The organism is Arthrobacter sp. J156 (assembly GCF_056172865.1).
Genome location: NZ_CM149650.1, coordinates 3,451,066 through 3,507,775 on the forward strand (window position 1 = coordinate 3,451,066; position 56,710 = coordinate 3,507,775).

Annotated in this window: 48 protein-coding genes, 3 tRNA genes and 2 riboswitches (2 of these 53 running past the window's edge); of the genes, 29 read left to right on the top strand and 22 right to left on the bottom strand. The window is 72.4% G+C overall.

Annotated features, from left to right (window positions below):
• Together AC0QR5_RS15975 and AC0QR5_RS15980 are read right to left on the bottom strand one after the other, a co-directional pair.
• Window positions 1-728 carry the 5' portion of an NADP-dependent oxidoreductase gene (locus AC0QR5_RS15975; RefSeq protein ID WP_329863457.1) on the bottom strand. 295 nt of this gene lie to the left of the window's left edge, so 728 of the gene's 1,023 nt are visible here — the first part of the coding sequence; the start codon lies at window positions 726-728; its stop codon lies off the left edge, out of view.
• Window positions 729-861: 133 nt separating this feature from the next.
• Window positions 862-1,260 carry a DUF1304 domain-containing protein gene (locus AC0QR5_RS15980; RefSeq protein ID WP_430633547.1) on the bottom strand — a complete coding sequence of 133 codons (399 nt, stop codon included), beginning with the start codon at window positions 1,258-1,260 and terminating at the stop codon, window positions 862-864.
• A 97-nt stretch (window positions 1,261-1,357) separates the two neighbouring features.
• Between AC0QR5_RS15980 and AC0QR5_RS15985 the strand changes: the two genes are divergently transcribed.
• Window positions 1,358-1,969 carry a TetR/AcrR family transcriptional regulator gene (locus AC0QR5_RS15985; RefSeq protein ID WP_329863460.1) on the top strand — a complete coding sequence of 204 codons (612 nt, stop codon included), beginning with the start codon at window positions 1,358-1,360 and terminating at the stop codon, window positions 1,967-1,969.
• 13 nt (window positions 1,970-1,982) lie between these two features.
• Here the strand turns inward: AC0QR5_RS15985 and AC0QR5_RS15990 are convergent, their stop codons facing one another.
• Window positions 1,983-2,996 carry a LacI family DNA-binding transcriptional regulator gene (locus tag AC0QR5_RS15990; protein ID WP_329863463.1) on the bottom strand — a complete coding sequence of 338 codons (1,014 nt, stop codon included), beginning with the start codon at window positions 2,994-2,996 and terminating at the stop codon, window positions 1,983-1,985.
• Window positions 2,997-3,004: 8 nt separating this feature from the next.
• On the bottom strand, window positions 3,005-4,915 hold the full coding sequence (locus AC0QR5_RS15995) for a glycoside hydrolase family 13 protein (RefSeq protein WP_329863465.1): 1,911 nt from the start codon (window positions 4,913-4,915) through the stop codon (window positions 3,005-3,007).
• A 266-nt stretch (window positions 4,916-5,181) separates the two neighbouring features.
• Between AC0QR5_RS15995 and AC0QR5_RS16000 the strand changes: the two genes are divergently transcribed.
• The 4 genes from AC0QR5_RS16000 (at window position 5,182) to AC0QR5_RS16015 (ending at window position 11,277) form a co-directional block, all read left to right on the top strand.
• Window positions 5,182-6,486 (top strand): sugar ABC transporter substrate-binding protein, encoded by a 1,305-nt coding sequence (locus AC0QR5_RS16000; protein WP_329863467.1) that lies wholly within the window; start codon window positions 5,182-5,184, stop codon window positions 6,484-6,486.
• Window positions 6,487-6,614: 128 nt separating this feature from the next.
• Complete coding sequence (locus AC0QR5_RS16005) at window positions 6,615-8,228, top strand: ABC transporter permease subunit (protein WP_329863469.1); 1,614 nt, start codon at window positions 6,615-6,617, stop codon at window positions 8,226-8,228.
• A 77-nt stretch (window positions 8,229-8,305) separates the two neighbouring features.
• Complete coding sequence (locus AC0QR5_RS16010) at window positions 8,306-9,163, top strand: sugar ABC transporter permease (protein WP_329863482.1); 858 nt, start codon at window positions 8,306-8,308, stop codon at window positions 9,161-9,163.
• A gap of 131 nt (window positions 9,164-9,294) precedes the next feature.
• Window positions 9,295-11,277 (top strand): glycoside hydrolase family 13 protein, encoded by a 1,983-nt coding sequence (locus AC0QR5_RS16015; RefSeq protein ID WP_329863471.1) that lies wholly within the window; start codon window positions 9,295-9,297, stop codon window positions 11,275-11,277.
• A 167-nt stretch (window positions 11,278-11,444) separates the two neighbouring features.
• Here AC0QR5_RS16015 and AC0QR5_RS16020 read toward each other — a convergent pair whose 3' ends face one another.
• The 4 genes from AC0QR5_RS16020 to AC0QR5_RS16035 form a co-directional block, all read right to left on the bottom strand.
• Window positions 11,445-12,803, bottom strand: coding sequence for a DUF4032 domain-containing protein (locus AC0QR5_RS16020; protein WP_329863473.1), 1,359 nt, complete (start codon window positions 12,801-12,803; stop codon window positions 11,445-11,447).
• A gap of 130 nt (window positions 12,804-12,933) precedes the next feature.
• A complete protein-coding gene (locus AC0QR5_RS16025; RefSeq protein ID WP_329863474.1) occupies window positions 12,934-14,088 on the bottom strand; it encodes an ABC transporter ATP-binding protein in 1,155 nt (384 codons plus the stop codon).
• A 56-nt stretch (window positions 14,089-14,144) separates the two neighbouring features.
• Complete coding sequence (gene otsB, locus AC0QR5_RS16030) at window positions 14,145-14,924, bottom strand: trehalose-phosphatase (protein ID WP_329863476.1); 780 nt, start codon at window positions 14,922-14,924, stop codon at window positions 14,145-14,147.
• The gene (locus AC0QR5_RS16035; RefSeq protein ID WP_329863478.1) at window positions 14,924-16,372 is read right to left on the bottom strand and encodes an alpha,alpha-trehalose-phosphate synthase (UDP-forming); all 1,449 of its coding nucleotides are present in this window, start codon (window positions 16,370-16,372) and stop codon (window positions 14,924-14,926) included. The genes otsB and AC0QR5_RS16035 overlap by 1 nt, the downstream gene beginning before the upstream one ends.
• A 146-nt stretch (window positions 16,373-16,518) precedes the next feature.
• Here AC0QR5_RS16035 and AC0QR5_RS16040 point away from each other — a divergent pair, with 146 nt between their 5' ends.
• Window positions 16,519-17,370, top strand: a complete 852-nt coding sequence (locus AC0QR5_RS16040) for a DsbA family protein (RefSeq protein WP_329863480.1) — start codon at window positions 16,519-16,521, stop codon at window positions 17,368-17,370.
• Between the two features lie 114 nt (window positions 17,371-17,484).
• Window positions 17,485-17,561: transfer RNA gene (locus AC0QR5_RS16045), tRNA-Thr, on the top strand.
• Window positions 17,562-17,724: 163 nt separating this feature from the next.
• On the opposite strand, the gene AC0QR5_RS16050 is transcribed toward AC0QR5_RS16045, so the two are convergent.
• On the bottom strand, window positions 17,725-19,053 hold the full coding sequence (locus AC0QR5_RS16050; protein WP_329863484.1) for a M20 metallopeptidase family protein: 1,329 nt from the start codon (window positions 19,051-19,053) through the stop codon (window positions 17,725-17,727).
• Between the two features lie 100 nt (window positions 19,054-19,153).
• Here AC0QR5_RS16050 and AC0QR5_RS16055 point away from each other — a divergent pair, with 100 nt between their 5' ends.
• A complete protein-coding gene (locus AC0QR5_RS16055) occupies window positions 19,154-20,776 on the top strand; it encodes a sialidase family protein (protein ID WP_329863486.1) in 1,623 nt (540 codons plus the stop codon).
• Between the two features lie 70 nt (window positions 20,777-20,846).
• A tRNA-Val gene (locus AC0QR5_RS16060) sits at window positions 20,847-20,920 on the top strand.
• 160 nt (window positions 20,921-21,080) lie between these two features.
• On the opposite strand, the gene AC0QR5_RS16065 is transcribed toward AC0QR5_RS16060, so the two are convergent.
• Together AC0QR5_RS16065 and AC0QR5_RS16070 are read right to left on the bottom strand one after the other, a co-directional pair.
• Entirely contained in the window at window positions 21,081-22,130 is a 1,050-nt protein-coding gene (locus AC0QR5_RS16065; RefSeq protein ID WP_329863488.1) for an LLM class flavin-dependent oxidoreductase, read from the bottom strand.
• A 115-nt stretch (window positions 22,131-22,245) separates the two neighbouring features.
• On the bottom strand, window positions 22,246-24,519 hold the full coding sequence (locus AC0QR5_RS16070) for an MMPL family transporter (RefSeq protein WP_329863490.1): 2,274 nt from the start codon (window positions 24,517-24,519) through the stop codon (window positions 22,246-22,248).
• A gap of 181 nt (window positions 24,520-24,700) precedes the next feature.
• On the opposite strand from AC0QR5_RS16070, the gene AC0QR5_RS16075 reads away from it, so the two are divergent.
• The gene (locus tag AC0QR5_RS16075) at window positions 24,701-26,677 is read left to right on the top strand and encodes a threonine/serine exporter family protein (RefSeq protein ID WP_329863491.1); all 1,977 of its coding nucleotides are present in this window, start codon (window positions 24,701-24,703) and stop codon (window positions 26,675-26,677) included.
• 78 nt (window positions 26,678-26,755) lie between these two features.
• Here AC0QR5_RS16075 and AC0QR5_RS16080 read toward each other — a convergent pair whose 3' ends face one another.
• The gene (locus AC0QR5_RS16080; RefSeq protein WP_329863493.1) at window positions 26,756-27,502 is read right to left on the bottom strand and encodes a uracil-DNA glycosylase; all 747 of its coding nucleotides are present in this window, start codon (window positions 27,500-27,502) and stop codon (window positions 26,756-26,758) included.
• A gap of 122 nt (window positions 27,503-27,624) precedes the next feature.
• On the opposite strand from AC0QR5_RS16080, the gene AC0QR5_RS16085 reads away from it, so the two are divergent.
• The 3 genes from AC0QR5_RS16085 (at window position 27,625) to groL (ending at window position 30,571) form a co-directional block, all read left to right on the top strand.
• Window positions 27,625-27,921, top strand: coding sequence for a DUF3263 domain-containing protein (locus AC0QR5_RS16085; RefSeq protein ID WP_329863495.1), 297 nt, complete (start codon window positions 27,625-27,627; stop codon window positions 27,919-27,921).
• A 34-nt stretch (window positions 27,922-27,955) separates the two neighbouring features.
• Window positions 27,956-28,675: a LytR C-terminal domain-containing protein gene (locus AC0QR5_RS16090; protein WP_329863497.1), complete on the top strand. Its 720-nt coding sequence runs from the start codon at window positions 27,956-27,958 to the stop codon at window positions 28,673-28,675.
• A gap of 270 nt (window positions 28,676-28,945) precedes the next feature.
• Complete coding sequence (gene groL, locus AC0QR5_RS16095) at window positions 28,946-30,571, top strand: chaperonin GroEL (protein WP_329863498.1); 1,626 nt, start codon at window positions 28,946-28,948, stop codon at window positions 30,569-30,571.
• Window positions 30,572-30,648: 77 nt separating this feature from the next.
• Here the strand turns inward: groL and AC0QR5_RS16100 are convergent, their stop codons facing one another.
• From AC0QR5_RS16100 to AC0QR5_RS16120, 5 genes are all read right to left on the bottom strand, one after another.
• Window positions 30,649-31,551, bottom strand: a complete 903-nt coding sequence (locus tag AC0QR5_RS16100; protein WP_430970745.1) for a DUF4031 domain-containing protein — start codon at window positions 31,549-31,551, stop codon at window positions 30,649-30,651.
• Window positions 31,552-31,608: 57 nt separating this feature from the next.
• Window positions 31,609-31,899 carry a WXG100 family type VII secretion target gene (locus AC0QR5_RS16105; RefSeq protein ID WP_329863184.1) on the bottom strand — a complete coding sequence of 97 codons (291 nt, stop codon included), beginning with the start codon at window positions 31,897-31,899 and terminating at the stop codon, window positions 31,609-31,611.
• Between the two features lie 111 nt (window positions 31,900-32,010).
• Window positions 32,011-33,525, bottom strand: a complete 1,515-nt coding sequence (locus AC0QR5_RS16110; protein ID WP_329863182.1) for a sensor histidine kinase — start codon at window positions 33,523-33,525, stop codon at window positions 32,011-32,013.
• Between the two features lie 13 nt (window positions 33,526-33,538).
• Window positions 33,539-34,249, bottom strand: a complete 711-nt coding sequence (locus tag AC0QR5_RS16115; protein WP_329863181.1) for a response regulator transcription factor — start codon at window positions 34,247-34,249, stop codon at window positions 33,539-33,541.
• Window positions 34,250-34,350: 101 nt separating this feature from the next.
• A complete protein-coding gene (locus AC0QR5_RS16120) occupies window positions 34,351-34,575 on the bottom strand; it encodes a hypothetical protein (RefSeq protein ID WP_329863179.1) in 225 nt (74 codons plus the stop codon).
• Window positions 34,576-34,786: 211 nt separating this feature from the next.
• Here AC0QR5_RS16120 and AC0QR5_RS16125 point away from each other — a divergent pair, with 211 nt between their 5' ends.
• Both AC0QR5_RS16125 and AC0QR5_RS16130 read left to right on the top strand, forming a co-directional pair.
• Window positions 34,787-35,170 carry a cold-shock protein gene (locus AC0QR5_RS16125; RefSeq protein ID WP_329863178.1) on the top strand — a complete coding sequence of 128 codons (384 nt, stop codon included), beginning with the start codon at window positions 34,787-34,789 and terminating at the stop codon, window positions 35,168-35,170.
• 4 nt (window positions 35,171-35,174) lie between these two features.
• Window positions 35,175-35,627 carry a DUF3027 domain-containing protein gene (locus AC0QR5_RS16130; RefSeq protein WP_329863176.1) on the top strand — a complete coding sequence of 151 codons (453 nt, stop codon included), beginning with the start codon at window positions 35,175-35,177 and terminating at the stop codon, window positions 35,625-35,627.
• A gap of 109 nt (window positions 35,628-35,736) precedes the next feature.
• On the opposite strand, the gene serC is transcribed toward AC0QR5_RS16130, so the two are convergent.
• Window positions 35,737-36,858, bottom strand: a complete 1,122-nt coding sequence (gene serC, locus AC0QR5_RS16135; protein WP_329863175.1) for a phosphoserine transaminase — start codon at window positions 36,856-36,858, stop codon at window positions 35,737-35,739.
• A gap of 183 nt (window positions 36,859-37,041) precedes the next feature.
• Here serC and AC0QR5_RS16140 point away from each other — a divergent pair, with 183 nt between their 5' ends.
• From AC0QR5_RS16140 to AC0QR5_RS16185, 10 genes are all read left to right on the top strand, one after another.
• On the top strand, window positions 37,042-37,737 hold the full coding sequence (locus AC0QR5_RS16140; protein WP_329863173.1) for an iron-dependent transcriptional repressor DtxR: 696 nt from the start codon (window positions 37,042-37,044) through the stop codon (window positions 37,735-37,737).
• Between the two features lie 172 nt (window positions 37,738-37,909).
• Window positions 37,910-38,106, top strand: a riboswitch (cyclic di-AMP (ydaO/yuaA leader).
• 2 nt (window positions 38,107-38,108) lie between these two features.
• A complete protein-coding gene (locus tag AC0QR5_RS16145; protein ID WP_329863171.1) occupies window positions 38,109-39,065 on the top strand; it encodes a M23 family metallopeptidase in 957 nt (318 codons plus the stop codon).
• Between the two features lie 138 nt (window positions 39,066-39,203).
• A riboswitch (cyclic di-AMP (ydaO/yuaA leader) is annotated at window positions 39,204-39,371 on the top strand.
• A 4-nt stretch (window positions 39,372-39,375) separates the two neighbouring features.
• Entirely contained in the window at window positions 39,376-40,272 is an 897-nt protein-coding gene (locus AC0QR5_RS16150; RefSeq protein ID WP_329863169.1) for a C40 family peptidase, read from the top strand.
• A 290-nt stretch (window positions 40,273-40,562) separates the two neighbouring features.
• On the top strand, window positions 40,563-41,063 hold the full coding sequence (locus tag AC0QR5_RS16155) for an HNH endonuclease (protein ID WP_329863167.1): 501 nt from the start codon (window positions 40,563-40,565) through the stop codon (window positions 41,061-41,063).
• Window positions 41,060-41,767: a molybdenum cofactor guanylyltransferase gene (gene mobA, locus AC0QR5_RS16160; RefSeq protein ID WP_329863165.1), complete on the top strand. Its 708-nt coding sequence runs from the start codon at window positions 41,060-41,062 to the stop codon at window positions 41,765-41,767. Before AC0QR5_RS16155 ends, mobA begins: the two co-directional genes overlap by 4 nt.
• A 31-nt stretch (window positions 41,768-41,798) precedes the next feature.
• Window positions 41,799-42,125: a DUF6457 domain-containing protein gene (locus AC0QR5_RS16165; protein WP_329863163.1), complete on the top strand. Its 327-nt coding sequence runs from the start codon at window positions 41,799-41,801 to the stop codon at window positions 42,123-42,125.
• The gene (locus AC0QR5_RS16170) at window positions 42,122-43,381 is read left to right on the top strand and encodes a molybdopterin molybdotransferase MoeA (protein ID WP_329863161.1); all 1,260 of its coding nucleotides are present in this window, start codon (window positions 42,122-42,124) and stop codon (window positions 43,379-43,381) included. The genes AC0QR5_RS16165 and AC0QR5_RS16170 overlap by 4 nt, the downstream gene beginning before the upstream one ends.
• A gap of 76 nt (window positions 43,382-43,457) precedes the next feature.
• Window positions 43,458-44,297: a formate dehydrogenase accessory sulfurtransferase FdhD gene (gene fdhD, locus AC0QR5_RS16175; protein WP_329863159.1), complete on the top strand. Its 840-nt coding sequence runs from the start codon at window positions 43,458-43,460 to the stop codon at window positions 44,295-44,297.
• Window positions 44,294-46,633: an FdhF/YdeP family oxidoreductase gene (locus AC0QR5_RS16180; protein WP_329863158.1), complete on the top strand. Its 2,340-nt coding sequence runs from the start codon at window positions 44,294-44,296 to the stop codon at window positions 46,631-46,633. The genes fdhD and AC0QR5_RS16180 overlap by 4 nt, the downstream gene beginning before the upstream one ends.
• A gap of 12 nt (window positions 46,634-46,645) precedes the next feature.
• A complete protein-coding gene (locus AC0QR5_RS16185; protein WP_329863157.1) occupies window positions 46,646-48,505 on the top strand; it encodes an ABC transporter ATP-binding protein in 1,860 nt (619 codons plus the stop codon).
• A 9-nt stretch (window positions 48,506-48,514) separates the two neighbouring features.
• Here AC0QR5_RS16185 and AC0QR5_RS16190 read toward each other — a convergent pair whose 3' ends face one another.
• Entirely contained in the window at window positions 48,515-48,928 is a 414-nt protein-coding gene (locus AC0QR5_RS16190; RefSeq protein ID WP_430633531.1) for an NUDIX hydrolase, read from the bottom strand.
• 175 nt (window positions 48,929-49,103) lie between these two features.
• Here AC0QR5_RS16190 and AC0QR5_RS16195 point away from each other — a divergent pair, with 175 nt between their 5' ends.
• Window positions 49,104-50,330 (top strand): ROK family transcriptional regulator, encoded by a 1,227-nt coding sequence (locus AC0QR5_RS16195; RefSeq protein ID WP_329863154.1) that lies wholly within the window; start codon window positions 49,104-49,106, stop codon window positions 50,328-50,330.
• Between the two features lie 444 nt (window positions 50,331-50,774).
• On the opposite strand, the gene AC0QR5_RS16200 is transcribed toward AC0QR5_RS16195, so the two are convergent.
• Window positions 50,775-50,848 (bottom strand) — tRNA-Arg (locus AC0QR5_RS16200).
• A 39-nt stretch (window positions 50,849-50,887) separates the two neighbouring features.
• Window positions 50,888-51,553 (bottom strand): hypothetical protein, encoded by a 666-nt coding sequence (locus tag AC0QR5_RS16205; RefSeq protein WP_329863152.1) that lies wholly within the window; start codon window positions 51,551-51,553, stop codon window positions 50,888-50,890.
• 147 nt (window positions 51,554-51,700) lie between these two features.
• Here AC0QR5_RS16205 and pcrA point away from each other — a divergent pair, with 147 nt between their 5' ends.
• The 3 genes from pcrA (at window position 51,701) to sucD (ending at window position 56,400) form a co-directional block, all read left to right on the top strand.
• Complete coding sequence (gene pcrA / locus AC0QR5_RS16210) at window positions 51,701-54,100, top strand: DNA helicase PcrA (protein WP_329863150.1); 2,400 nt, start codon at window positions 51,701-51,703, stop codon at window positions 54,098-54,100.
• A gap of 178 nt (window positions 54,101-54,278) precedes the next feature.
• Window positions 54,279-55,445 carry an ADP-forming succinate--CoA ligase subunit beta gene (sucC, locus tag AC0QR5_RS16215; protein WP_329863148.1) on the top strand — a complete coding sequence of 389 codons (1,167 nt, stop codon included), beginning with the start codon at window positions 54,279-54,281 and terminating at the stop codon, window positions 55,443-55,445.
• 19 nt (window positions 55,446-55,464) lie between these two features.
• Window positions 55,465-56,400 carry a succinate--CoA ligase subunit alpha gene (gene sucD, locus AC0QR5_RS16220; protein WP_329863146.1) on the top strand — a complete coding sequence of 312 codons (936 nt, stop codon included), beginning with the start codon at window positions 55,465-55,467 and terminating at the stop codon, window positions 56,398-56,400.
• A 73-nt stretch (window positions 56,401-56,473) separates the two neighbouring features.
• Here the strand turns inward: sucD and AC0QR5_RS16225 are convergent, their stop codons facing one another.
• Window positions 56,474-56,710, bottom strand: the 3' end of a protein-coding gene (locus AC0QR5_RS16225) for a LacI family DNA-binding transcriptional regulator (RefSeq protein ID WP_329863144.1). It continues 750 nt past the right edge of the window; the window shows 237 of its 987 coding nt (coding positions 751-987); the start codon falls outside the window, past its right edge; the stop codon is at window positions 56,474-56,476.

Consider the following 56,710-nt stretch of genomic DNA (forward strand, 5'->3'; position numbering starts at 1 on the left):
CGCCCGCCGTCGTTCATCCGGGCCAGCGCGGCCTCGAGGTGCTCGCCGCCGACGTTGTCGAAGTACACGTCCACTCCGCCGGGCGCGACCTCGGCCAAGCGCGTGCGCAGATCCCCGTCCTTGTAGTTGAACGCCGCGTCGTACCCGTACCTCCCGGTCAGGAGCCGCACCTTCTCCTCCGAACCGGCCGAGCCCACCACGCGGCCCGCGCCCAGCAGCCGGGCGAGCTGTCCGGCCATGCTGCCCACGGCGCCGGCGGCGCCGGAGACGAACACCGTGTCGCCCTCCTTGAGCCCTGCGATGGCCGTGAGCCCCACGTAGGCCGTCAGTCCCGTCATGCCGAGCGCCCCCAGATAGAGCGACGCCGGGACGCCCGGCGGCTCCGGCAGCACCCGGAAGCCCGTGGCGTCCTCCTGGGCGATGTCGCGCCAGCCGTACTGGTGCAGCACGAGCGCGCCCACGGGGTGCGCGTCCGAGCGGGACTCCACGACGCGCCCGACGGCCCCGCCGGTCATCGTCTCGCCGAGGCGGTAGGGAGGCGTGTAGCTCTTGACGTCGTTCATCCGGCCGCGCATGTAGGGATCGACCGAGATGAACTCGTTCTCGACGCGGACCTGCCCCTCCTGGGGCGGGCCGTACTCGACCCGGACCGTCGTGAAGTCCCCGGGCGTGGGCCAGCCCGAGGGGCGGGCGGCGAGCTGGATCTGGGTGCTGAGGGCGGTGGACATGCGGATTCCTTCCGATCGGAAAACAGGCTGAAGAGGCGACTAGTCGATACTGCGAGCAGTGGGTTGGGACGCCTGGCCCTGGAGGACCTTCGGGCCGGTTGGCGCGGAGCGCTGGCGGGCGGGCGCAGTGGCGTCAGAGGGCCAGGCCCAGGGCCAGGAGGACGACGGCGGCGAGCGGCGGCACGAGCTGCTTGAGCGCGGCCGACGCCTTGTCCGGCGACGAGACCAGCAGGACAAGGCCCGCGGCGGCCATGGACCCCGTGCCCGCGAAGACGAGCGCGGCTCCGACCGCCGTCGCGCCGAGCGCGATGGCTGCGATGCCGGTACCGGCCACGAGCGCGAGGAAGAGGTTGTAGAAGCCCTGGTTGAACGCCATGGGCTGCAGGATCCGCGCCTCCTCCTCGCTGCGCACGCCGAAGACCCGGCGCGTCGACGGGGCCGTCCAGCGGAGGGACTCGAGCACGAAGATGTACACGTGGATCAGCGCGGCGAGGCCGGCGGCGGCGAGTGCTGCAACGATCAAGGGGACCACGTCCTGTGTGAGGTGCCGGCGGGGCCGGACATGTTTTGAACTGACCAGTCCAATATATACTGGATCGGACAGTTCGGAAAAGAGCGGGGAGTGGGAGATGGGTCGCACGCAGTCATTCGACACCACAGAAGTGGTGCGCCGGTCGCGCGCGGTCTTCTGGGACCGCGGCTTCGAGGCGGCCTCGCTGCCCGAGCTGGAGGCGGCGACGGGGCTGAACCGCTCCAGCCTCTACCATGCGTTCGGCAGCAAGCGCGGCCTCTTCGATGCCGCCGTCCAGAGCTACCTCGACGACGTGATCCGCCCGCTTCTGCGCCCCCTGGTCGATCCTGACGCTGACCCCGGGGCCGTGGCCGTGTACTTCCGCCGGCTGGGCCGGGCGCTGGACGATCCGGACTCGATCGCGCACGGGAGCGGCTGCCTCCTGGTCAACGCGGCCACGGCGCCGATCGGGCGGGACGCGGAGGTCCGGGGCGTCGTCGCCGGCTACCGCCGCGAACTCGCCGCGGCGCTCCGCTCCGGCGTCGCGGCCCGGTGGCCGGACCGCCCGGAGGAGGAATTGACGAGGACGGCCGGCCTCCTCGCCGCGCTCAACGCGAACGCCCTCCTGATGGCGCGCATCGATCCGGAGGCGGCGCAGGCCGCGATCGGGCTGGCGCTCGATCTGCTGGCGCAGGACGGCGGGGGCGAGCCGCACGGGTCCGCGGCCTAGAAGCAGCCCGTGCTCAGGCCGGCGGGGAGGTGGAGGAACGCGCCACGAACTCGGTCGGGAAGAACCCCACGGTGGGATCCCGCTCCAGCTCCGTCCCGCCCAGCAGCGCGAGGGCCTTGGCCACCGCCGAGGCCCCCTGCCGGGCGGCGTTCTGGGCGATGGTCGTCAGCCCGAACAGCTCGCCCAGCTCGTGGCCGTCGATGCCCACCACGGACAGGTCCCCGGGCACGTCCAGGCCCAGGTCGCGGGCCGCGAGGATGGCGCCGAAGGCCATCTCATCCGAGGCGCACACGAACGCGGTGGGCCGGTGCCGCGGGTTCGCGAGGATGTTGCGGACCTTCTGGTAGGCGCCCTGCGTCGTGAAGTCGGCGTTCACGATCCATTCGCGCCGCACCGGCAGCTCCGCCTGGTCCATGGCGTACTCGTAGCCGTCCTCGCGGGCGGAACCGAGCTTGAAGTCGACCTCGAACTCCTCGGTCCCGCCGAGGAACGCGATGTCCCGGTGGCCCAGGCTGATCAGGTGCTCCGCGGCGAGCGCGGCGATGTTGAAGTCGTCGACGCGGATCGTGGCGATGCCCGGGATCAGGCCGCCGATCGCCACGACGGGCTTGCCCACCGAGTCGAGCTGCTGGACCTCCTGCGGGCTCAGCTTCAGGGTCAGCGTGATCACGGCGTCGAGCCGCTTGCGCAGCAGGAGCTCGGAGAAGACGGACTGCCGGTGACGGTCCTGCCCGCTCGTGTTGTAGAGCGTCAGGTCGTAGCCGGCGTCGATCAGCGCGCTCGCGGCGCCCTCGAGCACCGTCGAGAAGTACCAGCGGGCCACGCTCGGCACCACGAGGCCGATGTTCCGGCTGCGCCCCGAGGCGAGCGAGGAGGCGTTGTAGGAGACGACGTAGCCGAGCTCCTCGGCCGCCCTCCGGACCTTCTCCCGGCTCGCCTCCGAGACCTTTCCGTGCCCGCTCAGGGCGCGCGACACCGTGGCCACGGAGACCCCGGCGGCCAGGGCGACGTCCTTGATGCTGGCCACGGCGTTCCCTAGCCTTCCGCGCCCGGGCCGGCGTCCGGCGTAGTCCGTGTCACCGGGCCGGCGCCCTGGGGCCCGTCGGGCGAGCCCACGCTTCGGGAGTGGGCCGTGCCTCCGGGCAGCCGCAGCCACACGGCCGCGTCGGGGGCGAGGAACGCCGCCTGGCCGCGGACCTCGACGGAGCCCGGGAAGCTCTCGAGGAGCACGTCCGCGCCCGCCGGCAGCGCGGCGGCTTCCGCGCCCGCGTTGAGGACGACGCCGATGCCCCCGTTCGCGTACGCGACGAGGCCGGACGCCGGGGTACTGGGCGCCGTGCTGTCGGCCGCCGTGGTCCCGGACGCCGGGGCGCCGGAGTCCGCGGCGGCCGCGGAACCGGGCCCATCGAGCCAGGCGAGCGAGCCGAGCCCCAGGTCCTCCGCGCGGCGCAAGGCCAGGGCGGCGCGGTAGAACTCGAGGGTCGAGCCGGGCGCCCCGTCCTGCGCGTCGCGGGCGTACCGGGCCCACGAGCCGGGCTGGGGCAGCCAGGACGCGCCGGCGTCGGAGAAGCCGAAGGCCCCGCCGGCGGTGGTCCACGGCAGGGGCACGCGGCAGCCGTCGCGGCCCGTCCGCTGCCCGCCCGTGCGGTGGAAGGTCGGGTCCTGACGGAACTCGTGCGGCAGCAGGGTGTGGTCCGGCAGCCCGAGCTCCTCGCCCTGGTACAGGTACACCCCGCCGGGCAGGCCCAGCGTAAAGAGGGTCGCGGCGCGGGCCCGGCGCAGGCCCAGGTCCTCATCCGGCTGGGGATCGTCCGGGCCGAGCCCGTCGCCGACCCGGGTCTCGACGCCGACGGTCCCGAAGCGCGTGGTGTGGCGGGCGACGTCGTGGTTGGACAGGACCCACGTGGTCGGCGCCCCCACGGCGTCGAACGCGCGCAGGGAGCGCTCCGTCACGGCCTTGAGCGCGGCGGCGTCCCAGCCGGTGCCGAGGTAGGGGAAGTTGAACGCCTGGTGCATCTCGTCCGGGCGCACCCAGTCCGCCATGGCCTCCACGGGGTGCACGTTGGCCTCCGCGCAGAGGATCCGCTCCCCGGGGTATTCCTCGAGGACCTCGCGCCAGCGGCGGAACACCGCGTGCACGCCCTCGCGGCCGAACATCGGGGCGTCCGCGAACGGGTAGCCCTCCACGGGGTAGCCGTCCGGGCTGCCGCCCCAGTCCGGCAGTCCGGGTTCCTTCACGAGCGCGTGGGCCACGTCCACGCGGAAGCCGCCGGCGCCGCGGTCCAGCCAGAACCGCAGGATCCGCTCGAACTCCGCGTGGACCGCCGGGTTGTCCCAGTTGAAGTCCGGCTGGCTAGAGTCGAAGAGGTGCAGGTACCACTGGCCGGGCGCGCCGTCCGCGCCGGCCGTCCGGGTCCAGGCGCTGCCGCCGAAGTGGGACTGCCAGTTGTTCGGCGGCGCGGACCCGTCCGGGCCCGATCCGTCGCGGAAGACGAACAGCTCCCGCTCCGGCGCGCCGGGCGCTGCGGCGAGCGCCGCCTGGAAGAGGGCGTGCTGGTCCGAGCAGTGGTTGGGGACCAGGTCCACGATGATCCGCACGCCGAGCGCGTCGGCCCGGGCGATGAGCGCGTCGAAGTCGGCGAGCGTGCCGAAGAGCGGGTCGACGTCGCAGTAGTCGGAGACGTCGTATCCGGCGTCGCGCTGCGGGGAGCGGAAGAACGGGGAGAGCCAGACGGCGTCGACGCCGAGACCGGCGAGGTGGTGCAGTTCGCGGGTGATCCCCGGGAGGTCTCCGATCCCGTTGCCCGTGGTGTCGCGGAAGGAGCGCGGATACACCTGGTAGATGACCGCCCGGCGCCACCACTCGGACGTGCCCGAGGGCACGTGCAGGAGCGGACCGGGGGTGGCGGAGCCGGCAGGGGCGGCCAGGCCGCAGGAGGAAGACATGTTCCTCATCCTAGCCGCGGTCCTCGCCGAACTGAAAGCGGTTACATCGTGGCGTCGCCAGTCACATGAATCGCCTGGAGCCCTGCGGCATCAAGCGATTTCAGGGTGCCAAACTGACCTGACGTGGGGTGTTCAGGATGGTCTGGACGCACTGGGTGCAAACGCTTACACTAATGGCATACATCACACAGGGCCCTTCCGGGACCGGTCCGCCTGCGATCCGCAGGTCGCCGCCGGACGGGCCCGACCCGAGAAAGGCCTCACCCATGCAGGTGCGTTCCACCGGCAACGGCGCTGTGACCCGCCGTGCCTTCACCCTCGGTGCCTTCGGCACCACCGCGGCCATGATGCTCGCCGCGTGCGGCTCCGGCACGGGGACCACGGCCCCCACGACCTCCGCCGCCGCGGGATCCTCCTCCGCCCCGGCCGCGTCGACCACCACGCTCACGCTGTGGACCGACGCCGAGCGCTCGCCGGCGCTGAAGGAGATCACCGAGAAGTTCAAGACCGAGAAGGGCATCGAGGTGCGCCTCGTGGTCAAGGACTTCGCCGCCGTGCGCGACGACTTCATCACACAGGCCCCCACGGGCAAGGGCCCGGACATCCTCATCGGCCCGCACGACTGGCTGGGCACGCTCGTCCAGAACGGCGTCGTCGCCCCCGTCCAGCTCGGAGACAAGGCCGGCCTGTTCGCCGAGTCCTCGATCCAGGCCATGACCTACAACGGCCAGGTCTACGGCCTGCCCTACGCCATCGAGAACGTCGCCCTGATCCGCAACACCGACCTCGTCGCCGAGGCCCATGCGGACTTCGCCGACGTCGTCGCCGCGGGCCAGAAGGCCGTCGCCGACGGCAAGGCCGAGTTCCCCTTCCTCGTGGGCCTGGATCCCAAGCAGGCGGATCCTTACCACATGTACCCGCTGCAGACGTCCTTCGGGGCCCCCGTCTTCGAGCAGGCCGCGGACGGCTCCTACGACGCCTCCAAGCTGGCCATGAACAACGAGGGCGGCAAGAAGTTCGCCCAGTTCCTCGCCGACATGGGCGACGGCGGCGAGAAGGTCTTCCGCTCCGCCATCACGGGCGACATCGCCAAGGAGAAGTTCCTCGCCGGCGAGTCCCCCTACTACCTGACGGGCCCGTGGAACGTGCCGCCGATCGCCGAGAAGGGCATCAAGTTCGCCGTCGACCCGCTGCCGTCGGCCGGCGGCGAGGACGCCCAGCCGTTCATCGGCGTCAACGGCTTCTTCATCTCCGCCAAGAGCGAGAACACCCTCGCCGCGACGGAGTTCGTCGTGAACTACCTGAGCCTCGAGGAGGCCCAGGACGCGCTGTTCGAGCAGGGCGGACGCCCGCCGGCACTGACCGCGTCCTTCGACAAGGCGGCCTCCGACGAGGTCGTCAAGGCGTTCGGCGAGATCGGCGCCAACGGCGTCCCGATGCCGGCCGTCCCCGAGATGGGCGCCGTCTGGGCGGACTGGGGCGGCGCGCAGCTGAGCCTCATCAAGGGCCAGGAATCGGATCCGGCCGCGGCCTGGGAGAAGATGGCCGCCAACATCGAGGCCAAGATCTAGCACCACGCGCTTCCTCCGGGCGGGCCGCCGGCCCGCCCGGAGGGCAGCGTGCCCGGCCGGGCGCCGTCCGGCGTCGTCCGCGGCCCCGGGCAGCCCACCCCCTCGACGCGCAGAAAGTCCCGTAACCCATGGCAGCGACAGGCACCGCCACCCGGCCTCCGGCCCCCGCACCCCGACCCGCGCCGAAGCGCCGCACCCCGCGCGGACCCGACTCCGTCGTCGGAATCCTCGCCAAGATCGTTCTGCTCGGCCTCGTCGACGCCATCGCGGTGTTCGTGCTGTTCCAGCTGGCCGTCGCCGGCGAATGGCTCGTGTTCGGCATCAGCCTCGCGGTGACCCTCGTGGTCAACTGGATCTACCTGCGCCGCGGCGGCCTGCCCGCCAAGTACCTGGCGCCCGGCATCTTCTTCCTCCTGGTCTTCCAGGTGTTCGTCATGGTGTTCTCCACCTACATCGCGTTCACCAACTACGGCGACGGGCACAACTCCTCCAAGGAGGACGCCATCGCCTCCATCCAGCTCTCGGCGCAGGAGCGCGTCCCGGACTCGCCGCAATACGCGGCGAGCGTGCTGGACCGCGACGGGGAGCTGTTCCTCCTGGTCACCGACCCCGAGGGCAACGTCCGGCTCGGCGGGAACGAGCAGCCCCTCGAGGAGGCCGTACCCAACGCGACCGGGCCAACGGGCGCCGCGACCGGCGTCGACGGCTACACGACCCTGCAGTTCGCCGAGCTCCTGCAGCGCCAGCAGGAGATGTCCACCCTCTCCGTGCCCTTCAGCGACGACCCGGGGGACGGCTCGCTGCGCACCCCCGACGGCTCCACCGCGTTCGTCTTCAAGCCCAAGCTCTCCTACGACTCCGCCACGGACTCCTTCACGGACACCGTCACGGGCGTCGTCTACACCGACTCGGGCGAGGGCACCTTCGCCGCGCCCGACGGCTCAGAACTGTCCACGGGCTGGAAGATCAACGTCGGCTTCGAGAACTTCGTCCGCGCCTTCACCGACCCGAACCTGCAGGGCCCGCTCTTCCAGGTGGTGCTGTGGACGTTCGGCTTCGCCGTCCTGTCCGTCCTGACGACGTTCGCGCTCGGCCTCTTCCTGGCGATCGCGTTCAACCGGGCCGACCTCAAGGGCAAGCGCATCTACCGCGTCCTGATGATCCTGCCCTACGCGTTCCCCGCGTTCCTCTCCGGCCTGGTCTGGTCCGGCCTGCTCAATCCCGAGTTCGGCTTCATCAACAACGCGCTGCTCGGCGGCGCGGCGATCCCGTGGCTGACCGACCCGTGGCTCGCCAAGTTCTCCGTGCTGCTTGTGAACCTCTGGCTCGGCTACCCCTACATGTTCCTCGTCTGCACCGGCGCGCTGCAGTCCCTGCCGGAAGAGGTGGACGAGGCCGCCCGCATGGACGGGGCCGGCCCGTGGACCGTCTTCCGCGCCATCAAGCTGCCGCTCCTGCTCGTCTCCCTGGCGCCCCTGCTCATCTCGAGCTTCGCGTTCAACTTCAACAACTTCAACGTCATCTACATGCTGACCGGCGGTGGCCCGCGCTTCGCCGACACGACGTTCGACATCGGCGCGACCGACATCCTGATCACCATGGTCTACAAGGTCGCGTTCGGCACCGGCACGGGCCGCGACTACGGCCTCGCGAGCGCCCTGGCGATCATCATCTTCGTCATCGTCGCGACCGTGTCCGCGATCAGCTTCCGCAAGACCCGCGCCCTGGAGGAGATCAACTGATGAGCACCACGACGCATCCCTCCACCCGCTCCGTCCCGCCCGCCGCGCCCCGCCTGCGCGCCGACGGCCAGCCGCGGATGGGCTTCGGCCGCTGGTTCCGCGAGAAGGGTTGGCGCCACCTCGTGGCCGTCCTCGCGACGCTCTTCTCGATCTTCCCGCTGCTCTACGTGCTCTCCGCGGCGCTGAACCCCACGGGCACCATGGCCGGGTCCGCGACCCTGTTCACCTCCATCGGCACGGGCAACTTCGAGGAGCTCTTCGCCAACCAGGAGCGCCCGTTCGCCAAGTGGTTCATGAACACCCTCGTCATCGGCATCACGACGAGCGCCCTGACCGTGTTCCTCGGCGCCCTGGCCGCCTACGCGTTCTCCCGCATGCGCTTCGCCGGCCGCCGCGTGGGGCTGCTCTCGCTCCTGCTGCTGCAGATGTTCCCGCAGCTGCTGACCGTCGTCGCGATCTTCCTGCTCCTGAACTACCTCGGCGACATCATCCCGGCGATCGGCCTGGGCAGCCAGCTCGGCCTCATCATGGTCTACCTCGGCGGCGCGCTCGGCGTGAACACCTACCTCATGTACGGGTTCTTCAACACCGTGCCGCAGTCGCTCGACGAGTCGGCCCGCATCGACGGCGCAAGCCATGTGCAGGTGTTCTTCCGGATCATCCTGCCCCTCGTGACGCCGATCCTCGCCGTCGTCGGCCTCTTGGCGTTCATCGGGATCTCGAGCGAGTTCGTGATCGCCTCCGTGGTGCTCACCGACCCCGACTCGCAGACCCTCGCCGTGGGCCTCTACTCCTACGTGGCCCAGCAGCGCAGCGAGAACTGGGGCGTGTTCGCCGCCGGCGCCGTGCTCGCGGCGATCCCGGTCATGGCCCTGTTCCTGTTCCTGCAGCGCTACATCACCTCCGGCCTGACCGCCGGCGGCGTCAAGGGATAGGCGGGCCGCGTCGCGGAACGTCACGCGGGTCACGGCCCGCACCGCCCGGCCGGGCTAGGATCGGCCTCGAGGGCACCGGGGCGCATCCCGGTCCCGGGCCGGGGGAGCCACCACAGATGGGGGATAACGCAGTGAACACGCAGCCACACCACGACGGTTCGGTCCTGTACGTCGACGATCCCGCGCCGGGCCTCGGCGACATCGTCGGCGTCCGCCTGCGGATCCCGGCGGGCTTCGGCCCCGTCGAGGGGGTGTGGCTGCGCAGCGTGCGGGACGCCGAGCCCCATTACGACGCCGCCGTCCGCCTCGGCGCGCACCCCGCCTCCGCCGCGGGGCACCCGGGGGCGGACGGGCGGGAGCCGGGCCCCGGCGTCGTACCCTCCGTTCCCGAGGACGGCTGGGAGTGGTGGCAGGCGCCCCTGACGATCGTCAACCCCGTGCAGAACTACCGCTGGCTCGTCCGTTCCGAGGGGCGCAACCACTGGATCAACGCGGCCGGCCACTCCACGCGCGACGTCCCGGACGTGCGCGACTTCCGGATCGGGACGCACGGCGCGCCCGCCGAGTGGGTGCGGCGCTCGGTCATGTACCAGGTGTTCCCGGACCGCTTCGCGCGCTCGGAGCAGGCCGACGCGCACCCCGTGCCCGAGTGGGCCCTCGCGTGCGACTGGAACACGACGCCCGTCATCGGCCAGGGGCCCCAGACGCCCTACCAGTTCTACGGCGGCGACCTGACCGGCCTGCGCTCCAAGCTGGACCACATCGAGGCCCTCGGCGCCACGGTCGTGTACCTGACGCCGATGTTCCCGGCCCGCTCCAACCACCGCTACGACGCCTCCGACTTCTCCGGCGTGGACCCCCTGCTCGGCGGGGACGCGGAGTTCGTCAAGCTCATCCGGGAGATCCACGCCCGCGGGCTCAAGGTCATCGGCGACCTCACCACGAACCACTCCGGCGACGCCCACGAGTGGTTCCGCAACTCCCACCGCAACCCGGGCGCCCCGGAGTCCGAGTACTACTACTACGGGGAGGGCAACGAGGACTACGTCGCCTGGCTCGGCGTGGACTCGCTGCCCAAGTTCAACTGGAACTCGGAGGGGCTCCGGCGGCGGTTCGTGCTCGACGACGACTCGATGGCCGCGCGCTGGCTCAAGCCCCCGTTCAACCTCGACGGCTGGCGGATCGACGTGGGCAACATGACCGGGCGCATGGGCGCCGACGACCTGAACCACGAGGTCGCGGCCCTGCTGCGCGCGCGGATCCACGAGATCAAGCCCGACGCCATGCTGCTCGCCGAGTCGACGTCCGACGCCTCCGCCGATTTCCAGGGCGACACGTGGCAGGGTGCCATGACGTACACGAACTTCACGCGGCCGCTGTGGCAGTGGCTCGCGAGCGGCGAGGCGCCCGAGGGCTCCGACGGCGTGCGCCGGCCGTGGTACTTCGGGCTGCCCCAGGCCGGGCCGGACCGGATCGAGGCCGAGGACTTCCTCGCGACGCACCTGGACTTCGCCGCGGGCTTCCCGTGGACCGTGCGCCAGTGCAACATGAACGCGATCGACACGCACGACACCGCGCGGGCCGCGTCCGCCATGGTCCCGGGAGGCCAGGGCGTCGGCGTCTTCCTGCAGTTCACGCTGCCCGGGATCCCCATGGTGTTCATGGGCGACGAGTTCGGGCTCAAGGGATTCAACGGCGAGGACTCGCGGACGCCGATGCCGTGGGACGACCCCGCGCGCGTCCTCGAGGACCTGCGTCCCCTCTACGCGGACCTGGCCGGGCTGCGCAGCGGGCACCCCGCGCTCGTCGACGGCGGGATCCGCTGGGTCCACGCCGAGGGCGACGTCCTGGCCTTCGTGCGCGAGCACGCCGGAGGCTCGGTGCTCGTGGTGGCGGCGCGCGCCCCGTTCAGCGGGGTCGAGCTGCCGCTGGGCCTCGTCGGGCGGCCGGCGGGCGTCGATCCCGCGGGCCCGGACGCCGCGGCCCTCGCGCCGCTGGTCCACGTCGGCGGGGGGATCCACGCCGCGGTGCGCGGCGACGTCCTGGTGCTCGAGGGCAGCGGTCCGGCGGCCGCGGCGTACGCCCTCGACGGCATCCAGGCCCCCGCCCCCTGACCCCTCGCAGCCCCCAGCGCACTTTTAGCTTCAAGTTCCCGCGTTGTGCCTGGTCAGCGCGATTGAGGCCGGGCTAAACCGCGCAGGACGGCCAAAAGGTGCGCTGGGTCGGGGCGGGCACGACGGCGGGGCGCTGGGTTCGGGCGGAGACGACGGCGGCCGGGGCCTCAGTCCTCGGACGGGCGCAGGTCGACGACGTCGAGCACCTCGGTCGGTGGGTTGAGCATGATCGCGGCCTCGTCGCGCCGGTGCCGCAAGTGGTTCTCGATGTAGGAGGACACGGCGTCCTTCATGGGCACGTTCTTCCCGCCCTGCTCCGAGATGTACCAGCGGTGCTCCAGGACCTCGTGGACGATCTGCGCCGGCTCGAGCTTGCCGTGCAGCTCCTTGGGGATCGAGCCCGTGATGAACTCGAAGACGTCCTGCACCCAGATCGCGGCGGCCAGCTCCTCGTCCTTTTCCGGGTGCCGGCGCGCACGGAACGCGTCGATGTCGTTGAGCATCCGCCGCGCCTGCCATTCCTCGACGTCGAGCCCGGTGAGCCGGATGAGGCGGCGCTGGTGGTGCCCCGCGTCGACGACCTTCGGCTGGATCTGCAGCTGGCCGCCGTCGGGCGTCGTGCGCAGGGAGATCTCGTCGACGTCGAAGCCGAGGGCGTTGAGCCGCCGGATCCTCTCGTCCACGCGCCAGCGCTCGCCGGGGTCGAAGTCCTCCTGCTGGGTCAGTTCCGTCCACAGCCCACGGTAGCTGTCCATGATCTGCTCGCTCGTGGCCAGCGGGTCCACGGTGTCCTCGATGAGCCCGGCCTCCATGAGGTCCATGAGCTCCCCGGCGATGTTCACGCGCGCGATCTCGAGGTCGTACTCGCGCTGGCCCATGGACAGCTCCGGGTACAGCTCTCCCGTCTCGGCGTCGACGAGGTAGGCGGCGAAGGCCTCCGCGTCGCGGCGGAAGAGCGTGTTGGACAGCGAGACGTCGCCCCAGTAGAAGCCGGCGAGGTGCAGTCGGACCAGCAGGAGGGCCTGCGCGTCGATGAGCCGGGTCAGGGTCGAGCGGCGCAGCTTCTGCGAGAAGAGGGCGCGGTAGGGCAGGGAGTACTTCAGGTGCCGGGTAACGAGCACGGGGTCCAGTTCGCTGCCGTCGGGCGCGGTCCGTCCCGAGATGACGGCGACGGGCTCGACGCAGGGCACGCCGAGCCGGTTGAGCTTGCGCAGCATGTGGTACTCGTGCCGGGCGACGTGTTCGCCGGTCTCCTTGACGGCGATCACGGAGTCGCCGAGCAGGGCGAAGCGGACGATGTGCCGGGAGATGCCGCGGGGCAGCGCCGCCAGGTTGCGGGCGGGCCAGTCCTCGAGCCGGATGTGCCACGGCAGGTCGAGCAGGGCCGGATCGGAGGTCGCGGCGGTGATGTTCAGCGAGCCGGTCAGCCCGGTCGGCGGCTCCTCGACGACGCGCTCGCGGGGGAGCTTGCCGCGCTGGGCGTAGTCGGTGGGCTCGTTGTGCCAGGTGGCCTTGTGGCGGGTCATGGATCCAATGCTCCCTCATGGCGGCTGCTGCGCCCAGTACGACGGCGGCGGCCCCGCCTCCCGCTCGGGGGAGGCGCGGCCGCCGTCGGCTGCGGGTCAGGGCCGGCGGCCCTGTCGGTGTGGTGGTGCGCTACTCGGCCGGCGCCGGCTCTTCATCGACGAGCGCCTCGACGTCGGACAGCGAGGCCTGCGGGGTGCCGGCCGGGGACTCGTCGCCGAGGCGCAGGCCCGTCTGCGTGTCGAACAGGTGCACGTGGCCCGGGGTCGGGGTGACGTAGATGGTCTCGCCCTTGAACGGGGGCTTGCGGCCGTCGACGCGCACCACGATGTTGTGCTCGGTGCCGTCCAGGGTCGTGTGCCCGTAGACGTAGGCGTCGGCGCCGAGCTCCTCGACGACGTCGACCTCGACCGGCAGGCCCTCGCCGGACACGTCGAGGTCCTCGGGGCGGACGCCCAGGGTGACGGTCTTGCCGTGCGCCGAGGCGAGCGTGGACTGCTCCACCGGGTACACGGTGCCGCCGAACTGCACGCCGCCGGAGACCAGCGGGAGCTCGAGCAGGTTCATGGCGGGGGAGCCGATGAAGCCGGCGACGAAGACGTTCGCGGGGCGGTCGTAGAGGTTGCGCGGGGTGTCGACCTGCTGCAGGAGGCCGTCCTTGAGGACCGCGACGCGGTCGCCCATGGTCATGGCCTCGACCTGGTCGTGGGTGACGTAGACGGTCGTGACGCCGAGGCGGCGGGTCAGCGAGGCGATCTGGGTGCGGGTCTGCACGCGCAGCTTGGCGTCGAGGTTGGACAGCGGCTCGTCCATGAGGAAGACCTGCGGGGAGCGGACGATCGCGCGGCCCATGGCGACGCGCTGGCGCTGGCCGCCGGAGAGGGCCTTGGGCTTGCGGTCCAGGTACTGCTCGAGGTCGAGGAGCTTGGCGGCCTCCTCGACGCGGCGGCGGCGCTCGTCCTTGTCGACGCCGGCGATCTTCAGGGCGAAGCCCATGTTGTCCGCGACGGACATGTGCGGGTAGAGGGCGTAGTTCTGGAAGACCATCGCGATGTCGCGGTCCTTCGGCGGGACGTCCGTGACGTCGCGGTCGCCGATGAGGATGCGGCCGGAGTTGACGTCCTCGAGCCCGGCGAGCATCCGCAGGGAGGTGGACTTGCCGCAGCCGGAGGGGCCGACGAGGACGAGGAACTCTCCGTCCTGGATGTCCAGGTTCAGCGCGTCGACGGCCGGCTTCTGGGTGCCGGGGTAGAGGCGGGTTGCATTGTCAAAAGTGACAGAGGCCATGAATGATCAATCCCTTCACGGGCAGGTACGTGCCCGACGGTCCGTTGTGAATGGTGTCACAATCTTCGCACACGAAGGACCGTTTGGAGAAGGGCCGGGACGTCCCCGGTTCCGTCGAGCCGGAATCGGGCCGCCGTCTCGCCCGATCCGATCTTCACGCCGACGTCGCCGGGCCGCAGGACCTCGAACGCGCGCTCGTCGGTGACGTCGTCCCCCGCGAAGAGGACGGCGTCGGCCCCGGCGAGCTGTCGCAGCCACTCCAGGCCGGCGCCCTTGGTGGCGTGGATGACGGAGGATTCGAGCACGGCCTTGCCGTCGGTCAGCACGACCCCGTCGAGCTCCTCGAGCGCGGTCCGCCCCTCGGCGAGGGCCGCTGCGGCGACCGCGGGTGCGCACGTGCGGACGTGGAGTACGACGCCGGCCGGCTTGGCTTCCAGCGCGGCCCCGGGGTGGCGCGCGGCGACTTCCCCGAGCCGGGCGCGGACCTCGCGGAGCAGCTCGTGCTGACCGTCGGAGAGCTCGAGTCCGCCGCCGTCGGCCCCGTACGAGTCGGGCGCCCAGCGCTGCCCCCCGTGGCTGCCGACGAGCAGGACCGCCGGGCCGGGGGAGGCCGCGTGGCGCAGGCTCGCGAGGTCGCGTCCGGACAGCAGCGCCGCCGTCGTCCCCGGGGCCCCGGCCAGCTCCTCGAGCGCCGCCGCCGCGGCCGGGAGGGCCCGCGCGTCCTCGGGGCGGTCCACGAACGGGGCCATGGTGCCGTCGAAATCCATGGCCACGAGCAGGTGGGTGACGTCGCCGAGGCGCTCGATGGCCTGGGCGAGATCCGCGGGCAGCGTCATCACTCGCCCCCGCCCGCGAGGGAGTCGAGGAACGTGCGTTGCCAGCGGTCGACGTCGTTCGCGACGATCTGTCGGCGCATGATCCGCATGCGGCGGGCCGATTCCGCCTTCGGCATCCGCACGGCCTCCATGATCGCGGCCTTGAGCCGGTCGATGTCGTGCGGATTGACCACGATGGCGTGCTTGAGCTGGTCCGCGGCGCCGGCGAACTCGGAGAGGACCAGGGCACCGCGGTTGTCGGCGTGGGCCGCCACGTACTCCTTGGCCACGAGGTTCATGCCGTCGCGCAGGGCCGTGACGAGCATGACGTCGGCGGCCAGGTACAGGGCGACCATCTCCTCGATCGGGTAGCTGTGGTGGAGGTAGCGGACCGCGGTGTGGCTCATCGTGTCGTACTCGCCGTTGATGCCGCCGACGGTGCGCTCGACCTCCTCGCGCAGGGCGATGTAGTGGTCCACGCGCTCCCGCGAGGGGCTCGCGACTTGGACGAGCGTGGCCTCGCCGACCGCGAGGTCGCCGTCGGCCAACAGCTCGCCATAGGCCTTGATGCGGTGCCGGATGCCCTTGGTGTAGTCGAGGCGGTCGACGCCCAGCAGGATGGTCTCCGGGTTCCCGAGCTCGGCCCGGATCTCCCGTGAACGCGCCTGGACGGCCGGGTCCTCGGCGAGCCGGGCGATCTGCGAGGAGTCGATCGAGATCGGGTGCGCCTCGGCCCGGGCCGTCCGGCGTGGGGTGCCGTCCTCGTCCTGGACGTGGATGGTCTGGGACTTCACGGTGTAGCCGACGTAGCGGCGCACGCAGCGCAGGAAGTTGTTGGCGTCGGACTGGCGCTGGAAGCCGATCAGGTCCGCGCCGAGCAGGCCATCGAGGACCTGGCGCCGCCACGGCAGCTGGGCGAAGATCTCGAGCGGCGGGAAGGGGATGTGGTTGAAGAAGCCGATCTTCAGGTCGGGGCGGTCCGCGCGGAGCATCTGGGGCACGAGCTGCAGCTGGTAGTCCTGGACCCAGACCGTGGCGCCCTCCTCGGCCGTCGCCGCGGTCGCGTCGGCGAAGCGCCGGTTGACCTCGCGGTAGCGGTCCCACCACGTGCGGTGGAACTCCGGAGCGGCGATGACGTCGTGGTAGAGCGGCCACAGGGTCGAGTTGGAGAAGCCCTCGTAGTAGAGCTGGACGTCGTCATGGGAGAGCGGCACGGGGACCAGGTGCATGCCGGCCTCGTCGAAGGGCTCGAGCTCCTCGTCGGGCGCGCCGTGCCAGCCGACCCACGCGCCGTCGGCGCTCGCCATGACCGGGGCCAGGGCCGTCACGAGCCCGCCGGGGGACCGCTTCCACTCGCCGCCGTCCCCGCCGGGGGCGACCCGGTCGACCGGGAGCCGGTTGGCGACCACGACGAAGTCGTAGCCGCCGGTTGCGGGGCTCGTGGATGGGGCGGATTCCTTGCGTGGCACCGGTGCCTCCTGGAGTGAACGGACCTACCTCTGTGATCCCGAGCCTATTACGTATCCACCGGCCACGCCCGGCGCCGCGGTCCGGACGCTGGACTAAGCTGGCACGAGGACAACCGCGGAACGCGACACAGTAAGGACCACCACCCATGGCAGCGAATGGACCCCGGCCGACCAAGGCGCAGCGGACGGCCGATGCGCGCGAGCAGGCCCGCAGGATGGCCGAGCAGCGGGCCGCCTCCGAGAAGCGCAAGTCCCTCCTGGTCAAGCTCGGCGTCGTCGCGGCCGTCGTCGTCATCATCGCGATCGTCGCCGCGATCGTGATCCAGAACCGCGTCAACGAGGTCGCCGACTCCGGCCCGATCCCGGCCGGCGGCAACGAGCACGGCGGCATCACGTTGGTCTCCGACACGGCCGTCGCGGACACCGCCGGGGGCACCGCGGACACCACGGCGCTGCCCCCGCTGCCGGACGAGCAGGGCGCGCCGGATCCGTCCGGGCTCGATGCCGACGCGGATCCGACGCAGATCGTGCTCTACGTGGACGTCAATTGCGTCCACTGCGCCGACTTCGAGGGCGCCTTCGGCGAGCAGCTGAAGACCTGGGCGGCCTCCGGCGAGGCGACCGTCGAGTACCGCAACGTCGCCTTCCTGGACCGCAGCTCGCCCACGAACTACTCCTCGCGCGGCGCGAACGCCCTGGCCTGCGTCGCCCAGGAGGCGCCGGCGTCGTACTTCTCCTTCGCCCAGGCCGTGTTCGCCCACCACAGCGAGGGGGAGATGAGCAACAACGAGCTCACCCAGCTCGCGCGGGACAACGGGGCCGAGATCGAGTCCTGCGTCAAGGACGGCACCTTCCGCCCGTTCGTCGCCCAGACCACGCACCTGGCGCAGGTCGAGCAGATCCCCGGCACCCCGAGCGTGTGGGTCGCCGGCCAGGTCTGGGACCCCAACGCCGAGCCCGACTTCCAGGCCTGGGCGCAGGGCCTGATCGACGGCTAGCCGCCGCCGCACCCGCGGGGCCGCCCACCGGAGCACCGGTGGGCGGCCCCGCCGTTTCCGCGGCGGCCGCGGCGTCGGATACCCTTGGTGACGCCGGACCGCGAGGCCCGGCATGCCTCCTTAGCTCAGTTGGCCAGAGCACCTGTCTTGTAAACAGGGGGTCACCGGTTCGAATCCGGTAGGGGGCTCCACTCCGGTTCCGCGGGAGCGGCGGCCTTCCTTCCCGCCGTCGGGACCTTGCCGCGCGAAACCGCGGCTTCTGGACGATTCGCCGTCCACTGGACGCGGTTTCGTCCAGGCGCCGCAGTCCGGTGGGAGTGGGTCCCCGAGGAGGCGCCCGGCCGCCCCGGCCACCTACCCCGCGGCGAGGGCGTCGATCGCGAGCCGCGCGTAGAGCGCCGCGCCGTCGGCGAGCACGGCATCGTCGAACACCGCGTAGGGGGAGTGGTTGAACGCCGCCGCCTCGTGGTCCGCCCCGGCGGGGACGGCGGAGAGGAACAGGAACGCCCCGGGCACCTCGGCCAGCACGCGGGAGAAGTCCTCGCTCCCGGCCAGCGGATGCGGCATCTCGACGTAGCGCTCCGGCCCGAGCAGCTCCGCGGCGCTCGACCGCGCGGCCTCCAGCCGTCCGGCGTCGTTCACGGTCACCGGGTATTCCTCCCGGTACTCCACCTCCACGTCCTGCCCGTGGGCCGCGGCGATCCCCTCGAGCAGGCGCGGCACGGCGGACTGCAGCTGCTCCCGCGCCTCGCGCGAGAACGTCCGCACGGTCGCCTCGAACCGCGCCGAGTCCGGGATGATGTTGCGCTGCGTGCCCGCCTGGAAGACGCCGACGGTGACCACCACGGGATCGAAGACGTTGAACTGGCGCGTGATCAGGGTCTGCAGCGCGGTGACCATCTCGGCGGCGCACGCCACGGGGTCCTTGGCCCGCTGCGGCGTGGACCCGTGGCCGCCGGCGCCGCGCACCGTGACGAACAGGCCGTCGGAGGCGCTCATGAGCGTCCCGGGCCGGGACAGCAGCGTCCCGCCCGGGGCGAGCGCGCTGGCCACGTGCAGGCCGAACGCCGCGCGGGGGCGCGGTCCGGCGGCCCCGAGGACGCCCTCGGCGATCATCTTCCCGGCGCCGTCGTGCCCTTCCTCGCCGGGCTGGAACATCAGCACGACGTCCCCCGCCAGGGATTCCCGCCGAGCGGCGAGGAGGCTCGCGGCCCCGGCGAGCATCGCGGTGTGCAGGTCGTGCCCGCAGGCGTGCATCCGCCCCTCGATCCGGGACGCGTAGGGCACGCCCGTGCGTTCCTGGACCGGCAGGGCGTCCATGTCGCCGCGCAGCAGGACGACGCCGGGGCCGGCCCCCGCCCCGCCCGTCGCCTCCGCTGCCGTCCCCGGCTCCGCACCGGCGTCGTCCGCGGCACCCTGAGGCACGGCGTCCGCCGACGCCTCCGCCGCCCCGGACATCCGCCCGGTCCCGCGCAGCACGGCCGTCACGGAACTGAGCCCGCGCCCGGTGGAGACCTCGAAGCCGAGCCCGTCGAGCCACGCGAGCACCTTCTCCTGCGTCCGCGGCAGTTCGAGGCCGAGCTCGGGCTCGCGGTGCAGGCGGTGCCGCAGATCTGTGATGCCGGGGCCCAGGGCGCGGGCGTCGTCGAGGAGGGACGTGGTCAGGTCTGCCGAGCTGCTCATGCCCCCAGACTAGGGGCCACGTCGCCGCCGCAGAAGGGGCAGGGTGGTCGGGCGGCGTCACGGAATTGCCGGAGCGCGCGGGCGCGGGTAGACCTGAGACATGACAGACGTCCTACCTCCCGCCGCGCCCGTCTTCGCCCAGCAGGTCCTGGCCTCCCGCGGCGTCGGCGGCCACCGGCAGTACCGGATCCCCGCGCTCGCCGTCAGCAACGCCGGCACGGTCCTGGCGGCGTACGACGGGCGCCCGAACCTCGACGACCTGCCCAACACCATCGACCTGCTCTTGCGGCGCAGCACCGACCACGGACGCACGTGGGGCGCGCAGCAGACCCTGCGGACCGGGACCGGGCTGCAGGGCTTCGGCGACCCGAGCCTGCTCGTTGACCGGCGGACCGGGCGGATCTTCTGCTTCCACGCGGCCGGCACGCACGCCGGCTTCTTCGAGGCCGTCGAGGGGCTCGAGCCGGAGGACGCCGTGCAGCACGTGGACCTGTCCGTCTCCGACGACGACGGGCTCACGTGGACCCACCGGCGCCTCACCGCGCAGCTCAAGCGGCCCGGGATCACGGGGATCTTCGCGGCCGCCGGGGCGGGCATCCAGCTCGACGCCGGGCCGCACGCCGGCCGCCTCCTGCAGCAGATGGTCGTCCTGCTCGACGGCGTCATCCGGGCGGCGAGCGCGTTCTCGGACGACGGCGGCGAGACGTGGGAGCTCGGCGAGCCGGTCCCGGGCGAGGCGAACGAGAACAAGGCGGTCTGCCTCTCCGACGGCACGGTCCTGCTCCATTCCCGCGCGCCCGGGCGGCGGCTCGGGGCGGTCTCGACCGACGGCGGGCGGAGCTACTCGCCGCCCGCGGCGATCGGGACCCTGCCGGATCCCGGGGACAACGGCTCCGTGCTGCGCCTGCGTGCCGGCGGCCCCGGCCGGGACGTCCTGCTCGCCACCAACAACCGGGATGAGGCCCTGCGGCGCAACACCGTCCTGAGCGCCTCGGACGACGCCGGTGCCTCCTGGGCGCCGGTCGCCACCGTGTGCGCGGGCTCGTCCGCGTACTCGACGGCGGCCGTCCTCGCCGACGGATCGCTCGGCGTGCTGTACGAGCGGTACGGCTACAGCGAGATCGTCTTCGCCCGGCTGCCGTCCGCGGCGCTGGAGCCCGCCGCGCTCGCGGCGGCCGCGCGGGACTACGTGGACGACGACGGCGGCGAGTTCACGCTGGTCCTGCGCTCGATCACCCCGGGGCGTCCGGCACGGTGGACCGATGTCGGGGAGTCCCACGTCCTGGGCGGTGGCCCGGGGGAGTGGGGCGTGCACACGTGGAAGGAGATCGGCCAGGGCTACGGGGAGCAACCGCAGGTCCTGGGCACGCGCGAGGCGCAGGACGCCAACTACGGCCCGCCCGCCCCGGGGCTGAGGGCGGGGGACATCCTGGCCTTCACCGCGCGGTTCCGGAACCGGCGCGCCCATGCCGTGGACGCCGTCTTCACGGGGGACTTCGACGGGCGCGGCGCGGACGGACGCGTGGCCGGCTTCGAGGACCGGGGGTGCCCGCCGGACGGGGAGCTGCTCTACTTCACGCCCCTGCACACGGTGACGGAGTCCGAGGCGGCGTCGGGGGAGGTCGTGGTGCGGGCCGGAGTCGTCGCCGGCGGACGCAGCTGGGTGCGCACGGTCCGGATCGACGCGTCCACGGGCGCGGTCGCCGAGGAGGGGTCGGCGTAGGGGGCGCTGATTTGGCGGCTCCGCGCCGCCTCCGGTAACCTTGCGTGGTACGCCTGCGCGGCGCACGTGCGGTTCCTTAGCTCAGTTGGTTAGAGCGCTCGCTTCACACGCGAGAGGTCGCTGGTTCGAGTCCAGTAGGAACCACCCCACGAAAAGGCCCCCGGAATCCGGGGGCCTTTTCCACACCCCTCCCCAGCGCACTTTTAGGTTCAACAACCCAGAAAAGGCCTGGTCAGGCTCATTTCCGGCGCGCAAACACGCGCAGGACGCCCCAAAGGTGCGCTGGGAGTGGGCGGCCGGGGACCTACTCGGCCGTGGCGCGCTCGGCCAGGAGCTCGTCCACGAGGGGCTTGACCCGGGTCCCGAGCAGCTCGATGCTGCCCATGATGGCCGAGTGGGGAAGCGTCCCGGCGCTGAGCTTCAGGTCCAGCCGCTGCACTCCCAGGCCCGAGGCGATGTCGGCGATCTTCCGCGCCACGGTCTCCGGGCCCCCGACCACGAGGTTGCCCTCGGGCGAGGCCGCGGCCTCGAAGCGGCGGCGCGAGTACGCGGGCCAGCCGCGCTCGCGGCCGAGCTTGTCCATCTGCGCGCGGTAGTGGGGCCACAGCGCCTCCTTGGCCTCCTCGTCGCTCGCCGCCACGAAGCCGTGCAGGTGCGCGCCCACGGGCTGCTCCGCGTGGCCGAACTCCTCGAGGGTGCGCCCATAGAGCTTGACGAAGGGCTTGAACGCGAGCGGGTCGCCGCCGATGATCGCGAGCATCAGCGGCAGCGAGTGCCGGGCGGCGCGGACCACGGATTCGGGGCTGCCGCCGACGCCGACCCACGCGCGCATGCCGTGCTCGGTCCGCGGGTAGACCTCCTGCGCGTGCAGGGCCGAACGCGTCGAGCCGCTCCACGTCGTCGGGCCGGGCCGGAGCAGCTTGGCCATGAGGGCGAGCTTCTCCTCGAAGAGCACTTCGTAGTCGGAGAGCTCGTAACCGAAGAGCGGGAACGACTCGATGAAGGAACCGCGGCCGAGGATGAGCTCCGCCCGGCCGCCGGAGATCCCGTTGACGGTCGCGAAGCGCTGGAAGACGCGCACGGGGTCGTCGGAGCTGAGCACGGTGACGGCCGAGCCGAGCTTGATCGCCGAGGTCCGCGAGGCGATCGCGCCCAGGACCACCTCGGGGGCGGACACGGCGTAGTCCGGACGGTGGTGTTCGCCGACGCCGAAGAAGTCGAGCCCCGCCTGGTCGGCGAGGACGCCTTGTTCGACGACGTCTCGCAGCACCTGCGCGTCGCTCTCCGGCGTGCCGTCGGCTCCGGCCGTGATGTCCCCGAACGTCTCGACCCCGAGCTCCAGTGTTCCGCCCATGCCGCTTCCCTGCCTTCCATGCTCCGGCCAGCGCCGGTTTGTATGCGTTTGCATGGATAACTGCGGGTTACGCGGAACTATTCCCGAACAGGACGACGCCGGGGCCCCGCCCCGCTCAGCCGGCGCGGCCCAGCGGCTTCGCGGGCCACCACAGCCGGTCGCCGAGCTCGTAGCCGAGAGCGGGGACCAGGAGGCTGCGGACGACGATCGTGTCCAGCAGCACGCCGAACGCCACGATGAACCCGAGCTGGACCAGGAACAGCACCGGCAGCACGCCGAGCGCCGCGAACGTCGCGGCGAGGACGAGCCCCGCGGACGTGATGACCCCGCCGGTGGCGCGCAGCCCGCGCAGGATCCCGGGCCGCGTCCCGTGGGTCCGCGCCTCCTCGCGGACGCGGTGCATCAGGAAGATGTTGTAGTCCACGCCGAGGGCCACGAGGAACACGAACGCGTAGAGCGGCACGGAGGCGTCGGCCCCCGGGAAGCCGAGGATTCCGTTGAAGACGAGGGCGGAGACGCCGATCGCCGTGCCGAAGGACAACACCGTGCTGGCCACGAGCAGCAGCGGGGCGACGATCGAGCGCAGGAGCACCACGAGGATCAGCGCGATCACGCCGAGCACGAGCGGCATGATGGTCCACCGGTCCTGCACGGCGGCGTCGCGCGTGTCCAGGGCGACGGCGGTCTCGCCGCCGACGAGCACCTCGCCGCCGTAGGCCGGGGCGTCGAACGCGTCGCGCAGCCGCTCGACGGTCGCCTCGGCGGCGGGGGACTGGGGCGCGTCGAGCAGGGTGGCCGTGAACAGGAGCCGGCCGTCGGCCTCGAGCGGGCCGGAGACCAGTGCGACGCCGGGGTCGGACTCGAGTGCGGAGCCCACCCCCGTGCCGAGGTCCTCGGGCGCGACGACGAGCGTCGGGCTGCCGGTGCCGGCCGGGAAGTGTCCGGCGAGGACCTGTTGGCCCGCCGCAGAATCCGTCGCGCCGATGACGAAGTCCGTCTGGGCGATCCCGTCGGCCTTGAACTGCGGGACGGCGAGGCAGCCCGCGAACAGCACGAGGGCGGTCGCGATCCACACGGTGCGCGGCCGGCGCGCCACGAGCCGCGCGACGCCGGCCCACAGCCCGCGCCCGGCCGCCGTCCGGCGGGCGCCGCCTGCCGCGGGCGCAGTGCCGGTTCCGGCCGCGGTGCCGGTTCCGGCCGGGGTGCCGGTCCCGGGGGTCCCCCGGCGCGCGGTGCCGTCGAGGGCGGAAGGCGCGGCCCCGGCGTCGTCCCGGGTCGCGGCCGCGGCGTCCGGGCGCGGGACGAGCGGCCAGTAGGCGGTGCGCCCTGCCCACAGCAGCAGGGCCGGCAGCAGGGTCAGCGCGGCGAGCATCGCGAACCCGATCCCGAGCGCCGCGACGGGGCCCATGGCGCGGTGCGAGTTCAGCTGGGAGAGCATGAGGCACAGCAACCCCGCGATGACGGTCCCGCCGGAGGCGGCGACGGGGCCGACCACGGCCCGCCAGGCGGCCTTCGTGGCCTCCCAGCCACGCGCGTGGCGGGCGAGCTCGGAACGGTAGCGCGCCACGTAGAGCAGGGCGTAGTCAGTGGCCGCGCCGACCACGAGGATCATCAGGATGCCCTGCGTCTGCCCGCTCAGGGTCAGGACGTCGGCCCGGGCGAGAGCGACAGCGACCGCCATCGCCGCCGTGAGCGCCGCGACCGATGTCCCCAGCACCATGAGGGGCAGGAGCGGCGAGCGGTAGACGGCCACGAGGATCAGCAGCACCACGCCGAGGGCCGTGAGCAGCAGGAGCCCGTCGAGCCCCGCGAACGCGCCGCCGATGTCGGCGCTCAGGCCCGCGGGCCCGGCCACGTACACCTGGACGCCGTCCACGGGGTGGTCGGCGAGGAACGCGCGCAGCGCCTCCACCGTCTCCCGCGGCTTGAGCTCCGTGCCGTCCGCGGCGGCCGTCTCGAGCGGCACCGACGACACGGCGGCGAGCCCGTCCTCGCTGGGCCGGGCGGGGGACACGGCGCCCTCCAGGACGACATCGAGCCCCTGCACGCCCGCCAGGACGTCCGCGATGCCGGCGCGCTGGTCCGTCCCGAGCCCGTCCGGGGCGTGGAAGACGAGCGTGGCGGGCAGCGCGTCGACGTCCCGGAAGGAGTCCTGCAGCCCGTGGACGAGGGTCGCCTCGGCGCTCGCCGGGAGGTGCTCGGCAGGGTCGTTGACCGAGACCGCGGAGGCCTGGCCGAAGGCGCGGCCGCCGAGCGCCAGGACGACGAGCCAGGCCACGATCAGCACGGCGGGGACGAGGACGCGCAGCCAGCGCGCCGGGCCGTGGGCCGCGTGCGGCCGGGGCGAGCCGGTCCCGCGGGGCGGGGCGGTGGATTCGAGGGTGGTCATGGGGCCCTTTCCGGTGGTTGTCGAAGCGTCGTTTTCGACGCTATGAGGGGGCCGCCGGGCGCGGATCAACCGAACGGTTGAGGGCTCGTGTGAGGTGGCTATCACCGGGCCGGGGCGGCCGGGTTTCCGGCGGTACAGTGGAGTGAGCCAGCGCCCGCAACGGACCGGAGGAGGAGCGCTCGTGTCCCACCCGGACGCACCCCGTCAGACGCACGGCGACGGCGCCGCGGCGGATCCGGATCCGCACGCCGTCTCGATGCCGCGGATCACCACGGCGGAGATGAAGCGGCCCCTGCCGCGCCCCGCGGGCGGCGCCGTCCTGGCGGGCGGCAGCGCCGAGCTGCCCGGCTCGCCCGACGACCGGTCCAAGACGGAGCCCGATTGGGACGGCGCCGAGGCAGCGGCTTCCCCGGGGCCGGATTCCGGGAACGCGGAGTACGACGCCGCAGCCGCCTCCGCGGAGGCCGCCGCCCTCGCCGCGGCCCAGTGGGGGACGGGCGCCGTGGACCTCTCGGCGGCCCCGCCGAGCGACCCGAACCTTCCCGACGCCGCGCGCCGCGCCGCCGCGCAGACGGCCGAACCGGTCTCGACCGCCCTGCCGATCGTCGACGCGCCGGCCGCCGGGCGCGCGGGCCGCGCCGGCCGTCCCCCCAAGGCGCGCCCCAAGACCGGCCGTCTCCGGCAGGTCCCGCGCCGGCCCGGCACCGGCACCGCCCCCACCGTTCCGGTCGACGCGGCCCCGAGGACGGGGCCGCGGCCCACCCCCGGGGCGCGGCGCATGCTGGCCCGGCTCATGGAGACCGAGGCCCCGCCGACGCAGGCGTTCTCGATCGTGGACCGGCTCGTCGGCAGCCCCTACGCCAACCCCACGATCCAGGTCGGCGCTCAGGACGCGAGCGCCCGCAAGACGCTCGAGTTCGCGCTCGACCTCGCCGAGGCCATGTTCCGCTACGGCGCCGGCGCCCTCGAGGCGGAGACGAGCATCATCGCCGTCACCGCCTCGCTCGGGCTGCGCAACGTCGACGTGGACATCACCAACCAGTCGATCCACCTCAACTACGCCCCCGCGGACCAGGTGCCCATCAGCATCCTGCGCGTCGTCCGTTCCTGGACGAGCAACTACGCGGGGCTCGCGCTCCTGCACCAGCTCGTCTCCGACATCGTCGCGGGCGGCGTGACGCGGCAGCAGGCCGTGGACCGGCTGCAGGACATCACGCGGCGCCCCAAGCCCTTCCCGCGCTGGATGGTCACGGCCGCCGGCGGGGGCTTCTCGGCGATGTTCGTGATGTTCATCGGCGGCTCCTGGGTCGGCGCGCTCGTGGCGTTCGCGTCGTTCGGCCTCGTGGCGCAGGCGATGAAGACGACGGCGAAGTGGCGCGTGCCGGAGTTCTTCTCCATCGCGTTCGGCTCGCTCGTGATCACCGCGATCGCCATGGTGCTGTGGGCGTTCAAGGTCCCCATCTCCCCGGCGATCGTCGTGGCCGGCGGGATCATGCTGCTGCTGCCGTCGTCGCGGTTCGTCTCCTCCGTGCAGGACGCCATCAACGGCTTCCCCGTCACGGCGGCAGGCCGTTTCTTCTCCGCCCTGCTGATCTACGCCGCCATCATCTCCGGCATCATGACCGCCCTGGTCCTGGGCTCGATGGCCGGCGTCGAGGACCTCGACGTGACGCAGATCGACCGGGTCGCCTATCCGTGGTGGCTCCTGGTGCTCTTCGTCGGGGCGGCGGTGCTCTGCGGGGCGGTGTTCGAGCAGACCGCGCGGAACCTGCTGCTGCCGACCGCGGGCGTGGCGCTGCTCGGCTACCTCGCGATGATCGGCGTGCAGGCGCTCGGCGTCGGCGACCGGCTCACGCCCGCCATCGCCGCCGCCGTGGTCGGCGCGGCCGGGCGCTGGGTGGCCCTGCGCATGGGCGCCCCGCAACTCGTGGTCGCCGTCCCGGCGGTCGTGTTCCTGCTCCCCGGCCTGATGATCTTCCGGGCCATGTACGGGATCACGATCGACGCGGCCGACATGTCCGCGGGCCTGATCGGCATGTTCAACGCCTTCACGATCATCCTCGCGATCGCCGGCGGCGTCGTCCTCGGCGACACGGTGGCCCGCCCGCTGACCAAGGGCTGGAACTCGCACGAGCGCCGGCGCATCCGCCGCCGCTGAGCTGCTGGATCGACCGCGGGCCGGGCCCGGCACGGAGCGCCGCCTCGGGAGGCGCCGCCGGCGCGGTCCGCGGACGGACTACGCGGGCAGGCGCCAGTCCACGGGATCCGCGCCCTGCTCTGCGAGCAGGGCGTTGGCCCGCGTGAACGGCTTCGAGCCGAAGAATCCCCGCCGCGCGGACAGCGGCGAGGGATGCGCGGAGGCGAGCACCGGCGTCGTACCGAGCAGGGGAGCGAGCTCCTGGGCCTGCCGGCCCCACAAGACGGCCACGAGCGGACCACCCCGCGCCGCGAGGGCGGCGACGGCCGCGTCGGTGATCCGCTCCCAGCCCAGCCCCCGGTGGGACCCCGCCTCGCCCGCGGCGACCGTGAGCACGCGGTTCAGGAGCAGCACGCCCTGGTCCGCCCACGCGGACAGGTCCCCGTGCGCCGGGGCCGGGACCCCGGCGTCGTCTTCCAGCTCCCGGTAGATGTTCGCGAGGCTGCGCGGCAGCGGGCGGACGTGGCGGTCGCACGCGAAGGACAGGCCGATCGCGTGGCCCGGCGTCGGGTACGGGTCCTGGCCCACGATGAGGACGCGGACGCCGGCGAGGGGGCGGGAGAAGGCCCGCAGGACGAGCCCCCCGGGCGGGAGGACCTGCTCGCCGGCAGCCCGGCGCCCGTCGAGGAGCCCGCGGACCGTCCGCAGTTCGTCCGCGACGGGCGCGAGCGCGGCCTCCCAGTCCGCGGCCAGGCCGAACGCCTCGTCCGCCGCGGAGGAGCCGGGCGGGCCGGGCGGCAGCCACTCCGGGAGGGGCAGGGGAGGGTCCTGGGGGGTGTGGGTCATGGCTCCCATTCTGTGGGCCCGGGCCGCCCGCGCGGCAAATGACATCGATGTGATTCGCCATTACCATGGAGGGCAGTGCCCCGTCGGGGCGCCCGGACCGGACGCAGGGAGAGAGGTGCAGCATGGCCGCGCAGGCGATCGAGCTCGAGTTCACGCTGGACGAGTCGAGCACCCTCGACGAGCGCGAACAGCGCATGCTCGCCCTCGAGCGGCAGTGGTGGAAGTACGCCGGCGCCAAGGAGCAGGCCGTCTCCGAGCTGTTCGGCCTCTCGGCGACCCACTACTACCAGTTGCTCAACGCCCTGATCGACACCGAGGCCGCGCTCGCGCACGACCCGATGCTGGTCAAGAGATTGCGTAGACTACGTTCAACCCGGCACCGGGCCCGGAGCGCGCGCAGGCTGGCCTCCGAGGCCTAGGAGCCCCGAGGACCGACGACCACCAAGGACGGGCATGAGCAAGTACCCCAGCGACGAGTTCGACAGGGTTCCCGAATTCGCCGAACGCCAGGGAGTCCACCGCGCCGACGTGGCCGGTGCGCGCCCGGGGCGTTCCGGCCTGGCGCTGCTCCTCGGCGTCGGCCTCCTCGCGCTCCTCGTCGGCGTCTTCTCCTTCACCATCCTGCCGCAGTTCGTGGGGCAGCAGGCCGCGCCCCCGGCCTCCGGCACGAGCGCGCCCGGCAGCACCGGCGCCGCCGAATCGACGGACGAGGGCAACGGCGCCGGGGACGGGCCCACCGACTCCGCCGATCCGTCCGATGCGGAACCCGGGCCCTCGGACGCCACCGGCGAGCCCGCGGACGAATCCACCGACCCGGCCGATCCCTCCGACGAGGGCTCCGAGTCGGCCGACCCCTCCGGCGAGTCCACGGACGAGGCGTCCGAGACGCCGTCCGTCGTGGACCGCTCACTGGCCGTCGGCGTCTACAACGGCTCCGGCCGCGGAGGCCTGGCCGCCTCCGGCGCCGCCACGGTGCGCGGTGCGGGGTTCACGAGCGTCAGCGCGTCGAACTGGGTCCGGCAGGAGGGCTTCTCGGCCGTCTACTACCGGACGGACTCCTCCCGGGCCACCGCGGAGCAGGTCGCGGCGGCCCTCGGGATCACCACGGTCTTCCAGACGGAGAACATCCCCGTGGAGATCAGCGCCGTCCTCGGCTCCAACTACGGCCGGTAGCCGCCGGTTCCCACGATAAGCCGCAACGGGCTTGCACTCTCCGGCGGAGAGTGCCAATAATTGGTTTAGCACTCGGACGTCGCGACTGCTAAGTGTTGTGCCGGCCCAGCCGCCGCACGCCGCACCGCGGACGCCTCGGGTGAGCATCGGATCTTTCGCAGCGAGGAGACGGGGCGGCGTCCGGATGACGCCAGCCGGTCTCCGTCCGTCGCGGGCGCTGCCTCAGGTCCACCCACACGCATGACCGTCCCGAAAGGACCACAAGCCACCATGGCCAAGTTGATTGCATTTGACGAGGAAGCACGCCGCGGCCTCGAGCGCGGCCTGAACACCCTGGCCGACGCCGTGAAGGTGACCCTGGGCCCGCGCGGCCGCAACGTCGTCCTGGAGAAGAAGTGGGGCGCCCCCACGATCACCAACGACGGCGTCTCCATCGCCAAGGAGATCGAGCTCGAGGACCCGTACGAGAAGATCGGCGCGGAGCTCGTGAAGGAGGTCGCCAAGAAGACCGACGACGTCGCGGGCGACGGCACGACCACCGCCACCGTCCTCGCGCAGGCCCTCGTCAAGGAAGGCCTCCGCAACGTCGCCGCCGGCGCCGATCCGCTCTCGCTCAAGCGCGGCATCGAGAAGGCCGTCGAGGCCGTCACCGCCGAGCTGCTCTCCTCCGCCAAGGAGATCGAGACCAAGGAGCAGATCGCCGCGACCGCGTCGATCTCCGCCGGAGACACCCAGATCGGCGAGCTCATCGCCGAGGCGCTGGACAAGGTCGGCAAGGAAGGCGTCATCACGGTCGAGGAGTCCAACACCTTCGGCCTGGACCTCGAGCTCACCGAGGGCATGCGCTTCGACAAGGGCTACATCTCGGCCTACTTCGTCACCGACGCCGAGCGCCAGGAGACGGTCCTCGAGGATCCGTACATCCTGATCGTCAACTCCAAGATCTCCAACGTGAAGGACCTCGTCGCGGTCCTGGAGAAGGTCATGCAGTCCGGCAAGCCGCTGCTGATCATCGCCGAGGACATCGAGGGCGAGGCCCTGGCCACGCTCGTCGTGAACAAGATCCGCGGCCTGTTCAAGTCCGTCGCCGTCAAGGCCCCGGGCTTCGGCGACCGCCGCAAGGCCATGCTGGCCGACATCGCCATCCTCACGGGCGGCCAGGTCATCTCCGAGGAGGTCGGCCTCAAGCTCGAGACCGCCACCCTGGACCTCCTGGGCCAGGCCCGCAAGGTCGTCGTGACCAAGGACGAGACCACCATCGTCGAGGGTGCCGGCAACGCCGAGGAGATCGCGGGCCGCGTCAGCCAGATCCGCGCCGAGATCGAGAACTCCGATTCCGACTACGACCGCGAGAAGCTGCAGGAGCGCCTCGCCAAGCTGGCCGGCGGCGTCGCCGTCATCAAGGCCGGTGCCGCGACGGAGGTCGAGCTCAAGGAGCGCAAGCACCGCATCGAGGACGCCGTGCGCAACGCCAAGGCCGCCGTGGAGGAGGGCATCGTCGCCGGTGGCGGTGTGGCCCTCATCCAGGCCGGCGAGCGTGCCTTCGCCAAGCTCGCCGTCGAGGGCGACGAGGCCACGGGCGCGAACATCGTCAAGGTCGCCATCGAGGCCCCGCTGAAGCAGATCGCCTTCAACGCCGGCCTGGAGCCGGGCGTCGTCGCCGACAAGGTGAAGGGCCTCGAGGCCGGCCACGGCCTCAACGCCGCCACCGGCGTCTACGAGGACCTGCTCGCCGCCGGCGTGAACGACCCGGTGAAGGTCACGCGCTCCGCGCTGCAGAACGCCGCGTCGATCGCCGGCCTGTTCCTCACCACCGAGGCCGTCGTCGCCGACAAGCCGGAGAAGGCCGCTCCGGCCCCGGGTGGCGACGAGATGGGCGGCATGGGCGGCTTCTAGCCCGTCCGCGCCCCGCGCAGACCAGTGCCGCGCCGCGGTCCCCTTCCACGGGGGCCGCGGCGCGGCCGTTTAATCCTTCAGCCGGCCGGCGCCTCGAGGCGGCGGAGCTCGTCGGCGAGGTTCCGGCGCGCCGCGGACTCCCACCACCGGCGTGCGCTCGGCGTGGAGTACAGGGTGGGCGCCGCCAGGAGCGTGCGCAGGACGGCGGCCCGGCCGGTGCGGAACGCGGCGTCCTCGACGTGGGCGTAGTCCCGGCGCACGGCGTCGGCATAGCGCAGGTAGGCCGCCGGATCCCGCCCCAGGACCTCGAGGTCGGCGTCGCACAGCAGGCGGGCGGCGGCGTCGTCCGCCTCCGGCCGGTGGGAGGCCGTGGCACGCACGAGGCGCGCCGTCTCCTCGACCTCGCGCGCCGGAAGGCCGGCCCCGCCGAGCAGCTGCGCGGCCAGGTCGGCCGAGTCCTCCTCGTCCCGGCCCGGGACGCCCTCGTAGACGGCATCGTGGAACCAGGCCGCGAGCCGGACGGCGCGCGGGAAGGGGCCCTCGGGCTCGCCGGCGCCGGCAAGCCGCTCGATGCCGCGCAGCACGGACATCAGGTGGGTGCGGTCGTGGTAGTGGCGGTGGGGCTCGGCCCAGCGTCCCAGCAGTTGTTCCCCGACGCCGCTCCCGCCGGGCAGGAGCCGCTCCCAGTGGTCCAGCAGCACCGGATCCAGCTTCTCGGGACGCTGGCGGGCCGGGACCCGCAGGCCGCTGCGCACGAGGCGGCGCACGAGTTCCGTGGCCGTCACCGGCACGGCGCCGAGCTCCACGAGCCCCGCGTGGCGCCGCTCGGGGACGTCGTAGTGGTCGCGGTCGAACGCGCGCTCGGGCAGGCCGGCCGCCAGCGCGAAGGCATGCAGCTCCTCGAGGGACGCGTCGGAGACGAGGTGGGAGAACATCGTCCCGTGGGCGGGCCAGAGGGGCGGATCGATCAGGATGGCCATGGAGGCCAGAGTAGTCCCCGCCGCGGCCGGGAACGGGCGGCCGCGGCGGAAGCGTGGCTAGTAGGTGAACATGCTCGCGTTGGCGGCCTCTGCGTCGTCGTACTGCTGCGAGGCGCGCGCCAGGGCGGTGTTGATGCCCGTGAGCGACTCCTCCACCTTGAGCTGGGTGGCCCGCCAATCGGCGATCACGGACTGGAAGTTCGCGGCCGCGGCGCCCTGCCACGTCGACTCCAGCTCGCGCAGGCTGCCCTGCATGGTGTTGACCTCAGCGCGGAGGCGTTCGATGGTCCCCTGAACGGCCAGGGCCTTGTTGCGCATCTCGGTGGTGTTGGCGGCGAAGTTGCCCATGGTTTCCCCTTGCTCTCGACGCCGGCCGGCGGTGCGTCCCGCGGCCGGCGGCACCGGGCGGTGCCTGCTTCCGAGCCTAGGAGCCCCGGGGTCCGCGTGGGCGGGACGGCGCTAGTCTGTGGAAAACCCGTCCGCGGCATGGGCGTGTGAGGGGGAATCGGCGGCGACGAACGGCAAGTGGATCGACATCGTCGCCCCGCCCCCGGGCGTTTCCGTGAGGCGGACGGAGCCGTCGTGCTGCGCCGCGATGGCGGCCACGATGGCCAGGCCCAGGCCCGTCCCGCCCGTCTCGCGCTGTCGCGAGCTGTCCGCCCGGTAGAAGCGTTCGAAGACCCGGGCCGCGTCCTCCTCCGAGATGCCGGGGCCGTGGTCGCGGACCTCGAGCACGGCGTCGGATCTCCCGTCGATCACGGGCAGGACGCCCACGGCGACCTCGAGCGGGCTCCCGGCGGGGGTGTAGCGCAGGGCGTTGGTCATCAGATTGGCCACGACCTGGCGCAGCTTGGCCTCGTCTCCGCTCGTCGGCGACGGGCGCGGTGGGCCGCCGTCGATCCCGACGAGCCTCACGGAGCGGTCCGGCGCGCCGACGCGGGCGTCCTCGACGGCGTCGCCCGCGAGCAGGAGCAGGTCCACGGGACGCCGTTCGAGCGGCCGGTGCTCGTCGAGCCGGGCCAGCGTCAGCAGGTCGTCGACGAGCTGGCCCATCCGCTTGGCCTCGCCCTCGATCCGCGACATGGCGCTCTTGAGCTGCTCGTCGTCCTGCAGCCCGCCGTGCCGGTACAGCTCCGAGTACCCCTGGATGGTCACGAGCGGGGTGCGCAGCTCGTGCGAGGCGTCCTGGATGAAGCGCCGCATCTTGCGCTCCGAGGCCGCCCGGCCGCGGAAGGCGTGCTCGATGTGGGTCAGCATCGCGTTGAGCGAGCGCGACAGGCGCCCCACCTCGGTGTCGGGCGGGAACTCCTCGACGCGCCGGGACAGGTCACCGGCCGCGATCGCCGCGGCCGTGCGCTCGACACGCACGAGGGGGCGGAAGGTGCGGTTCGTGACCCCGTACGCGATGAGCGACATGACGAGTGTCGCGGCCATGCCGCTGCTGATCATCAGGACCGTGGCGTTCTTGATGGTCTCCTCGACGTCCTCGAGCGGCAGGCCCACGGTCACGTAGCCCTGGCCGCTAGCCAAGGGGGCCCGCACGACGCGCCAGCCGTCGGAGCCCGGCGCAGTGCCGGGCGCGGTCTGCGGCCGGCCCTCGAGGAGGACGACGTCCTCGATGGGCACCGGGTCCAGGACCGGTTCGTCGCCTTCGACGAGCGGAAGGGTGTGCACGACGTCGCCGTCGGCGTCGCTGAGGGTCCCGTAGAAGCGGTTCAGGTCCAGGCTCGCCCAGTTGCGGTTGGCCTGGGCGCTGTTGTCGATGCTGTCCCGCCAGACGATCCAGATGAGGTTGGACATCGCCGAGGCATTCGACTTCAGGTCGGTGTCCACCTGGTCCACGAGCGTGACCTTGAGCGAGACGGCCGCGGTGTAGGCCGTGGCGACGACGCCCAGGCCCATGAGGACCGCCATCAGCGCGACCAGCTTGGTGCGCAGGGAGATCTTCCTCAGGAACCGGGTCAGTCCTTGCACGGTGGTGCGCCGCCTATCGCCGGTCCGCGGTGCGCAGGAGGTAGCCCACGCCGCGCTTGGTCTGGATCATCGCCGGCCATTCGTCACGGGCGTCGATCTTGCGCCGGAGATAGGAGATGTAGGACTCGACGATCGACGCGTCGCCGTTGAAGTCGTACTCCCAGACGTGGTCGAGGATCTGCGACTTGGACAGGACCCGGTTCGGGTTCATCATCAGGTAGCGCAGGAGCTTGAACTCGGTGGGCGAGAGGTCCACGACCTCGCCGGCGCGGCGGACCTCGTGGGCGTCGTCGTCGAGCTCGAGGTCGTCGACCCGGATGACGGCCTCGCTGCCGTCGAGGGGCTGCGTGCGCCGGAGCACGGCCCGGATCCGGGCGACGACCTCGTCGAGGCTGAAGGGCTTGGTGACGTAGTCGTCGCCGCCCACGGTCAGGCCGGTGATCTTGTCCTCGGTGTCGTCGCGGGCCGTCAGGAAGAGCACGGGGAAGTGGCGCCCGGCGGCGCGCAGGCGGCGCGTGACAGTGAAGCCGTCCATGTCCGGGAGCATGACGTCCAGGACCGCGAGGTCGGGCTGCTCGCGTTCGACGGCGTCGAGCGCCTCGCGCCCGTTCGCGGCCGCGACCACCTCGAAGCCCGCGAAGCGCAGGGACGTCGACAGGAGCTCGCGGATGTTGGGTTCGTCATCGACGACGAGCAGCTTGGCCTCGGGGTTCTTGGAGCGCATGGGTCCAGTCTGGCCCCGGAGTCTGGGAGTTTTCTGGACGTCCGCTGTGCCCGGCGGGGCGCCGGGCGGGGGCGAAGGGCACGGACCGCCGGGTGCGGGGCTCAGGCCCGGCGGCGCTGCCGCCAGCCGAGCAGGACGTGGGCCACGAGCAGGACGAAGGCGAGCGGCAGCCCGAAGAGCCCGATTGCGAACAGTGCCGGGACCCCGGGCTGCCCCGCGGCATACAGCCCCAGGATCGCGGCCATGCTGCCCAGGGAGACGACGGCGACGACCGCCGCGGCGACGGGAAGGGCGCGGCGCAGGGCGGAGGGTTGCTTGGAGTTCACGCCCCCACATTAACAGCGGGCGGGAAGCCCACCAAGCGCGGGGCCGCGGGGTCCGTGGCCGGACGGGCCGTGGCGTACCCTAGATGGAGAGACTTCCCCGGGAGCGCGCACGCCCGCATGGCGGCGCCGGCGCCTTCCGGGAAACCCAGCTTGAGGTGGCGGCCCGGCCCACGGCCCCGGCCCACCCGATGTGAGAACGAGGTAGAGAGACGTGCCATTCGGCAAGGTTAAGTTCTTCGACGCCAACAAGGGCTTCGGCTTCCTGGTGACGGACGACGGCGAGTCCGTCCACCTGCCCAGCACCGCGCTGCCGCGCGGCGTCACCGAGGTGCGCCCGGGGACCCGCATGGAGTTCGGCATCGCCCAGGGCCGCAAGGGGGCGCAGGCGCTCTCGGCCCGCGTCGTCGAGTCGGCTCCTTCCGTCGTCCGGGCCAAGCGCCGCCCGGCCGAGGAGACCGCGGTGCTCATCGAGGACCTGATCAAGTGGCTCGACGGCGTCTCCAACGACCTGCACAAGGGCCGCTACCCGGAGAAGCAGCGCGGCGCGAAGATCGCGGCCGTGCTCCGGGCCGTCGCCGACGACCTGGAGGCCTAGGCCCATGGCACGCACCCCGAAGTTGGACGCGGCCCTGGCCGGCATGGTCGATGCCGCCCGAGAGGCGCTGCTCGAGTCCGTTCCGGCCGCGCAGCTCGGGGAGCACGTCGGGGCCGCGGCGGACGGCGAGCGCCTCGTGACGCACCGCTTCGCCGCCGTCCTCGACGGCTACGCCGGCTGGGAGTGGTACGTGAGCCTGGCCCGCGTCCCGCGCGGGAAGACGGCGACGGTGTGCGAGCTGGGGCTGCTGCCCGGCGACGGCGCCCTGCTCGCCCCGGACTGGGTCCCCTGGTCCGAGCGCGTGGCTCCGGAGGAGCTGGCCGAGCAGGCGGCCCAGGAGAAGGCCGAGCAGGAGTCCGCCGCTTCCGGGGACGACGCCGGTGCCTCCCCTGCGGAGGCGCAGGACGACGCCGGGGCCTCCTCCGCGGAGTCCTCGCCGGCCGCCGCGGCCCGGTAGTCGCGGCCGGGTAGGCGCGGCCGCCCGGGGCCCAGATCCCGCTGAACGGCCTGGGAAAGCCAAGGGACCGCCCCCTCGAGGGGGCGGTCCCTTGGCGCTTGCGGAGGGGTCAGAGGTTCTCGAGCACGTAGTCGATGCTCGCGGTGAGCGCGGAGACGTCGTCGGGCTCGATCGCCACGAACGTGGCGATGCGCAGCTGGTTGCGGCCGAGCTTGCGGTAGGGCTCGGTGTCCACGATCCCGTTGGCGCGCAGCGCCTTGGCGACCGCGGCGGCGTCGACCGAGTCGTCGAAGTCGATCGTCGCGATGACGTTGGAGCGGTCTTCGGGCCGCACGACGTAGGGGGTCGCCACGCTGGACGCCTCGGCCCACGCGTAGACGCGGCCCGCGGAATCGGCGGTCCGCGCAGCGGCCCAGGACAGGCCGCCGTGGGAGTTGAGCCACTCGACCTGCGCATTGAGCGTGACCAGGGTGGACAGGCTCGGCGTGTTGTAGGTCTGGTTCAGGCGCGAGTTGTCGATCGCCGTCTTGAGATTCAGGAAGTCCGGCACCCAGCGGCCCGAGGCCGCGATCCGGTCGGCCCGCTCGATCGCGGCGGGGGAGAAGAGGGCGAGCCACAGTCCGCCGTCGGAGGCGAAGTTCTTCTGCGGGGCGAAGTAGTAGACGTCGGACTGGGCCACGTCGACGTCGAGTCCGCCGGCGGCGGAGGTCGCGTCGACGAGGACGAGGGAGCCCTCGTCGGCTCCGTCGACCCGGCGCACGGGGGCCGCGACGCCGGTCGAGGTCTCGTTCTGCGGCCACGCGTAGACGTCCACCCCGGACTCGGCGGCGGGCTCGGGGCGCGTGCCGGGCTCGGCCTTGAGGATGGAGGAGGCCTCGAGGAAGGGGGCCTTGTCCGTCGCGGCGGCGAACTTCGATCCGAACTCGCCGAAGGAGAGGTGCTGCGCCTTGCGCTCGACGAGCCCGAACGACGCGATGTCCCAGAACGCGGTCGAGCCGCCGACGCCGAGGACCACCTCGTAGCCCTGAGGCGCGCCGAAGAACTCGGCGAGGCCCTCCTGCACCGACTTCACGAGGTTCTTCACGGGAGCCTGGCGGTGGGAGGTGCCCAGGAGGGCCGGACCCGCCGCGGCCAGGGCGTCGAGCTGCGCGGCGCGCACCTTGGACGGGCCGGCGCCGAAGCGGCCGTCCTGCGGCAGCAGGTGTTCGGGAATGACGGGGGGCTTGCTCATCTGGGCTCCTGCGTTCTGGGGTCGGGGAACGGTTCGAGGAGGTGGCGGCCGCGCGGCCGCCGTCCGGGTTCCATGGTCGCGCACGCTGGAGGGAATCCAGAACCGGGAGGAGATTGTTAACCCGGGTAGAGTTGTGACCACTGGTTCCCTCTTCCACCCAGCGAGCCCACAGGAGCCCCTTTCGTGACGGACTTGATCGATACCACCGAGATGTACTTGAGGACCATCCTGGAACTCGAGGAAGAAGAGATCACCCCCTTGCGCGCCCGCATCGCCGAGCGCCTCGGCCACTCGGGTCCCACCGTCTCGCAGACGATCGCCAGGATGGAGCGCGACGGACTCGTCGTGGTCTCCGAGGACCGCCACCTGGAGCTGACTGACGCGGGACGGCAGCTGGCGACGGAGGTCATGCGCAAGCACCGCCTCGCCGAACGGCTGCTCTCCGACGTCATCGGCCTCGAATGGGAGTACGTCCACGACGAGGCGTGCCGCTGGGAACACGTCATGAGCGAGCGCGTCGAGCGGCGCATCTACGAACTGCTGGGGCACCCGACGGACTCGCCGTACGGCAACCCGATCCCCGGCCTGTCCGGGCTCGGAGGCACGGAGGCCGTCGGCTTCGCGGCAGGAGTGCAGAACCTGGACCACGCGGTCGTCGACGGCAATACGGGCCCGGTCCGCATCCAGCGCCTCGCCGAGACCATCCAGGTCGACCCGGTGCTGTTGGGCCAGCTGGACGAGGGCGGCATCCGACCCGGCGCGGTCGTGACGCTCGAGCGCGCCGGCGAGTACGTCGTCGTCCGGGTCGAGGGCATCGAGGGCGCGCTCGAGCTCCCCTCGGAGGTCAGCGCCCACGTCTTCGTGGACCGCGCGAACTAGGACTCCCGCGGCCGACGCCGCGCAGCGAGGGGGCGGTCCCGGGCCCGACGGCCGGACCGCCCCTTCGGCGTTCCCGGGCCGATGCGGGCCGTCCACAGGCAAAGATCACGAAATTGTTACTTTGTATACGCTCGGGTATCGTGGGTAACGGATCGGACTCGTCCGATCCGCCCGATCCGAATCGCCGAACCCCGCTGGCGGACCGGGCCCGTTCATCGAAGAACCGGCGGGGGTGGAGGACCCAACCTTTTCCGGCGGCCGTTCCCCGGCCGCCTCGGGGTGAAGCCGGTTCCTTGTCAGCAAGACCCGGCCGGGCGCGTCTCATGCCCGAATCCGACAGCTAACTTCGCAGGCGCGATGAGAGGTGTCGATTGACCGAGCAGAAGATCAGCGGACGACGCAGCGCGCTGCGCCCCGTCCCCCCGCCCGCCGAGGAGCCGGCCGGGCCGTACGCCGGCCGCCGCTACGCGGTGGGCATGCGCTATGGCGCGACCCCCGAGCTCGTCGAGCCCACCGGCCCCCAGCCGTCCGCCGCTCCCGTCCCGGCGCCCGTCGCGGCAGCGCTTGCCCCCGCTCCCGCCCCCGTGTCCGCTGCCGTCGGGGATCTCCGAGGCGACCGCCGCCCCGTCTTCCTCGAGGACCGCGCCCCGGCGGCCGCCGGAGAACGCCCCCGGCGCCGCGCCGTCGTCGGACACTCCCTCGCAGCCGTCGCCGCCGTGTCCGGGCTCGCCCTCGCCGCGGTCTACCCGGATTCCGCGGCCGTCCCGGCGCCGGACGAGCGCGTCGCCCACGCCGGCAGCGCCGTCTCCGACGTCAGCGTTCCCGGCAACGACGACTACGAGATCGTCCGCACCAAGCTGACCAGCTCCTTCAGCAAGGACGACCAGCTCGACTACCTCATGTCGGCCTCCGGCGGCGACGTCACGGCCGTGGAGACGGGCGGCATCCTCGCGCAGCCGCTCGACCAGGTGCGTATCACCTCCCGCTTCGGGACGCGCGTGAATCCCGTGACCGGCTACGGCCTCGTGAACCACATCGGGCAGGACTACGGGATCCAGTGCGGAACCCCGGTGAAGGCCTCCGCCGCGGGAACCGTGGTCCAGGCCGGCTGGGCCGGCCACTCGGGCAACCGCGTCCGCATCGACCACGGCAACGGCCTGGAGACGACCTACAACCACAACACGAGCCTGCGGGTGGCGGTGGGCCAGAAGGTCGAGCGCGGCGAGGTCGTCTCGCTCAGCGGAACCACCGGGAACTCGACCGGCTGCCACCTGCATTTCGAGGTCCTCGTGGACGGCACGGCGGTTGATCCCGCGGGCTGGCTGTAGGGGCCGGACGTCCGACGTCACCGGAAAAATATCATTCCGTGACCTGAACGTGACATTGACAAACATTTCATATATCGTTGATCAAGTGCCGGACCGGTCCTAGGTCCGACACCCTCGGGCAGAGTGCCGAACACTGCCACTGACCGAGGTCCGTTCGCAAAGATCGCATGGCAGTGGCGGGGGAACCAACTTACGGGTCCGCAAGGATCCTTGGGGTTAAGCGCCCAGACCGGTTCCACCGGTTGGACGCCGAGTGACTCCCACTCGAATCCGACAGCTCACCTCGCAGGCATTGGGAGAGGTAAACAACGTGTCCAAGCGCCAAGCCCTGGGTCGCCACCGCGCGACTCCTGTTCGCACCAATCCGCTGGAATCCATCTCGAAGGCCGTTGCGTCCAACGCCGGCTCCGTGGGCCGCCAGGCAGCCGTCATCGCTGCCGCTTCCGGCCTGGTCCTGACCCTGGGCGTCCCCGCCCAGGCCACCCCCACCGTCCGCGAGGCCGCAGCGGTTCCCGCCGGCGCACTGTCCGCGGAGACCCTCTCCGCCGAGCGCGTCGCCGTCAAGGCCGTCACCGTTCCCGCGAAGACCGAGGCCAAGTTCGAGGTCAAGCGCGCGGAGATCACCTCCAAGCCGGCCCCCGAGCCCGAGCCCGTCGTCGTGGCCGTGTCCAACACGGTCCAGTCGCAGTCCGGCGAGGCCCGTTACGCCGCCACCACGCGTGCCAACGTGAACTCCGGCGCATCCGCCGCGGCCACCACCCGCAGCACCGCCGCCTCGACGACCACGTCCTCGACCGCCACCACGGCGGCCGCAGCCCCCGCGAAGGCCGAGGCCGCTGCCTCCGCTCCGAGCGCGGGCCTCACCGGCATCGCCGCGACCGCCCGCCAGTACCTCGGCGCCCCCTACGTCTGGGGCGGCTCCACCCCGTCGGGCTGGGACTGCTCCGGCTTCATCAAGTACGTCTACGCCCAGCACGGCATCAACATCGCCCGCGGCACCTCCGCGATCCTCGGCTCCGGCCAGTTCGTGCGCACCAGCAACCCGAAGCCGGGCGACCTGGTGTTCCAGAACGGCGGCGGCCACGCCGGCATCTACTTGGGCAACGGCCAGATCATCGGCGCCCAGAACCCGTCCGTCGGCACGGTCCTGCGTCCGGCGAACAGCCCGTACGGCCCGCTCTACGGCTACTACACGCTGCGCGGCTAACACCCGCCGCTTCCGGACGCGTCGCGTCCGGCCTCTTCCCGCAAGGCCCCTCCGCTCCGGAGGGGCCTTGCGGCGTTCGGGGCCACTGCGCCCGCCCGACCCCGGTGAAATCCCAGTGCGGCCGGCGTGAAGAACCGGCGAATTCACGCCCCGACACGCCCCGGCGCGTGGCCCAGGGCACACCGCCGGCCCCGAGCTCGGTTTACGCTAGGAATCGAAAGCCCCACGCTGAACGCCGCGAGGAACGCTTCACCGGGCCCGCGGCCCTGTCAGGACAACGAGGAACGCTCATGCGAACCCTGGTACTGAACGCTGGATACGAACCGCTCGCGGTAGTCACCTTCCGCAGGGCGCTGCTCTTGGTGCTCACGGGCAAGGCGAGCGTCCTCGCCCAGGACGACGACGACCCCGTGGTGGGGCCCCGCCAGGTGATCGGCCGCCCGTCCGTGATCCTCCTGAACAGGTACATCAACGTCCCCTACCGCGGCGCCGCCTCCGTGAGCCGCCGCGGGGTCCTGCGCCGCGACGGACACGCCTGCGCCTATTGCGGCCGCCACGCCACGACGGTGGACCACGTGCAACCGCGCTCGCGCGGGGGAGCGGACACGTGGGAGAACCTCGTGGCCTGCTGCCTCGCGTGCAACTCGGCCAAGGGCAACCGCACGCTCCGCCAGCTGGGCTGGAAGCTGCGGATCACGCCGCGGGCGCCGCGCGGCGCCCAGTGGTACATCACCGAGCTGGAACGCCCGGCGCCGGCCTGGAGCGAGTTCCTCTCCAGCTCCGCGGCATGAGCTACGGGGCGATCGTCCTGGCCGGCGGCCGGGGGAGCCGGCTCGGCGGCGCCGAGAAGCCTCTCCTGGTCCATGCCGGCCGTACCCTCCTGGAGCACGCCCTCGCGGCGGTCTCCGGAGCGGAGCGCGTGGCGGTCGTCGGGCCGGCCGGACTGAAGGGCGTGGTCTCCGCCTACGTCGAGGAGTCCGGCGTGGACCAGCTCGTGGTCCTGACCCGCGAGCACCCTCCGTACGCGGGACCCGCGGCGGCCGTCGCGGCGGGACTGCGCGCGCTGCAGGAGGCGCCCGGCGTCTACGGCGAGGAGCCCCGCGCCGAGGCCGCTTCCGCGGCCGCCGCCCACGCGGGGATGCCGCCGTTCGTCGTCGTGCTGGCCGCGGACCTCGTGGAGCCGGGCCCCGCCGTCGCCGCGGTCGTGCGCGCCGCCGGGGAGGCGCTGCGCGACGGGCCAGGCGCGGGCGCCGCGTGGGTGCCCGTTGACGCGGGCGGGCGGCTGCAGACCCTGAGCTGCTCGGTCGCGACGGGGGCGCTCGCCGCCGCCGTGGAGGCGGCCGAGGCCTCGGCCGGCGGCCTCGCCGACTCCTCGATGATGCGTCTGCTTGCTAGTCTGCAGTTGGTGCGTCTTCCCCTCGAGGACCTCGTCTTCGACGACGTCGACACGTGGGCGGACGCCGGCCGGGCGGGCATCGGCCGGCCAGGAAGCTAGGAGCGGCGCCGGCCGCGGCAGGAGGACGATCGTGGCTGGACATCCCGAACTTCAGGAGTGGGCGGCGGAGCTGCTCGAGCGCTTCGAGCTCGCCGGCACCGAGATCGACATCGATGCCGTGCTGTCCCTCGCCGGGCTCGCCGCCCACGGGATCGTGCGGCCGGCGGCCCCCGTGACCACCTACATCGCCGGCTTCGCCGCCGGGCTGGCCGCGGGCCACGGCATGGCCTCGGAATCCGGGGCGATGGCCGCCGCCGACCGGCTGGCCCGTGCCGTGCTCGCGGAGCGCGCCTCCCGGGAGGCCGCTCCCGAGGGTGGGGACGCCCCGGGCGGCACCGGCCCGGGCGCCACCGCGTGAGCGGGCACCACGGCGGCCCGGACGGGCACCACGACGGCTCGGACTGGGACGACGCGCGCCGGATCGCGTACGACGCCGGGGCCCGGCTCCGGGAGCGGCTGCCCCCTGCGGAGGAACTCGGGCTCGGATCGGCCGCGGGCCGCGTGCTCGCCCGCGACGTCCGCGCCCTCCACGCGCTGCCGCACTACGCGTCCTCCGCGATGGACGGCTGGGCCGTCGCGGGTGCGGGGCCGTGGCGCGTGCGCCCGACCGCGGGGCCGCGCCACGATGCGGGCGAACCGCTCGCTCCGGGCTGGGCCGCGCCGATCGTCACGGGGGGCGCGCTCCCGGAGGGCACGACGGCGGTGCTGCGCTCCGAGCGCGGGCGGATCGAGGGCGCGGGGCCGGGCGGGACGGCGGGGACCGGCGGATCCGCGGGCGGGCTCCTGGCGGCCACGGAAGACGTCCCCGTGGGCGCCGACATCCGCCCCGCCGCGACCGAGGCCGTCGAGGGCTCGCTGCTCCTGCGCGCCGGGAGCGTGCTGACGCCCGCCGCCGTCGCCGTCGCCGCCCTGGCCGGCCACGACGGGGTGCCCGTCGCCGCGCGGCCGTCCGTGCGCCTCGTGATGACGGGCGGGGAGGTCGAGACGCACGGCCTGCCCGCGCCGGGCCGCGTCCGCGACGCGTTCGGCCCCGTCCTGCCGTCCTGCCTGGCGGCCCTCGGAGCCGGCGGGCTCGAGTCCCTGCGCATCGGGGACGACGCCACCGCCACGCGCCGGGCGATCTCGGGGGGCGGGGACGTGGTCGTCACGACGGGCGGCACGGGACGCTCGGAGGCCGACCACGTGCGCCGCGCCGCGCTCGACGAGGGGGCCGTGCTGCTCGTCGACCAGGTCGCGATGCGCCCGGGGCACCCCGCCCTGCTCGCCCGCTTCCCCGACGGCCGGCTCCTCGCGGCCCTGCCCGGTAACCCGCTCGCGGCCCTCGCGGCCGTGGCGACCCTGCTGGAACCGCTCCTGCGCGCGGCGGGCGGGCGTCCGGCGTCGTACCCCCTGCCGGTGCGCAGCGCCGCGGCCTGGGCCCCGCTCCCGCGCCGACACCGGCTCGTCCCCGCCCGCTGGACCGACGGCCCCGGCAGCGCGCTCGAGGCCGCCGACCACACGGGTCCCGCCATGATGCGCGGCCTCGCCGCCGCCGACGCGTTCCTCGTCCTTCCCCCCGAGGGCGTCCCGGACGGCGGAACGGCCCGCTGCGTCCCGCTGCCCTGGATGCCCTGACGCGGGGGACGCCGGCCGCCTCCCGCGGTGGTAGCGTCGGTCCCAGGGGACGGCGGTCCACGGCAGGGAGGAACCCATGGGACGATTGACGCAACGGCGCAAGGTGGCGCGGATGCTCGTCGACGCGCCGTCGCGGACGCGCGAGGAGACGCTCGCCGCGGAGGAGCCCCTCGAGATCAGGATCGGTTCCCGGCCCTTCAGCGTCACGATGCGCACACCCGGCGACGACTTCGACCTCGTGGCCGGCTTCCTCGTCGGCGAGGGGGTCATCGCCTCCACGGACGAGCTCGGGAGCCTGCGCTTCTGCGCCGGGGAGGACGAGGACGGGCGGCAGACGTTCAACGTCGTCGAGGCCCGGCTCGGTCCCGGAGCCGTCGCCCCCGAGCCCTCGCTCGAACGCCACGTCTACACCACGAGCTCCTGCGGGATCTGCGGGACCGCCTCGATCGACGCCGTCGCCAAGGCCGCCCGGCTGCCGCTCGAGGCGCCCGCGCCGCTCGTCTCGCTGCCCGTCCTGCTGGGCCTTCCCGGGACGCTGCGCGAGCACCAGGCGCTCTTCGGCAAGACCGGGGGAGTGCACGCCGCGGGCCTCTTCGCCCCCGACGGGTCCCTGCTGTGCCTGCGCGAGGACGTCGGCCGCCACAACGCCGTGGACAAGGTCATCGGCTGGGCGCTGCGCGACGGGCGGCTCCCGCTCGCCGGGACCGTGCTGCAGGTCTCCGGGCGGGCGTCGTTCGAGCTCGCGCAGAAGGCCCGGCTCGCGGGCATCCCCGTGCTCGCCGCGGTCAGCGCGCCCTCCTCCCTCGCCGTGGAACTGGCGGAGCGCGAGGGCCTGACGCTTGCGGCCTTCAGCAGGACGAGTAGCGTGAACATATACACCCATGCGGAACGGATCAGCGAGGAGGCGGCGCCATGAAACGGGCGGCTCCTGTCAACGACATCAACGAGGACGAGCTCAAGGTCTCCGGGCCCAAGACGTCCGCCGCGGGCGTGAAGGCGGTGCTCGTGGCCCTCGACCGCGGCGTCTCCCAGGCCGGCGTCAGCCGCACCGTGCGCTCCATGCTCCGCGTGAACCAGCGCCACGGCGTCGACTGTCCCGGTTGCGCGTGGCCCGAATCCATCACGGGGGCGCGCAAGCCCGCCGAGTTCTGCGAGAACGGGGCGAAGGCGCTCGCCGAGGAGAACACGACCCGGACGGCCGACCCCGCCTGGTGGGACGCCCACCCGCTGCCCGTCCTCGAGGACAAGACCGAGTACTGGCTGGGCAACCAGGGGCGGATCACCGAGCCGATGATGATCCGCGAGGGGGAGGACCGCTACCGTCCCGTCAGCTGGGCGGAGGCCTTCTCCACGATCGCGGAGCACGTCAACGCCACGATCCCGGACCGCTGCGTCTTCTACACCTCGGGCCGCACCGCCAACGAGACGGCGTTTATGTACCAGCTGCTCGCCCGATCGATCGGCACCAACCACCTGCCGGACTGCTCCAACATGTGCCACGAGTCCTCCGGGACCGCGCTGAACCCGACGATCGGGATCGGCAAGGGGACGGTCTCGCTCGAGGACTTCGACCACGCCGAGCTGATCTTCGTCGTCGGACAGAACCCCGGGACCAACCACCCCCGCATGCTCTCCACGCTCGCCGACGCGCGGCGGCGCGGCGCCACCGTGGTCGCCGTGAACCCCCTGCCCGAGGCCGGCCTGATGAACTTCAAGGACCCGCAGTCCCTCGGGGGCGTGATCGGGAACGGGACGACCATCGCCGACGAGTTCCTCCAGGTCAAGGTCGGCGGGGACCTGGCGCTCTTCCAGGCGTTCGGCCACCTGCTCCTGCAGGAGGAGCAGCGCGCCCCGGGCACCGTCGTCGACCCGGAGTTCATCGAGGGCCGGACCGAGGGCTTCGAGGCCTACGCCGCAGCGCGCGGGGAGATCGACTGGGACGCGACCGAGGAGGCCACCGGGCTCTCGCGCATGCGGATCGCCGAGATCGGCGCCAAGCTCGCCGCCTCCCGGGCCACGATCGTCTGCTGGGCGCTGGGCCTGACGCAGCAGCCCCACTCCGTGAACACCATCCGGGAGATCGTCAACGTCCTGCTGCTGCAGGGAAACTTCGGCAAGCCCGGCGCCGGGGCCTGCCCCGTGCGCGGCCACTCCAACGTCCAGGGCGACCGGACCATGGGGATCTGGGAGAAGATGGGCGAATGGTTCCACGCCGGCCTCGACGCCGAGTTCGGGATCACCACTCCGCGGTGGCACGGCTACGATTCCACGCGCACCGTCGAGGCCTTCGAGGACGGCGACGTCGACGTGTTCGTGTCGATGGGCGGGAACTTCTCCCTCGCGTGCTCGGACACCGAGGCGCTCGAGGCGGGCATTCGCCGCGCGGGCCTGACCGTGCACGTCTCCACCAAGCCCAACCGCTCCCACGTCGTCCACGGCCGCACGTCGATCATCCTGCCCACGCTCGGCCGCACCGACCGCGACGACAAGCACCCGGGCGGCCCGCAGTTCCTCTCCGTCGAGGACTCGATGTCCGTGGTCCACTCCACCCAGGGCCGGCTCAAGCCCGTCTCCGAGCACCTCCTCGCCGAGCCGGTCATCGTGGCGCGCATGGCACAGGCCGTCCTCGGCGAGGACCACCCCGTGGACTGGCGGGCCATGGCCGAGGACTACGACGTGATCCGCGAGCACATCTCCGCCGTCGTCCCGGGATTCGAGGACTTCAACCGGCGCGTGCGCGGCAGGAACGGGTTCGTCCTGCCCAACCCGCCGCGGGACACGCGCACCTTCGCGACGGACATCGGCCGGGCCCGGTTCACCGTGAGCCCGCTCGAGTACCTCAGCGCCCCGCCGGGGCATCTGATCCTGCAGACCGTGCGCAGCCACGACCAGTACAACACCACGTTCTACGGGGTCGACGACCGCTACCGGGGCATCTCCGACGGGCGCCGCGTGATCCTCATCCACCCCGAGGACCTCGACGCGCTCGGCTACGAGGACCGCGAGCTCGTGGACGTCATCTCCAGCTTCGACGGGACCGAGCGGCGGGCCAACCGCTTCCGGCTCGTGTCCTACCCGACCGCCCGGGGCTGCGCCGCCGCCTACTTCCCGGAGGCCAACGCGCTCGTCCACCGGGGGCTCGTGGCCCGCGAGTCCAACACTCCGGGCTACAAGGCGATGACGGTGCGCTTCGTCCCCCACGAGCGCGCCCCGTCGACGACGTTCGACGAGCGCTCGCTGACGACGGGCTGAGGGGCCGCCCGTATGAGCATGGAGCACGCGGCCTGGGGCTCGCTCTACCGGCTCTCCGACGACAAGGGGCGCCACCGCGTGGCTCCGGGAACGCTCCGCCGCGTCGTGGCCTTCGCCCGCCGCTACCAGGGCCGGCTCGCGGCGTTCATCGGGGTCTCGGTGCTCGCGGCCGTGCTCGCCGTAGCGACGCCGGTGCTTGCCGGGCGGGTCGTCGACGCGATCGTCGCCGGCGGCCCCCTGTCCACGGTCCTCGGGCTCGCCGCGCTCATCGCCGCGGTCGCGGTCGCCGAGGCCGGCGTCGGGCTGCTGAGCCGCTGGCTGTCCTCCCGCCTCGGCGAACAAGTGATCCTCGACCTGCGGACACAGGTCTTCGACCACGTGCAGCGGATGCCCATCGCGTTCTTCACGCGGACGCGCACCGGGGCGCTCGTCAGCCGCCTGAACAACGACGTCATCGGGGCCCAGTCCGCCTTCGCGGGGACCCTCTCCGGCGTCGTGAGCAACATCGTGGCGCTCGTCCTCACCGCGGCCGTCATGGTCAACACCTCGTGGCAGGTCACGCTCCTGTCCGTCGCCATGCTGCCCGTCTTCCTGATCCCCGCCCGGCGGATGGGCCACACGCTGGCGCGGCTGCGGCGCGAGGCGGCGGACCACAACGCGGCCATGGGCACGCAGATGACGGAGCGCTTCTCCGCCCCCGGCGCGACCCTCGTCAAGCTCTTCGGGCGGCCCGACGCCGAGTCGGCAGAGTTCGCCGCCCGCGCGGTGCGCGTGCGGGACATCGGAGTGAAGATGGCCATGCGGCAGTTCTTCTTCGTCACCGCGCTGACGCTCGTGGCCGCGCTCGCGCTCGCGCTGGTCTACGGGCTCGGCGGGCTCTACGCCCTGCGCGGCGAGCTGGCCGCGGGGGAGGTCGTCACGCTCGCCCTGCTCCTGACCCGGCTCTACGCGCCGCTGACCGGCCTCGCCAACGCGCGCGTCGAGGTCATGAGCGCCCTCGTGAGCTTCGAGCGGGTGTTCGAGATCCTCGACCTCGAGCCGCTCATCAGGGAACGGCCCGGCGCCCGCCCCCTCCCGGAGGGCCCCGTCTCGATCCGCTTCCGCGACGTCCGCTTCGCCTACCCCGGGGCGGACCAGGTCTCGCTCGCCTCCCTCGAAGAGGTCTCCGTGCTCGACGGACGGCCCGGGGAAGAGGTCCTGCACGGGATCGACTTCGAGGTCCCGGCGGGGCGGACGTACGCGCTCGTCGGCTCCTCGGGGGCCGGGAAGTCGACCATCGCTCAGCTGCTGGCGCGGCTGTACGACGCCGGTTCGGGCGCCGTTGAGCTCGCGGGCGTCGACGTCCGCGACGCGACCTTCGCCTCGCTGCGCGCCACGGTGGGCATGGTCACCCAGGACGGGCACCTCTTCCACGAGAGCATCGCGTCCAACCTGCGCCTCGCGGCTCCGGAGGCCGACGACAAGGCGTTGTGGGACGCGCTGCGCAGGGCCCGGCTCGAGGAGCTCGTGCGCTCGCTGCCCGACGGCCTCGCGACGACGGTGGGGGAGCGCGGCTACCGGCTGTCCGGCGGCGAACGGCAGCGGATGACCATCGCGCGCCTGCTCCTGGCGGCGCCGCGCGTCGTCGTGCTCGACGAGGCCACCGCGGCGCTCGACTCCACCAACGAGGCCGCCGTCCAGGCGGCCCTGGGGGAGGCGCTCGAGGGGCGCACCGCCGTCGTCATCGCCCACCGGCTCTCCACCATCCGCTCCGCCGACGCGATCCTCGTGGTCGAGGGCGGGCGGATCGTCGAACGCGGCCCGCACGCCGGGCTGCTCGCCGCCGGAGGGCGCTACGCCGAGCTGTACGAGACGCAGTTCGCTCAGCAGTAGCCGCGCGGCCTAGCCGCTCGCGCGGGCGGCCAGGAGCTCCGGCAGCACGTGCTCGCGCAGCAGCGGCGCGATGTCGTCGCGGAGCAGGGCCTGCGCGGGGTCGATCCAGAGCAGCTCCTCGAGCTCCGCCGCGGCCTGCGGCAGACCCCTCAGCGGCGCCGCGAAGAGGTGCGAGTCGATGAGCGTGTCCGGTTCGTTCGCGGCGGGGCCGAGCCAGTGTCCGAGCGGCTCGAGCTCGGCCGCCGCGACCGTCATCCCGAGTTCCTCGCCGAGTTCGCGGGCAGCCGCCCCGGCCGGGGTCTCGCCGCGCTCCAGCTTGCCGCCCGGCTGCATGAAGAGGCCCGTCCCGCGCTTGCGGACGAGGAGGATGCGCCCGGAGGCGTCGAGGATGCGTACGGCGGAGATGCGGAGGACGGCGGTCACCATGTCAGCGTAACAATGCGTCCCACGGGAGGGTGTGTTCGGCGTTACATCTGCCAGCTGATCTGTAGAATCGTGTTGAAGGCGGCCGCCGACATGGGGAGCAGCGCGTTCGGCCTTGGATGACGTTGGACTTGTCTCATCGGTCCGACCCTCGAACGAATGATCTGGAGACTAGATGCAACGAGGCACCAACCTCGGCAGGCTTGGCGACTTCAACCAAGCCGTGATTTTCGATTCCATCCGCCGTGCGAAGGACGGCGTCAGCAGGGTGGAACTCGCCGAATCGACCGGACTTTCCCCGCAAACCATCTCCAACGTCGTCCGTCGGCTGCTCGACGACGGTCTCGTCCGGGAGGACCGCACGGTCGTCTCCGGCCCCGGCAAGCCCCGCACGGTCCTGGAGCTCGAGACCAACCGCCTCATGGCGATCGGGATCCACCTGGATCCGGGGCTGATCAGCCTCGTCATGCTGAACCTCCGCGGCGAGGTGGCCGTGCACAAGCGCCTCGTGGCGCCGGAGGTCGGCGACCCCGCCGACACGATCGGCATCATGGCCTCCGCCGTCGAGGAGCTCATCGAGGAGTCCGGGCAGCCACGGGACCGGATCGTCGGCGTCGGAGTCGCCGCCCCCGGCCCGCTCAACCCCGCGGCGGGCATCGTCTCCGGGCCGCCCCTGCTGGACGGCTGGACCGAGGTCGAGGTCGTCAAGCCGCTCGCCGAGAAGCTCGGGCTCGAGGTGCTCCTCGAGAAGGACACGATCGCGGCCGCGATCGCTGAGCTGTGGAACGGCGACGAGGAAGAGGACCAGAACTTCATCTCCGTCTACGTGGGAACGGGCATCGGCGTCGGCATGGTCGTCGGCGGCGAGATCCTGCGCGGCGTGAGCAACAACGCCGGCGAGATCGGCCACTTCTCCGTCGGCGAGAAGGCCGCGCCCTGCGAGTGCGGCCGGGACGACTGCCTCGCCGGCGTGCTGTCCTTCGCCCACCTCTCGGCCAAGGCGCGCGAGGCCGGCCTCCCGGTGGATGCCGGGGAGGACGCCGGCGTGGCCGCGCGCGCCGAGGCAATGAACACCTTCGTCCGGCTCGCCGTCGAGGAGGAGCCGGCGGCCGTCGAGCTCCTGCGCGGCTTCTGCGCCCGGACGGCCGACATGGTCGGGCAGCTCGTCAACGTCCTCGACGTGGACAAGGTCATCGTCGGCGGGCCCATCTGGGCCGAGGTCGGGCACCAGAACATCGACGAGGTCGGCGAGATCATCAACGAGCGCTTCAGCGTGCGCAGCATCCACGGCGTGCGCGTCGTCTCCTCGACGCTGGGGGCCAACGTCGGCGCGATCGGCGGAGCCTGCGCGGTCCTCGACGCCGCGCTCTCGCCCAAGGCGAGCGCCCTGCTCCTGCGCTGAGGCCGCCCGGCGGCACCACGACACGCGCTGCGGCCGCCGCAGCCCAGGGGGGCGGCGGCGCCCGCAGCGCGCCCGGGGGGCGAATCGCCCAGGTGTCGGCTTGCGACGCCCGGACCGTGACGGACTTGACTTCCATTCTCTAGTAGATGTAGATATGGAGGTGTTGGTGGGGTGGCAACCGAGCTGCCCACCGTCGCACGCCAGGTCTCCCCGGAAACGGGTGCAGCCGCTGCGGCAGGTGGGAGAACGGCGGTTCGGCGGCCGCGGCAGAAGTACCAACAGGGCCGCCGTGCCGGTGCATCAGATGTTTTAGGGAGCCATCCGATACAACACCGGCCGGCGGTTCCCTTGTGTCCGGGGCGTGGCTGTGTCCGGTGGGTGCGGCGTGGGAGGGGCCGGGTGACCGGCACGTGCCGCGGGGAACCGGGTCCCGATAACGAAAAGTGCCCCTGACCGGAATCGAACCGATGGCCTACCCTTTAGGAGAGGGTCGCTCTATCCTACTGAGCTACAGGGGCGCCCCGCGCATCGCGCGGTGGACAGCAACCATCCTAGCGTCACCGCGGTCCCGCTTCGCGCATCTTGGAGCGCAGCGTGTGGATGAAGGCCGCCACGAGCACGCCGGCGGCAACGGCCCCCGTCGCCGCCAGCAGGACCCACCTCAGGACCGTCAGGGTGCTGGCCAGGGCCACGGCCGACGCATCGGGCGGGGTGGCCTGGAACAGGGCGTCGATCGCGTTGTTCTCCCACAGGTCCACGACGGCGAACGCCATCGGCACGGCCCAGAGCGACCAGCGCTTCCAGCCCCGCTCGACGTGGACGGCCACGGCGAGCATGGTCACGAGCGCCAGGAACAACGGGAACAGGAGCCCGGCCGTCTTGTGCAGGTAGTTCAGCTGTCCGCGGGCGTCGTCGTCCATCGCCGCGCGCAGCGCCTCGACGTGGGCGGCGTCGTAGCCGCCCGCCAGCTGGTCCGGCATGGCGAGGCCGGCCGAGAGGTCCGTCATCTGGTTCAGGGTCAGCAGGTGGTAGTACCAGAAGAGCAGGAAGACGGCGGCGAGGCCGGCGCCCAGGATCAGGTTGGCGTTGCCGCGGGCCTGCTCCGGAGTGCGCTGCGTCGTCGGGTTGACGGGCTGTCCGGCGGGTGCCGGCCGCGGGGCCGGGGGGCGCTGGGCGGAGGCGCGCTGGGCGGAGGGGCGGCGTTTGCCCGGCTTCTTCGACATGGCCTCCATTATGCCGTCCCCGTCGCGGCCCGCTTCCTCTCCGGGCACGGCGCCCGTTCCGCGGGCGTGGTGCGGCGCCGGCGCCTGTCCACGGGACGGCCGCCCGGCGGCCGGGGCGTCGGTGCCCCGCCGTAGACTGGAGGGACCATGGACTTCCTCTTCGACGACTTTGCCGAGACCCGCCCCGTCCCCGCCCGGCCAGACGCCGCCGGGCTGCTCGAGGGACTGAATCCGGAGCAGGAGCAGGCCGTGGTCCACGCCGGCGGCCCGCTGCTGATCGTCGCGGGCGCCGGATCCGGCAAGACGCGCGTGTTGTCCCACCGCATCGCCTACCTCCTGGCCACGGGCCGGGCCCGCCCGCACGAGATCCTGGCGATCACGTTCACGAACAAGGCCGCGGCCGAGATGCGCGAGCGCATCGGGGCGCTCGTCGGCCCGGACGCCGAGCGGATGTGGATCTCGACGTTCCACTCGTCGTGCGTCAAGATCCTGCGCCGCGAGGCGGCGGCCGTGGGGCTGAAGTCCAACTTCTCCATCTACGACTCCGCGGACTCGCTGCGGCTCATCACGCTCGTGGCCAAGGGGCTGGACCTGGATCCCAAGAAGTTCGCGCCGAAGGCCATCCAGCACAAGATCTCCGCCCTGAAGAACGAGCTCGTCGACGACGAGGACTTCGCCTCCACCGCGGCCCAGGACCCGTTCAGCCGGGCGGTCGCCGAGGTCTACCGGGGCTACACCCAGCGCCTGCGGCAGGCCAACGCGATGGACTTCGACGACCTCATCGGCCAGGTCGTCAACATCTTCCGGGCCTTCCCCGCCGTCGCGGACAACTACCGCCGGCGCTTCCGCCACGTGATGGTCGACGAGTACCAGGACACCAACCACGCGCAGTACGCCCTGGTCCGCGAGCTGACCGGTCCGGACGGGGCGACGCCGGGCGGCGAGCTCACGGTCGTCGGCGACTCGGACCAGTCGATCTACGCCTTCCGCGGCGCCGACATCCGCAACATCGTGGAGTTCGGCAAGGACTACCCCGACGCCCACACCATCAAGCTGGAGCAGAACTACCGCTCGACGCAGACCATCCTGACCGCGGCGAACGCCGTGATCTCGCGCAACCCGGACCGTCCCGAGAAGCGTCTCTGGACCGCGGAGGGGGACGGCGCCAGGATCACCGGCTACGTCGGGGAGTCCGAGCAGGACGAGGCCCGCTGGATCGCCGAGGAGATCCTGCGGCTCAACGACGAGGAGGGCATCCGCCCCGGCGACGTGGCCGTCTTCTACCGCACCAACGCGCAGTCGCGGTCCCTCGAGGAGCAGCTCATGCGCATGGACCTGCAGTACAAGGTGGTCGGCGGCACCCGGTTCTACGACCGCAAGGAGATCAAGGACGCGCTGGCCTACCTCCGGGTCCTCGTGAACCCGGAGGACGACGTCAACGTCCGCCGCATCCTCAACGAGCCCAAGCGGGGGATCGGCGACCGGGCCGAGTACGCCGTCGCCGCCCTCGCGGAGCGCGAGCGGATCAGCTTCATGGAGGCCCTGCGCCGCGCCGACGAGGCCCCCGGCATGGCCTCGCGCAGCGTCAACGCCGTGGCCGGGTTCGTGAAGATCATCGACGACCTCGCCGTCGTCGCCGAGGGCTCCGGGGCCGCGGCCTCGCTCGAGGCGGTCCTGGAGCAGACCGGGTACCTCGAGATGCTGCGCACGTCCAAGGAGATCCAGGACGAGTCCCGCGTGGAGAACCTCGCCGAGCTCGTCGCCGTCGTCCGCGACTACGAGCGCGACAACCCGGACGGGACGCTCGGCGACTTCCTGGAGCAGGTCTCGCTCGTCGCCGACGCCGATTCCGTCCCGGACGCGCCGACGGACGAGACGGGGGCGGACATGGCCCGCCGCGAGGGCATGGTCACGCTCATGACCCTGCACACCGCCAAGGGGCTCGAGTTCCCGGTCGTGTTCCTGACGGGCATGGAGCACGGGATCTTCCCGCACCAGCGCTCCCTCGTGGACGCGCGCGAGCTGGCCGAGGAGCGGCGGCTCGCCTACGTCGGCCTGACCCGTGCCCGACGCCGGCTCTACGTCACGCGCGCCGAGTACCGCAGCCTGTGGGGCCAGTCCCAGTACAACCCGGCGAGCCAGTTCCTCGAGGAGATCCCGGCCGAGCTCATGGACTGGAAGCGGGAAGGCGCGGTCCGTGCCGCGCCGGGCGGATTCGGGGGCTCGATCCGGCGGGACTTCGCCACGAGCCGCTACGACAACGGCTCCCACTGGGGGGCCGCCGCGTCCGTTCCCGGCCGCCGGAGCGGCGACGCCGAGTCCGGCGCGCTGCGCACCGCCCCGACCGCGCGGGCGGCCGGGCGCGTCCAGCCGCAGAAGGAGGTCATCCAGCTGTCCGTGGGGGACAAGGTCTCCCACTCCTCGTTCGGCTCCGGGACCGTGCTCGCGCTCGAGGGGGCGGGGGACAAGACGGTCGCCAAGGTGAAGTTCGGGGCGGACGAGAAGCGCCTCCTGCTGCGCTACGCGCCGCTGACCAAGGCCGATTGAGCGCCTAGCGCACGCATGACCCGTCTACAACTTGTAGAACTGTGCGCTTGGACACGAAAGCGATACTCTGGGCACGGCGTTCAACGCCTGGGGACTAAAGTTCCACTTGGAGCCTCATGGGCCATCGCGCCCCCGGCTCCGAGTCAGAAACGACTTCGACGTAGAAGGACACCAGCCCGTGGACCTGTATGAATACCAGGCGCGCGATCTGTTCGAGGCACACGGGGTTCCCGTGCTCGCAGGCATCGTTGCGTACACTCCCGAAGAAGCCAAGGCAGCCGCAGAGAAGATCGGCGGCGTCGTCGTCGTCAAGGCCCAGGTCAAGGTGGGCGGTCGCGGCAAGGCCGGCGGCGTCAAGGTCGCCAAGACCGCGGACGAGGCGTTCGAGCACGCCTCCAACATCCTCGGCATGGACATCAAGGGCCATACCGTCAACAAGGTCATGATCGCCCAGGGTGCCGACATCGCCGAAGAGTTCTACTTCTCCGTCCTGCTGGACCGCGCCAACCGCAACTACCTGGCGATGTGCTCGGTCGAAGGCGGCATGGAGATCGAGCAGCTCGCCGTCGAACGTCCCGAGGCCCTCGCCAAGGTCTCCGTCGACCCGGGCACCGGCATCGACGCCGCGAAGGCCGACGAGATCGTCGCTGCCGCGAACTTCCCCGAGGAGCTGCGCGGCAAGGTCGCCGAGACCATCCTGAAGCTGTGGGACGTCTTCACGAAGGAAGACGCCACGCTCGTCGAGGTCAACCCGCTGGTCCGCACGGGCGCCGGTGAGATCATCGCCCTCGACGGCAAGGTCTCCCTCGACGAGAACGCCTCCGAGGTCCGCCACCCGCACCACGAGGAGCTCGAGGACAAGGGCGCCGCCGATCCGCTCGAGGCCAAGGCCAAGGAGGCCGGCCTCAACTACGTCAAGCTCGACGGCCAGGTCGGCATCATCGGCAACGGCGCGGGCCTGGTCATGTCGACCCTCGACGTCGTCGCCTACGCCGGCGAGAACCACGGCAACGTCAAGCCCGCGAACTTCCTGGACATCGGCGGCGGCGCCTCGGCCGAGGTCATGGCCGCGGGCCTGGACGTCATCCTGGGTGACGAGCAGGTCAAGAGCGTGTTCGTGAACGTCTTCGGCGGCATCACCGCGTGCGACGCGGTCGCCAACGGCATCGTCAAGGCCCTCGAGATCCTGGGCGGGGCCGCGACCAAGCCGCTCGTCGTCCGCCTGGACGGCAACAACGTCGACGAGGGCCGCCGCATCCTGCGCGAGGCGAACCACCCGTTGGTCACCCTTGCCACCACCATGGACGAGGGCGCCGACAAGGCCGCCGAGCTGGCGAACGCCTAAGGATCAGGGGAAAACAAACATGGCTATCTTCATCAACAAGGATTCCAAGGTCATCGTCCAGGGCATCACCGGCGGCGAGGGCTCCAAGCACACGGCCCGGATGCTGCACGCCGGCACCAACGTCGTCGGCGGCGTGAACGCCCGCAAGGCCGGGACCACGGTCTCCCACGCGGACAACGCCGGCAACGTCGTGGACCTCCCGGTCTTCGGCACGGTCGCCGAGGCGATCGCCGAGACCGGCGCCGACGTCTCGATCGTGTTCGTCCCGCCGGCCTTCACCAAGGACGCCGTCGTCGAGGCCATCGAGGCCGAGATCGGCCTCGTCGTGGTCATCACCGAGGGCGTCCCCGTGCAGGACTCCGCCGAGTTCTGGGCCCTGGCCCAGTCCAAGGTCGACGCCGACGGACAGCAGATCACCCGCATCATCGGCCCGAACTGCCCCGGCATCATCACGCCGGGCGAGTCCCTCGTGGGCATCACCCCGGCGAACATCACCGGCAAGGGCGGCGTGGGCCTGGTCTCCAAGTCCGGCACCCTGACCTACCAGATGATGTACGAGCTGCGCGACCTGGGCTTCTCGACCGCGATCGGCATCGGCGGCGACCCGGTCATCGGCACGACCCACATCGACGCCCTGGCGGCGTTCGAGGCCGACCCGGAGACCAAGGCGATCGTCATGATCGGCGAGATCGGCGGCGACGCCGAGGAGCGCGCGGCCGAGTTCATCAAGGCCAACGTCACCAAGCCGGTCGTCGGCTACGTCGCCGGCTTCACCGCCCCGGAGGGCAAGACCATGGGCCACGCCGGCGCCATCGTCTCCGGCTCCTCCGGCACCGCCCAGGCCAAGAAGGAGGCCCTCGAGGCCGCGGGCGTGAAGGTCGGCAAGACCCCGTCCGAGACCGCGCACCTGCTGCGCGAGGTCTACCCGGTCCTCGAAGAGGCCTCGGCCCTCTAGGACCCGCTCCACGGACCGCACGACGCCGGCCCGCACTCCCGACCCGGGGGTGCGGGCCGGCGTCGTACCCGGCTCAGGCGGGGCCGGTGCTCGAGCGCACCACGAGGCGCGGGACCACGCGCTCCGCGGCCGGCGCGCCCGTTCCCCCGCCGGCACGGTACACGGCCGCCTCGAGGGCGGCCTCCGCGAGCGCCGAGGGGTCCACGTCCACCGTCGTCAGGTCCATGAACGGCCACGAGGCGACGGAGCTGTCGTCGAATCCCGTCACGGAGACGCGCCCGGGCACGGCGACGCCGCGGGAGGCCAGCGC

Excerpts from the sequence above, each read along its gene's own strand:
- AC0QR5_RS15985 (WP_329863460.1), top strand. The coding sequence starts at position 1,358 with ATGGGTCGCACGCAGTCATTCGACACCACAGAAGTGGTGCGCCGGTCG.
- AC0QR5_RS15995 (WP_329863465.1), bottom strand. The coding sequence starts at position 4,915 with ATGTCTTCCTCCTGCGGCCTGGCCGCCCCTGCCGGCTCCGCCACCCCC.
- AC0QR5_RS16000 (WP_329863467.1), top strand. The coding sequence starts at position 5,182 with ATGCAGGTGCGTTCCACCGGCAACGGCGCTGTGACCCGCCGTGCCTTC.
- AC0QR5_RS16005 (WP_329863469.1), top strand. The coding sequence starts at position 6,615 with ATGGCAGCGACAGGCACCGCCACCCGGCCTCCGGCCCCCGCACCCCGA.
- AC0QR5_RS16010 (WP_329863482.1), top strand. The coding sequence starts at position 8,306 with ATGGGCTTCGGCCGCTGGTTCCGCGAGAAGGGTTGGCGCCACCTCGTG.
- AC0QR5_RS16020 (WP_329863473.1), bottom strand. The coding sequence starts at position 12,803 with ATGACCCGCCACAAGGCCACCTGGCACAACGAGCCCACCGACTACGCC.
- AC0QR5_RS16025 (WP_329863474.1), bottom strand. The coding sequence starts at position 14,088 with ATGGCCTCTGTCACTTTTGACAATGCAACCCGCCTCTACCCCGGCACC.
- otsB (WP_329863476.1), bottom strand. The coding sequence starts at position 14,924 with ATGACGCTGCCCGCGGATCTCGCCCAGGCCATCGAGCGCCTCGGCGAC.
- AC0QR5_RS16040 (WP_329863480.1), top strand. The coding sequence starts at position 16,519 with ATGGCAGCGAATGGACCCCGGCCGACCAAGGCGCAGCGGACGGCCGAT.
- AC0QR5_RS16050 (WP_329863484.1), bottom strand. The coding sequence starts at position 19,053 with ATGAGCAGCTCGGCAGACCTGACCACGTCCCTCCTCGACGACGCCCGC.
- AC0QR5_RS16055 (WP_329863486.1), top strand. The coding sequence starts at position 19,154 with ATGACAGACGTCCTACCTCCCGCCGCGCCCGTCTTCGCCCAGCAGGTC.
- AC0QR5_RS16065 (WP_329863488.1), bottom strand. The coding sequence starts at position 22,130 with ATGGGCGGAACACTGGAGCTCGGGGTCGAGACGTTCGGGGACATCACG.
- AC0QR5_RS16070 (WP_329863490.1), bottom strand. The coding sequence starts at position 24,519 with ATGACCACCCTCGAATCCACCGCCCCGCCCCGCGGGACCGGCTCGCCC.
- AC0QR5_RS16080 (WP_329863493.1), bottom strand. The coding sequence starts at position 27,502 with ATGACCCACACCCCCCAGGACCCTCCCCTGCCCCTCCCGGAGTGGCTG.
- AC0QR5_RS16085 (WP_329863495.1), top strand. The coding sequence starts at position 27,625 with ATGGCCGCGCAGGCGATCGAGCTCGAGTTCACGCTGGACGAGTCGAGC.
- AC0QR5_RS16090 (WP_329863497.1), top strand. The coding sequence starts at position 27,956 with ATGAGCAAGTACCCCAGCGACGAGTTCGACAGGGTTCCCGAATTCGCC.
- groL (WP_329863498.1), top strand. The coding sequence starts at position 28,946 with ATGGCCAAGTTGATTGCATTTGACGAGGAAGCACGCCGCGGCCTCGAG.
- AC0QR5_RS16100 (WP_430970745.1), bottom strand. The coding sequence starts at position 31,551 with ATGGCCATCCTGATCGATCCGCCCCTCTGGCCCGCCCACGGGACGATG.
- AC0QR5_RS16105 (WP_329863184.1), bottom strand. The coding sequence starts at position 31,899 with ATGGGCAACTTCGCCGCCAACACCACCGAGATGCGCAACAAGGCCCTG.
- AC0QR5_RS16115 (WP_329863181.1), bottom strand. The coding sequence starts at position 34,249 with ATGCGCTCCAAGAACCCCGAGGCCAAGCTGCTCGTCGTCGATGACGAA.
- AC0QR5_RS16130 (WP_329863176.1), top strand. The coding sequence starts at position 35,175 with ATGGCACGCACCCCGAAGTTGGACGCGGCCCTGGCCGGCATGGTCGAT.
- serC (WP_329863175.1), bottom strand. The coding sequence starts at position 36,858 with ATGAGCAAGCCCCCCGTCATTCCCGAACACCTGCTGCCGCAGGACGGC.
- AC0QR5_RS16155 (WP_329863167.1), top strand. The coding sequence starts at position 40,563 with ATGCGAACCCTGGTACTGAACGCTGGATACGAACCGCTCGCGGTAGTC.
- mobA (WP_329863165.1), top strand. The coding sequence starts at position 41,060 with ATGAGCTACGGGGCGATCGTCCTGGCCGGCGGCCGGGGGAGCCGGCTC.
- fdhD (WP_329863159.1), top strand. The coding sequence starts at position 43,458 with ATGGGACGATTGACGCAACGGCGCAAGGTGGCGCGGATGCTCGTCGAC.
- AC0QR5_RS16180 (WP_329863158.1), top strand. The coding sequence starts at position 44,294 with ATGAAACGGGCGGCTCCTGTCAACGACATCAACGAGGACGAGCTCAAG.
- AC0QR5_RS16185 (WP_329863157.1), top strand. The coding sequence starts at position 46,646 with ATGAGCATGGAGCACGCGGCCTGGGGCTCGCTCTACCGGCTCTCCGAC.
- AC0QR5_RS16195 (WP_329863154.1), top strand. The coding sequence starts at position 49,104 with ATGCAACGAGGCACCAACCTCGGCAGGCTTGGCGACTTCAACCAAGCC.
- AC0QR5_RS16205 (WP_329863152.1), bottom strand. The coding sequence starts at position 51,553 with ATGTCGAAGAAGCCGGGCAAACGCCGCCCCTCCGCCCAGCGCGCCTCC.
- pcrA (WP_329863150.1), top strand. The coding sequence starts at position 51,701 with ATGGACTTCCTCTTCGACGACTTTGCCGAGACCCGCCCCGTCCCCGCC.
- sucD (WP_329863146.1), top strand. The coding sequence starts at position 55,465 with ATGGCTATCTTCATCAACAAGGATTCCAAGGTCATCGTCCAGGGCATC.